This window comes from Streptomyces sp. GbtcB6, from assembly GCF_019091475.1.
GTDB lineage: Bacteria > Actinomycetota > Actinomycetes > Streptomycetales > Streptomycetaceae > Streptomyces > Streptomyces hyaluromycini.
Genome location: NZ_JAGXJL010000013.1, coordinates 225,773 through 275,473, shown reverse-complemented (window position 1 = coordinate 275,473; position 49,701 = coordinate 225,773). Strand labels below are relative to the sequence as shown.

The 49,701-nt window shown below is 70.1% G+C and carries 45 protein-coding genes and 1 tRNA gene (1 of these 46 running past the window's edge); 8 read left to right on the top strand and 38 right to left on the bottom strand.

The window, feature by feature from the left end; genetic code table 11:
* The 7 genes from KVT45_RS23765 to KVT45_RS23735 form a co-directional block, all read right to left on the bottom strand.
* Positions 1-527, bottom strand: a 527-nt coding sequence (locus KVT45_RS23765) for a chorismate synthase (protein ID WP_217550608.1), incomplete at its 3' end; no start/stop codon positions are given.
* A 198-nt stretch (positions 528-725) separates the two neighbouring features.
* Positions 726-1,565, bottom strand: a complete 840-nt coding sequence (locus KVT45_RS23760; protein WP_217550606.1) for a shikimate dehydrogenase — start codon at positions 1,563-1,565, stop codon at positions 726-728.
* Entirely contained in the window at positions 1,546-3,264 is a 1,719-nt protein-coding gene (mltG, locus tag KVT45_RS23755) for an endolytic transglycosylase MltG (RefSeq protein WP_217550604.1), read from the bottom strand. The genes KVT45_RS23760 and mltG overlap by 20 nt, the downstream gene beginning before the upstream one ends.
* A gap of 123 nt (positions 3,265-3,387) precedes the next feature.
* On the bottom strand, positions 3,388-3,852 hold the full coding sequence (gene ruvX / locus KVT45_RS23750; RefSeq protein WP_217550601.1) for a Holliday junction resolvase RuvX: 465 nt from the start codon (positions 3,850-3,852) through the stop codon (positions 3,388-3,390).
* Positions 3,853-3,866: 14 nt separating this feature from the next.
* Entirely contained in the window at positions 3,867-6,539 is a 2,673-nt protein-coding gene (alaS, locus tag KVT45_RS23745; protein ID WP_217550599.1) for an alanine--tRNA ligase, read from the bottom strand.
* On the bottom strand, positions 6,539-6,886 hold the full coding sequence (locus KVT45_RS23740; protein ID WP_217550597.1) for a hypothetical protein: 348 nt from the start codon (positions 6,884-6,886) through the stop codon (positions 6,539-6,541). Before KVT45_RS23740 ends, alaS begins: the two co-directional genes overlap by 1 nt.
* Before the next feature lie 12 nt (positions 6,887-6,898).
* Positions 6,899-7,339 carry a DUF948 domain-containing protein gene (locus tag KVT45_RS23735; RefSeq protein ID WP_089103241.1) on the bottom strand — a complete coding sequence of 147 codons (441 nt, stop codon included), beginning with the start codon at positions 7,337-7,339 and terminating at the stop codon, positions 6,899-6,901.
* 180 nt (positions 7,340-7,519) lie between these two features.
* Here KVT45_RS23735 and KVT45_RS23730 point away from each other — a divergent pair, with 180 nt between their 5' ends.
* A complete protein-coding gene (locus tag KVT45_RS23730) occupies positions 7,520-9,685 on the top strand; it encodes an AAA family ATPase (protein WP_217550595.1) in 2,166 nt (721 codons plus the stop codon).
* A 27-nt stretch (positions 9,686-9,712) separates the two neighbouring features.
* On the opposite strand, the gene rpsD is transcribed toward KVT45_RS23730, so the two are convergent.
* From rpsD to KVT45_RS23705, 5 genes are all read right to left on the bottom strand, one after another.
* Complete coding sequence (gene rpsD, locus KVT45_RS23725; RefSeq protein ID WP_089103239.1) at positions 9,713-10,327, bottom strand: 30S ribosomal protein S4; 615 nt, start codon at positions 10,325-10,327, stop codon at positions 9,713-9,715.
* 303 nt (positions 10,328-10,630) lie between these two features.
* Complete coding sequence (locus tag KVT45_RS23720) at positions 10,631-11,986, bottom strand: replication-associated recombination protein A (RefSeq protein ID WP_217550593.1); 1,356 nt, start codon at positions 11,984-11,986, stop codon at positions 10,631-10,633.
* Positions 11,987-12,045: 59 nt separating this feature from the next.
* Positions 12,046-12,708 carry a vitamin K epoxide reductase family protein gene (locus KVT45_RS23715; protein WP_217550592.1) on the bottom strand — a complete coding sequence of 221 codons (663 nt, stop codon included), beginning with the start codon at positions 12,706-12,708 and terminating at the stop codon, positions 12,046-12,048.
* A gap of 378 nt (positions 12,709-13,086) precedes the next feature.
* Entirely contained in the window at positions 13,087-14,349 is a 1,263-nt protein-coding gene (gene hisS / locus KVT45_RS23710; protein ID WP_217550590.1) for a histidine--tRNA ligase, read from the bottom strand.
* Positions 14,350-14,360: 11 nt separating this feature from the next.
* Positions 14,361-15,071, bottom strand: coding sequence for an MBL fold metallo-hydrolase (locus KVT45_RS23705; protein WP_217550588.1), 711 nt, complete (start codon positions 15,069-15,071; stop codon positions 14,361-14,363).
* Between the two features lie 180 nt (positions 15,072-15,251).
* Between KVT45_RS23705 and KVT45_RS23700 the strand changes: the two genes are divergently transcribed.
* Positions 15,252-16,073 carry a peptidylprolyl isomerase gene (locus tag KVT45_RS23700; RefSeq protein WP_217550586.1) on the top strand — a complete coding sequence of 274 codons (822 nt, stop codon included), beginning with the start codon at positions 15,252-15,254 and terminating at the stop codon, positions 16,071-16,073.
* Between the two features lie 135 nt (positions 16,074-16,208).
* The gene (locus KVT45_RS23695) at positions 16,209-17,438 is read left to right on the top strand and encodes a DUF349 domain-containing protein (RefSeq protein ID WP_217550584.1); all 1,230 of its coding nucleotides are present in this window, start codon (positions 16,209-16,211) and stop codon (positions 17,436-17,438) included.
* Positions 17,439-17,509: 71 nt separating this feature from the next.
* On the opposite strand, the gene KVT45_RS23690 is transcribed toward KVT45_RS23695, so the two are convergent.
* The gene (locus KVT45_RS23690; RefSeq protein WP_217550583.1) at positions 17,510-20,038 is read right to left on the bottom strand and encodes a bifunctional (p)ppGpp synthetase/guanosine-3',5'-bis(diphosphate) 3'-pyrophosphohydrolase; all 2,529 of its coding nucleotides are present in this window, start codon (positions 20,036-20,038) and stop codon (positions 17,510-17,512) included.
* 414 nt (positions 20,039-20,452) lie between these two features.
* Here KVT45_RS23690 and KVT45_RS23685 point away from each other — a divergent pair, with 414 nt between their 5' ends.
* Positions 20,453-20,680 (top strand): hypothetical protein, encoded by a 228-nt coding sequence (locus tag KVT45_RS23685; RefSeq protein WP_217550581.1) that lies wholly within the window; start codon positions 20,453-20,455, stop codon positions 20,678-20,680.
* A 98-nt stretch (positions 20,681-20,778) separates the two neighbouring features.
* On the opposite strand, the gene KVT45_RS23680 is transcribed toward KVT45_RS23685, so the two are convergent.
* The 14 genes from KVT45_RS23680 to pgsA form a co-directional block, all read right to left on the bottom strand.
* Positions 20,779-21,318 (bottom strand): adenine phosphoribosyltransferase, encoded by a 540-nt coding sequence (locus KVT45_RS23680; RefSeq protein WP_217550579.1) that lies wholly within the window; start codon positions 21,316-21,318, stop codon positions 20,779-20,781.
* On the bottom strand, positions 21,315-22,424 hold the full coding sequence (gene secF / locus KVT45_RS23675) for a protein translocase subunit SecF (protein ID WP_217550577.1): 1,110 nt from the start codon (positions 22,422-22,424) through the stop codon (positions 21,315-21,317). Before secF ends, KVT45_RS23680 begins: the two co-directional genes overlap by 4 nt.
* Positions 22,425-22,427: 3 nt before the next feature.
* Complete coding sequence (gene secD / locus KVT45_RS23670; RefSeq protein WP_217550576.1) at positions 22,428-24,224, bottom strand: protein translocase subunit SecD; 1,797 nt, start codon at positions 24,222-24,224, stop codon at positions 22,428-22,430.
* 141 nt (positions 24,225-24,365) lie between these two features.
* Positions 24,366-24,902, bottom strand: coding sequence for a preprotein translocase subunit YajC (yajC, locus tag KVT45_RS23665; RefSeq protein ID WP_217550574.1), 537 nt, complete (start codon positions 24,900-24,902; stop codon positions 24,366-24,368).
* A gap of 389 nt (positions 24,903-25,291) precedes the next feature.
* Entirely contained in the window at positions 25,292-26,365 is a 1,074-nt protein-coding gene (ruvB, locus tag KVT45_RS23660; RefSeq protein ID WP_217550572.1) for a Holliday junction branch migration DNA helicase RuvB, read from the bottom strand.
* A 27-nt stretch (positions 26,366-26,392) separates the two neighbouring features.
* A complete protein-coding gene (gene ruvA / locus KVT45_RS23655; RefSeq protein ID WP_217550570.1) occupies positions 26,393-26,998 on the bottom strand; it encodes a Holliday junction branch migration protein RuvA in 606 nt (201 codons plus the stop codon).
* Complete coding sequence (gene ruvC / locus KVT45_RS23650) at positions 26,995-27,534, bottom strand: crossover junction endodeoxyribonuclease RuvC (RefSeq protein ID WP_089103224.1); 540 nt, start codon at positions 27,532-27,534, stop codon at positions 26,995-26,997. Before ruvC ends, ruvA begins: the two co-directional genes overlap by 4 nt.
* 151 nt (positions 27,535-27,685) lie before the next feature.
* Positions 27,686-28,438: a YebC/PmpR family DNA-binding transcriptional regulator gene (locus KVT45_RS23645; RefSeq protein ID WP_217550568.1), complete on the bottom strand. Its 753-nt coding sequence runs from the start codon at positions 28,436-28,438 to the stop codon at positions 27,686-27,688.
* A 52-nt stretch (positions 28,439-28,490) separates the two neighbouring features.
* Entirely contained in the window at positions 28,491-29,096 is a 606-nt protein-coding gene (gene pdxT, locus KVT45_RS23640) for a pyridoxal 5'-phosphate synthase glutaminase subunit PdxT (RefSeq protein ID WP_217550567.1), read from the bottom strand.
* A 20-nt stretch (positions 29,097-29,116) separates the two neighbouring features.
* Positions 29,117-29,965, bottom strand: a complete 849-nt coding sequence (gene pdxS / locus KVT45_RS23635; protein WP_254647266.1) for a pyridoxal 5'-phosphate synthase lyase subunit PdxS — start codon at positions 29,963-29,965, stop codon at positions 29,117-29,119.
* Positions 29,966-30,128: 163 nt separating this feature from the next.
* Positions 30,129-30,680, bottom strand: coding sequence for a hypothetical protein (locus KVT45_RS23630; RefSeq protein WP_217550563.1), 552 nt, complete (start codon positions 30,678-30,680; stop codon positions 30,129-30,131).
* A 154-nt stretch (positions 30,681-30,834) separates the two neighbouring features.
* On the bottom strand, positions 30,835-31,995 hold the full coding sequence (locus tag KVT45_RS23625) for a glycosyltransferase family 4 protein (protein WP_217550561.1): 1,161 nt from the start codon (positions 31,993-31,995) through the stop codon (positions 30,835-30,837).
* Positions 31,992-32,900: a phosphatidylinositol mannoside acyltransferase gene (locus tag KVT45_RS23620; RefSeq protein ID WP_217550559.1), complete on the bottom strand. Its 909-nt coding sequence runs from the start codon at positions 32,898-32,900 to the stop codon at positions 31,992-31,994. The genes KVT45_RS23625 and KVT45_RS23620 overlap by 4 nt, the downstream gene beginning before the upstream one ends.
* Positions 32,897-33,574, bottom strand: coding sequence for a phosphatidylinositol phosphate synthase (pgsA, locus tag KVT45_RS23615; RefSeq protein ID WP_217550557.1), 678 nt, complete (start codon positions 33,572-33,574; stop codon positions 32,897-32,899). The genes KVT45_RS23620 and pgsA overlap by 4 nt, the downstream gene beginning before the upstream one ends.
* Positions 33,575-33,854: 280 nt before the next feature.
* On the opposite strand from pgsA, the gene KVT45_RS23610 reads away from it, so the two are divergent.
* Both KVT45_RS23610 and KVT45_RS23605 read left to right on the top strand, forming a co-directional pair.
* Positions 33,855-36,053, top strand: a complete 2,199-nt coding sequence (locus KVT45_RS23610) for an elongation factor G-like protein EF-G2 (RefSeq protein ID WP_217550555.1) — start codon at positions 33,855-33,857, stop codon at positions 36,051-36,053.
* A gap of 205 nt (positions 36,054-36,258) precedes the next feature.
* Entirely contained in the window at positions 36,259-37,902 is a 1,644-nt protein-coding gene (locus KVT45_RS23605) for a hypothetical protein (RefSeq protein WP_217550553.1), read from the top strand.
* Positions 37,903-38,015: 113 nt separating this feature from the next.
* On the opposite strand, the gene KVT45_RS23600 is transcribed toward KVT45_RS23605, so the two are convergent.
* Positions 38,016-38,567 (bottom strand): HIT domain-containing protein, encoded by a 552-nt coding sequence (locus tag KVT45_RS23600; protein ID WP_245883206.1) that lies wholly within the window; start codon positions 38,565-38,567, stop codon positions 38,016-38,018.
* A 79-nt stretch (positions 38,568-38,646) separates the two neighbouring features.
* Here KVT45_RS23600 and KVT45_RS23595 point away from each other — a divergent pair, with 79 nt between their 5' ends.
* Positions 38,647-39,306, top strand: coding sequence for a potassium channel family protein (locus KVT45_RS23595; RefSeq protein ID WP_217550549.1), 660 nt, complete (start codon positions 38,647-38,649; stop codon positions 39,304-39,306).
* A 27-nt stretch (positions 39,307-39,333) separates the two neighbouring features.
* Here KVT45_RS23595 and thrS read toward each other — a convergent pair whose 3' ends face one another.
* From thrS to KVT45_RS23580, 3 genes are all read right to left on the bottom strand, one after another.
* Entirely contained in the window at positions 39,334-41,310 is a 1,977-nt protein-coding gene (thrS, locus tag KVT45_RS23590) for a threonine--tRNA ligase (protein WP_217550547.1), read from the bottom strand.
* A 110-nt stretch (positions 41,311-41,420) separates the two neighbouring features.
* Positions 41,421-42,647, bottom strand: coding sequence for a hypothetical protein (locus KVT45_RS23585; protein ID WP_217550545.1), 1,227 nt, complete (start codon positions 42,645-42,647; stop codon positions 41,421-41,423).
* Entirely contained in the window at positions 42,644-43,210 is a 567-nt protein-coding gene (locus KVT45_RS23580) for a DUF4365 domain-containing protein (RefSeq protein WP_217550544.1), read from the bottom strand. The genes KVT45_RS23585 and KVT45_RS23580 overlap by 4 nt, the downstream gene beginning before the upstream one ends.
* A gap of 168 nt (positions 43,211-43,378) precedes the next feature.
* Here KVT45_RS23580 and KVT45_RS23575 point away from each other — a divergent pair, with 168 nt between their 5' ends.
* The gene (locus KVT45_RS23575; protein WP_089103210.1) at positions 43,379-44,104 is read left to right on the top strand and encodes a 3'-5' exonuclease; all 726 of its coding nucleotides are present in this window, start codon (positions 43,379-43,381) and stop codon (positions 44,102-44,104) included.
* A gap of 35 nt (positions 44,105-44,139) precedes the next feature.
* On the opposite strand, the gene KVT45_RS23570 is transcribed toward KVT45_RS23575, so the two are convergent.
* From KVT45_RS23570 to KVT45_RS23540, 7 genes are all read right to left on the bottom strand, one after another.
* Positions 44,140-44,544, bottom strand: a complete 405-nt coding sequence (locus KVT45_RS23570) for a nuclear transport factor 2 family protein (protein ID WP_217550542.1) — start codon at positions 44,542-44,544, stop codon at positions 44,140-44,142.
* 148 nt (positions 44,545-44,692) lie between these two features.
* A tRNA-Val gene (locus KVT45_RS23565) sits at positions 44,693-44,767 on the bottom strand.
* A gap of 39 nt (positions 44,768-44,806) precedes the next feature.
* Positions 44,807-45,253, bottom strand: a complete 447-nt coding sequence (locus KVT45_RS23560) for an SRPBCC family protein (RefSeq protein WP_217550540.1) — start codon at positions 45,251-45,253, stop codon at positions 44,807-44,809.
* A gap of 123 nt (positions 45,254-45,376) precedes the next feature.
* Positions 45,377-48,112, bottom strand: a complete 2,736-nt coding sequence (locus tag KVT45_RS23555) for a Tat pathway signal sequence domain protein (RefSeq protein ID WP_217550538.1) — start codon at positions 48,110-48,112, stop codon at positions 45,377-45,379.
* A 119-nt stretch (positions 48,113-48,231) separates the two neighbouring features.
* Positions 48,232-48,810 (bottom strand): hypothetical protein, encoded by a 579-nt coding sequence (locus KVT45_RS23550; RefSeq protein ID WP_217550636.1) that lies wholly within the window; start codon positions 48,808-48,810, stop codon positions 48,232-48,234.
* Between the two features lie 16 nt (positions 48,811-48,826).
* Complete coding sequence (locus tag KVT45_RS23545) at positions 48,827-49,699, bottom strand: carbohydrate ABC transporter permease (protein WP_217550536.1); 873 nt, start codon at positions 49,697-49,699, stop codon at positions 48,827-48,829.
* Positions 49,696-49,701: the end of a carbohydrate ABC transporter permease gene (locus KVT45_RS23540; RefSeq protein ID WP_217550534.1), read on the bottom strand. Its footprint extends 969 nt past the window's final position; only the last 6 of its 975 coding nucleotides appear in the window; its start codon lies off the right edge, out of view; its stop codon occupies positions 49,696-49,698. The genes KVT45_RS23545 and KVT45_RS23540 overlap by 4 nt, the downstream gene beginning before the upstream one ends.

The window sequence follows — 49,701 nt, the reverse complement described above, 5'->3', positions numbered from 1 at the left end:
TTCACCGAACACAGCTCGACCACGTGCGAGACGATCTCGATGCCGGCCGTCTCCTTCAGGTACGACCGGGCCACCGCGCCCAGCGCCACCCGGGCCGCGGTCTCCCGCGCGGAGGCCCGCTCCAGGACCGGCCGGGCCTCGTCGAAACCGTACTTCTGCATACCCGCCAGGTCGGCATGACCGGGACGCGGGCGGGTCAGCGGAGCGTTGCGGGCCAGCCCCGCCAGGATCTCCGGATCGACCGGGTCGGCCGCCATCACCTGCTCCCACTTGGGCCACTCGGAGTTGCCCACCATGATCGCCACCGGCGAACCGAGGGTCAGACCGTGCCGCACACCGCCGAGGAAGGTGACCTCGTCACGCTCGAACTTCATCCGCGCACCACGGCCATAACCGAGCCGCCGCCGCGCCAGGTGGTCCGCGACCATCTCGGTCGTGATCGGCACGCCGGCGGGAAGGCCCTCCAGCGTCGCGACAAGTGCGGGACCATGGGACTCCCCCGCGGTCAGCCAACGCAGCCTGCTCAACGATGCTCCTCAGTGCTCGCGCCCTGGTACTGCCCTGCGTACGCACGTCCTCGCGTACGGCGACGGCCGACCGGGTGCGCGGGCCCCGGTCCGCCATGTCCGATCCTCCCACGTCCGGGCGCCCGACCCGGCCCCCGGTCCAGCAGACGGACGCGGATATGTCAGGTCAGCGCCCGGCGCGCACCGGCTTCCCGGCCCTCAGCGCTCGGCGAGCGCCTTCTCCCCGGCCCGGCGCATGGCGTCCAGCGGCGCCGGGCTACGGCCGGTCATCTGTTCGACCTGGAGCACGGCCTGGTGCACCAGGAGGTCGAGGCCGCTCACCACGGCACCTCCGAACATGGACCAGCGGGCGGCCAGGGCGGTGGGCCAGGGGTGATAGAGGACGTCGAAGAGGGTGGTGGGGCGTTCGGGGACGGCGGCGGCGAGGGCGTCGGTGGTGCCGGCCGGGGTGGTGGCGATCACCAGCGGGGCGTGCAGGGCCTGCTCGGCGTCGGCCCAGTCGGCGGTGCGGACCTCGACGTCGAGCCGCTCGCCCCAGTGCCGCATCTCGGCGGCGCGCTCCTCGCTGCGGACGTAGGCGACGACCTCGCCGGTGCAGATCCGCGCGAGGGCGGCGAGGGCGGAGGAGGCGGTGGCACCGGCGCCGAGGATGGCGGCGGAGTCGACCTGCTCGATGCCGTGCTCGCGGAGCGCGGCGACCATGCCCGGGATATCGGTGTTGTCCCCGAGCCGTCGGCCGTCCTCGGTGAAGACGACGGTGTTGACCGCGTCGACCGAGGCGGCCGTCTCGCTGATCTCGTCGACCAGCGGGATGACCGCACGTTTCAGCGGCATGGTCAGCGACAGCCCCGCCCACTCCGGTCCCAGCGTCCCGAGGAAGCCGGGCAGTCCGGCCTCGTCGATCTCGAAGCGCTCGTACGACCAGTCGCTGAGCCCGAGTTCGTCGTACGCGGCCCGGTGCAGCACCGGGGAGAGGGAGTGGGCGATGGGCTTACCGAGCACGGCGGCCCGGCGGGCATCAGTTGCCCGAGTTGGCATTGAATTTGTCCTTGAGCTGCTGGAATTCCGCATAGGTCTTGGCGAATTCGGTGTTGTTCTTGCCGTCGGTCGCCACGAAATAGATCCAGCCGTCGTCGGTCGGATTCAGTGCCGCCTTGAGCGCGTCCTCGCCGGGGTTGCCGATCGGACCGGGCGGAAGACCCTTCTGCGTATAGGTGTTGTACGGGTCCTTGTTGCTGTTGATCTCCGACTCGCTGATATGGATGTTGCTCGTGCCCTTCAGATAGTTGAAGGTCGAGTCGAATTGGAGCAACCGGTTCGTCTCGGTGTTCGTGCTCTTGAGACGGTTGTAGACCACTTCCGCCATCTTGCGGAAGTCGTCGTGCGTCTTTCCTTCGGCCTGGACGAGGCTCGCGACCGTGATGACCTGCAACGGGTTGTCCAGGTCGTACTTCTTGGCCTGGGCCGCGAGGTCGTAGTTGGCGTACTCCTCCTTGGCCGCGGCGACCATCTGTTTCAGGATCGCGTCGGGCTTCATGCCCTTGGCCGCGGGATAGGTGCCCGGGTAGAGGAAGCCCTCCAGCGGGTCCATGATCTTGCTGTTGGTGTTGGCGTAGCTCGGCAGGGCAAGGCTCTTGAGTTCCGTCTTGGCGACCTTCTTGGTGGTGCCCGAGGAAAGACCGAGCTTCTTGTCGAGGGCCGCGTAAACGGCCGCCGCACGCTCGCCTGGGGTGACCACCACATTGGCCTTGCTCTTCGGGTCGAGCATGAGCTGCACGGCGCTCGCGGCGGACATCTCCTTGTTCAGGACATAGGCGCCGGCCTGGATGGTCTTCCCGTCGGGGTTCTGCGACTGGGCGGCCACGAACGCGTCGACGCTCTTGACGACACCCGCCTCTTTCAGCTTCCGACCGATGTCGGATCCGAGAGCGCCCTTGGGGATCTGGACGGTCACGGTCTCGCTCGTGCCGTCCCCCGCATAGTCCGGAGCCTGGCCGAAGCGATCCTTGTACATCTGATAACCGAAATACCCGACCGTGCCGAGGCCGCCGCCGAACACCAGGAGAACCACCAGGCACGCACAACCGTTTCGCCGCTTCTTGGCGCCCTTGCCGCCCTTGGCGTCCTTGCCGCGGCCACCACCGCGGCGTCCCTTCGGATCGTCGTCTTCGCCGTCGTCATCGTCGTCGGCGCCCGTGAAGAAGGGGTGCTGCTCTTCCTCCTCCTCGACGGCGGGCTCCGGCTGCGGTTCCGGCTCGGGGCGCCGGCGGCCGGGCGGCTCCGGCGGCGGGTAGGCGTCCTCGGTGCCGTAGAAGTCGGGCTGCTCGCCGCCGTAGGCCACGGGCTGCTGGCCGTAGGGGTCGCCCGGGTCGGCGGCGTAGGGGACGTGACCATGGGTGCCGGTCGCGTCCCAGCCGCCCTGCTGGTACTGGGGCGGGGCATGGCCGACGTACTGCTGGTCGTACTGCTGCTGACCGTACCCGTCGGTGTACTGGAGTTGGCCCTGCTCGTCGTAGTACGCGTACTGCTGCTGGTCGTACCCGCCCTGCGGGTGCTGGCCCCACTCGCCGTACTGCTGCTGCGACTGCTGCGACTGCTGCGGGTAGTGCTGCGGCTGACCGCCGTAGGGGGACTGCTGGCCCACGTGGGCCTGCTGTCCCTCCCATCCGTCGTCCCCGTACAACGGGTCCTCCGGATGCCACGGTTCGGAGCCTGGGCCCCGGCCATACTCAGTCATCGATCCCCTAGAGCCGCGAGGCGGCGCGTCACGCGGCTGGTGGGCCGGTTGACCGTTCCGCCTCTTGCTGTGCGGTGGCTGTTCGAAAACCATCGCATCGCGCGGAACGTTACCGTATCGCGATCAGATGACTACTTCGACGCCCTCGCCGGGTGGTTTACCTGACACCCGTTCGGATTCCAGCGCCTGCTGGAGGATGATCACAGCGGCTGCCTGGTCGATGACCGAGCGCCCCTTCTTGGATTTCACCCCCGAGGCGCGCAGTCCCTGACTGGCCGTCACGGTCGTCATCCGCTCGTCGACCAGCCTGACCGGCACCGGCTGGATGCCCTTGGCGAGCTCCTGGGCGAAGGCCCGCACCTTGACGGCGGCCGGGCCCTCGCCCCCCTTGAGGGAGCGCGGGAGCCCGACGACGACCTCGATCGGCTCGTACTCCTCGACCAGTTGCCGCAGCCGGCGATGAGCCGCCGGGATGTCCCGGCCGGGGACGGTCTCGACCGGGGTGGCGAGGATCCCGTCGGGGTCGCACGAGGCGACCCCGATCCGGGCGTCCCCGACGTCGATCGCGAGTCGACGTCCTCTGCGCATTTCCGACCGTTTCCTTACTTGGCGCTGTCGTCGACGAGGCGCTCGACGGCGTCGATGGCCTCACCGACGGCGGCCGGGTTCTGGCCGCCGCCCTGCGCGACGTCCGGCTTGCCGCCACCGCCGCCGCCGAGGGTCTTGGCGGCGGTGCGAACCAGGTCACCGGCCTTCAGACCGCGGTCGCGGGCGGCGTCGTTGGTGGCGATGACGGTGAGCGGCTTGCCGTTGTTGACGGTGAAGAGGGCGACCACCGCGGCCCGTCCGCCCTGGATGCGGCCGCGTACGTCGAGGACCAGCTTGCGCAGGTCGTCCGGGGTGGTGCCGTCCGGGACCTGCCCGGTGACGACGGCGATCCCGCGGACGTCCTTGGCGGACTCGACGAGACCGGCGGCGGCCTGCAGCACCTTCTCCGCGCGGAACTTCTCGATCTCCTTCTCGGCGTCCTTCAGCTTGCCGAGCATGGCGGAGACCTTCTCCGGGAGCTCCTCCGGGCGGCCCTTGATCAGCTCCTGGAGCTGGGCGACGACCGTGTGCTCACGGGCCAGGAAGTTGTAGGCGTCGACGCCGACGAGGGCCTCGATACGGCGCACACCCGAGCCGATCGAGGACTCGCCGAGCAGCTTCACCAGGCCCAGCTGGGAGGTGTTGTGGACGTGGGTGCCGCCGCACAGCTCCTTGGAGAAGTCGCCGATGGTCACCACGCGGACCCGCTCGCCGTACTTCTCGCCGAACTCGGCGATGGCGCCCTGCTTCTTGGCCTCGTCGATGCCCATGATGTCGGCGCGCACGTCGAGGTCGCGGGCGAGCACCTCGTTGATCTTCTGCTCGACGTCGGTCATCACGGTCGTCGGGACGGCGGACGGCGAGCCGAAGTCGAAGCGGAAGCGGCCGGGCTGGTTCTCGGAACCGGCCTGGGCGGCCGTCGGGCCGAGGGCGTCGCGCAGCGCCTGGTGGGTGAGGTGGGTGGCCGAGTGGGCGCGGGCGATGGCGGTCCGGCGACGGGAGTCGATCGAGGCGTGGGCCTTGGCGCCCACCGTCACCTCGCCGACCTGGACGACGCCCTTGTGGACGTAGACGCCCGGGACCGGCTTCTGGGTGTCGCGGATCTCGATGACGGCACCGGTGTCGACCTTGATCCGGCCGGTGTCGCCGATCTGGCCGCCGCCCTCGGCGTAGAACGGGGTGCGGTCCAGGACGATCTCGACCTCGTCGCCCTCGCCGGCGGCCGGGGAGGAGACGCCGTCGACGAGGATGCCGACGATCGTGGTCTCGCCCTCGGTGTCGGAGTAGCCGATGAAGTCGGTCTCGCCGGTCTTGTCGGCGATCTCGCGGTAGGCGCCGGCGCCGGCGTGGCCGGTCTTCTTGGCCTGGGCGTCGGCCTTGGCGCGGTCCCGCTGCTCCTTCATCAGGCGGCGGAAGCCGTCCTCGTCCACGGCGAGGCCCTGTTCGGCGGCCATCTCCAGGGTGAGGTCGATCGGGAAGCCCCAGGTGTCGTGGAGCAGGAAGGCCTTGTCGCCGGCGAGGACCGTGCCACCGGCGTCCTTGGTCTCGGTGACGGCGGTGTCGAGGATGTTGGTGCCGGCCTTCAGCGTCTTGAGGAAGGCGTTCTCCTCGGCGACGGCGACCTTCTCGATGCGCTCGCGGTCGGTGACCAGCTCCGGGTACTGCTGGCCCATCATCCGGATCACGGTGTCGATCAGGTCGAGGACGACCGGGCCGGTGGCGCCGAGCAGGCGCATGTTGCGGATGGCGCGGCGCATGATGCGGCGCAGGACATAGCCGCGGCCCTCGTTGCCCGGGGTGACGCCGTCGCCGATCAGCATGGTGGCCGTGCGCATGTGGTCGGTGACCACACGGAGGGAGACGTCCGAGTCGTGGGCGTCGCCGTAGCGGACGCCGGTCAGCTCGGTGGCCTTCTCGATGACCGCCATGGAGGTGTCGATCTCGTACATGTTCTGCACGCCCTGCAGAATCATGGCGAGACGCTCCAGGCCGAGGCCCGTGTCGATGTTCTTGCTCGGCAGCTCTCCGAGGATCTCGAAGTTGTCCTTGCCGATGCCCTCGCCGCGCTCGTACTGCATGAAGACCAGGTTCCAGATCTCCACGTACCGCTCGTCGTTGACGGCCGGGCCGCCCTCGACGCCGAACTCGGGGCCGCGGTCGTAGTTGATCTCGGAACACGGGCCGCACGGGCCGGGGACGCCCATGGACCAGTAGTTGTCCTTCATGCCGAGGCGCTGGATGCGCTCCTTCGGCACGCCGACGACCTCGTGCCAGATGCGCTCGGCCTCGTCGTCGTCCTTGTAGACGGTGATCCAGAGCCGGTCCGGCTCCAGGCCGTAACCACCCTTGTCCTGGGGCGTGGTGAGCAGCTCCCAGGCGTACTTGATGGCGCCTTCCTTGAAGTAGTCGCCGAAGGAGAAGTTGCCGCACATCTGGAAGAAGGTGCCGTGCCGGGTGGTCTTGCCGACCTCTTCGATGTCGGGGGTGCGCACGCACTTCTGCACGCTGGTGGCGCGCGCCCACGGCGGCTTGACCTCACCGAGGAAGTACGGCTTGAAGGGCACCATGCCGGCCGGGACGAGGAGCAGAGTCGGGTCGTCCGCGATGAGCGACGCCGAAGGGACGACGGTGTGACCGCGCTCCTCGTAGAAGCTCAGCCAGCGGCGGCGGATCTCGGCCGACTCCATCAGTGGTCCTCATTCCGGTTGTACGAGTACGTCGTCCTGTCATCGGCGTACTTCGGGTTGGTGCGGTTCTCGATGGCGGCGAGCCGCCGGGGCGCGGGGAGTTCGGGGTCCGCGTTGATGCCCAGCGCGTCGCCCAGCTCTTCCTCCCGCTGGGCCATGTTGTCGCGCACGTCGAGCGCGAAGCCGACCGCCCGGTCCTTGATCCGGTGGCCGGTCTCCAGCGCCTTGTTCGCGGCGGTCGCGGCGAGGCTCTCCGGGGTCAGCTGCCTCAGCTTGCGGTTGACCTTGGTGGTGGCCCAGACACCGGCGGCGACACCGGTGGTGAACCAGAACGTACGGCGGAACATATGGCCTGGCTCCTACTTTCCCCGGTTCTTCCGCCGTGCGGCCGGGACCGTCCGGCCCACGATCACCGTACGCCTGGGCTCCTTCACGGGCACGTCCGCCTTGCGGCCGGCCAGCGCCCTGCGCACGCCGTAGCCGAAGGCCGCGACCTTGACCAGCGGGCCACCGAAGGTGGAGGCGACGGTGGTGGACAGTGCGGAGGCGTTGGACGTGACCTCCTGGACGTCGGAGGCGATCGCGTCGACCCGGTCGATCTGGGTCTGCGCGGAGCGGACGGCCGCGGAGGCGTCGGCGAGCAGCGGGACGGCCTGGTCGGTCACGTCCGCCACGAGCTTGGTGGTCGCCTTGAGCGTCTGGGCCAGCCTCACGAGGGCCACCGCGAGGAAGGAGACCAGGATCGCCCAGAAGACGGCCACCAGGATCCCGGCCACCTCTCCACCGGACACCGCGCGCACCCGCTCCCTGTCTCGTGCCTGAACGACGTGGATCAACTACAACGTGGATCAACATCGAAAAGTCTGCACCGAGCCTATCGCGCCGGGCGTGGGACTCCGTACCGGATTACCCCGCGCGGAAGGCGGAGTTGCGGGAAGCGATTGTACGGACCGAACACGGTTAAGTACGCTCCGTGTCCCATGCGAGGTCCTCAGCGTCCCGGCTCTTCGGCGGACGGCAATCTGCCCCTGGAACTGACCGCCTTCGTGGGCCGCTCGGCCGAACTCGGCGAGCTGTCCCGGGCCCTGGAGTCCGGCCGGCTGGTGACGGTGACCGGGGCCGGCGGGGTCGGCAAGTCCCGGCTCGCGGTCCGGGCGGCGGCCGGCGCGGCGCCCCGGGACGGGGTGTGGCGGGTGGAGCTGGCTCCGGTGCGCGACCCGGAGTTCGTGGACTACGCGGTCGTGGAGGCCCTCGGACTGACCGACCACACCACCCGGCTGCCGCGCGAGACGCTGCTGGGGCATCTGGCGGGCCGCAGGATCCTCCTGGTCCTCGACGGGTTCGAGCATCTGGTCGACGCGTGCGCGGAGCTGGTGGCCGAGCTGCTGCGGCAGTTGCCGGACCTGGCCGTGCTGGCGGTGGGCCGGCGGCCGCTCGGGGTGGCGGGCGAACGGCTGTTCCCGCTGGCGCCGCTCGGCGAGGACGAGGCGGTGGAGCTGTTCGCCGAGCGTGCCGGGCGGCAGGGGCTGGACGTGCGGGACTGCGCGGAGGTGCGGGAGGTGTGCCGGCGCCTGGACGGGATCCCGCTGGCCGTCGAGCTGGCGGCGGGGCGGCTGCGGGCGCTGTCGCCGGGGCAGTTGCTGGAGCGGCTCGACGACCGGTTCCGGCTGCTGACCGGTGGCGGGCAGGACGCGCTCCCCCGGCACCGGACGCTGCGCACGGCGATCGGCTGGAGCCATGAACTGTGCACGCCCGCCGAGCGGTTGCTGTGGGCGCGGCTGTCGGTGTTCACGCAGACCTTCGACCTGGAGGCCGCCGAGTACGTGTGCAGCGGGGACGGGCTGGCGTCCGAGGAGGTCCTGGACGTGCTGGCGGAGCTGCTCGCCCAGTCGGTGGTGTCCCGTGAGGAGGCGGGGCCGGGCGTGCGCTACCGGATGCTCGACACCGTGCGGGCGTACGGCGCCGACTGGCTGGCGGCGACGGGGGACGCGAGTCGGCTGCGGCGCCGGCACCGGGACTGGTTCATGGGGCTGGCGACCTGGTGCGAGCTGGAGTGGTTCTCGCCGCGGCAGGGCGAGGTGGCCACGCGGGTCGAGGCCGAGCTGCCGAACCTGCGGGCGGCTCTGGACCACTGCCTGACCGAGCCGGACGAGGCGCACCTGGGCCAGTATCTGGCGGGCTCGCTGTGGTTCTACTGGGCGGGCTGCGGGCGGCTCTCGGAGGGGCGGCGCTGGCTGGAGCGGAGTCTGGAGCTGGACTCGGAGTATCCGCAGTCCCGGCTGAAGGCGTTGTGGGTGCTCGGCTATGTGGCGATCCTCCAGGGCGACGCGGTGCCCGCGCTTGCCGCGCTGCAGGAGTGCCGGGCGGAGGCCGAGCTGGCCGCCGATCCGACGGCGGTGGCGTACGCGGAGCACCGCACCGGCTGTCTGGCCCTGGTCACGGATGACATGGCGCGCGCGGAAACGCTGCTGCGCTCGGCCCTCGACCGCTACCAGCAGATCGGCGAGCTCAACAGCAATGTCCTGATGGCTCAGGTCGAGCTGGCGATGACCAGGGCGTTCCTCGGCGATCTGCCGGACGCGGTACGGCTGTGCGAGGACGTGCGCCGGGTCTGCGAGGACCACGGCGAGCGCTGGGCCCGCTCGTACGCCCTGTACGTGCTGGCGTACGCGGCCTGGCAGGACGGCGAGCACGCGGCCGCCCGGGAGCTGCTGACCGACTGCCTGGGCCATGCGCACGGTTTCCGGGACCTGCTCGGCTCGGTTCTGTCGATCGAGCTCCTTGCCCTGGTGACAGTGGCGCAGGGCGATCCGGCGGAGGCGGCGGTGCTGCAGGGCGCGGCCGGGCGGATGTGGCCCTCGGTGGGCCTGCCGCTGTTCGGCTCGGCGTACTACAACGCCCCGCACGAGCTGTGCGAGGCCACGGCCCGGCGGGCGCTGGGCGACGAGCGGTACGCGGAGTGCGTATGGCAGGGGGCCCGGCTGGACCGGGAGGCGGCGGTGGCCCGGGCGCTTGAGTACTTCGGGGTACGGCCACTGGACGCGCTGCCCGCGCCGCGCGGGCCGGTACGGCAGCGGCGGGACGGCGCGGACATGCGGAAGCCCGCCGCTTCGCCCACCCGGAAGGGCGGGGAGACGGCGGGCTGACGCTGAGGTGCTACACCCGGCTGGTGATCAGCGGGCGTAGTACTCGACGACGAGCTGCTCGTCGCAGATGACCGGAACTTCCTTGCGGTTCGGCTCGCGGTCCAGGCGGAAGGCCAGGGCGCGGAGGTTCACCTGCAGGTAGCGGGGGGTCTCGCCGTCGGGGGCGAAGCCACCCTCACGGGCGATCTGGAAGAGCGTCTTGTCCTTCGAGCGGTCGCGGACCTGGATGACGTCGTCCGGACGCACGCGGTAGGACGGCTTGTCGACCTTCTGGCCGTTGACCTGGATGTGGCCGTGGACGACCATCTGGCGGGCCTGGTAGATCGTGCGGGCGATGCCCGAACGCAGGACCAGCGCGTCGAGACGGCGCTCCAGCTCGATGATCAGGGCCTCACCGGTCTTGCCCTGGACCTTGGAGGCACGCTCGTAGGCGCGGACGAGCTGGCGCTCGGACACGTCGTACTGCGCGCGCAGACGCTGCTTCTCCAGCAGACGGACCTTGTAGTCCGAGTTCTGCTTGCGGCCGCGGCCGTGCTCACCCGGCGGGTAGGGGCGGGCCTCGAAGTACTTGACGGCCTTCGGGGTCAGCGCGATGCCGAGGGCACGCGACTTCTTGACCTTGGGGCGGGACTGGTTCGCCACTGTCTCTTTCTTCCTTCTGATATCCGGCTTGTCAGGGTTGAAGGAGGTCGCAATCCGCAGCCGGGGAAACCCGCCGGAACCCGTTGCCGGGTCTGGTGGGCAGCCGCTCCCCTGGTCTGGGCACATACGTGCAGCACGCGAGTGGCCCACCGACCGGTCCCGCCGTGCGGCGGATGGTGGTGGGCTGCCCGCGACACCGATCGACGGTGCGCGACGCTCCTGGATCCCCCTGACGGGGGTTCCGGCCGGCTGTCCCGCTCTGACTGCGCGGGACTCGGCGCTTCGGGAAAGTCTACAGGCTGCTCAGGACCGCCTGCGACCGAGGTGCTTCCTGGTCCACTCGACGGCGTCGGCGTACCGGGCCTCGGCGCCGTGCCGGGTCGGGGTGTAGTACTCGCGGTCCCTGACGGTGTCCGGGGCGTACTGCTGCTCGGCGATGCCCTCGGGCAGGTCGTGCGGGTACACGTATCCCTGCGCGTGCCCCAGTTTGGCGGCGCCCTTGTAGTGACCGTCGCGCAGATGCGGGGGCACCTGGCCGGCCAGGCCCCTGCGGACGTCCTCCATGGCGGCGCCGATCGCGGTGGTCGCGGAGTTGGACTTGGGGGCAAGGGCGAGGGCGATGGTGGCGTGGCTGAGGGTGAGGGCGGCCTCGGGGAAGCCGATCATGGCGACGGCCTGGGCGGCGGCCACGGCTATCGGGAGGGCGCCCGGGTCGGCCAGCCCGATGTCCTCGCTCGCCGAGATCATCAGCCTGCGGGCGATGAAGCGGGGGTCCTCGCCGGCCTCGATCATGCGGGCCAGGTAGTGCAGGGCCGCGTCCACGTCGGAGCCCCGGATGGACTTGATGAGGGCGCTGGCGACGTCGTAGTGCTGGTCGCCGTCGCGGTCGTACTTCACCGCGGCCCGGTCGACGACCTCTTCCAGGGTCTGGAGGCCGATCTCCGTCTCGCCCTTGTCGAGGGCGGCCCCGGCGGCGGCCTCCAGGGCGGTCAGCGCGCGGCGGGCGTCGCCGCCGGCGATGCGCAGCAGGTGCTCCTCGGTGTCCTCGGGGAGGGTGACGGCCTCCTTGAGGCCCCGCTCGTCGGTGAGGGCCCGGCGCAGGAGCCCGCGGACGTCGTCATCGGTGAGCGGTTCGAGGGTGAGGAGCAGGGAGCGGGACAGGAGTGGCGAGATCACCGAGAAGTACGGGTTCTCGGTGGTCGCGGCGATCAGGGTGACCCAGCGGTTCTCGACGGCCGGCAGCAGGGAGTCCTGCTGGGCCTTGCTGAAGCGGTGGATCTCGTCGAGGAAGAGGACGGTCTCCTTGCCGTATCCCCCGGTGGCGCGGCGGGCGCCGTCGATGACCGCGCGGACCTCCTTGACGCCGGCGGTGATCGCGGAGAGCTCCACGAACCGCTTGTCGGTCGCCTTGGAGACGACGTACGCGAGGGTCGTCTTGCCGGTGCCGGGCGGTCCCCAGAGGATCACGGACGACGGTCCGGCCGGGCCGCCGGAACCCGCGCCGACCAGTCTGCGCAGCGGGGATCCCGGCTTCAGCAGATGCTGCTGGCCCACCACCTCGTCGAGGGTGCGCGGGCGCATCCGCACCGCCAGGGGGCTCCCGGTCGGGTCCTTCTCCTGGCGTTCTTCTGCGGCGGCGGTGAACAGGTCGGGTTCCACGCTGAAACCCTAAGTCACGGCACTGACAATCCCGCCCGGGCCGTCGGCGGCCCCGGTGGTCAGCTGGTCCAGAAGTCCCACCAGCGGGTCAGGATCAGCATGCCGATGATGCCGATGTGCAGGACCGGCAGCACCCAGGTGAACTCGCCGAAGAAGGACTTCAGCCAGTTCGGGGTCGGCAGGAAGCCCTTGCGGATGTTGAAGGACGTCACGTACCAGAACATGGTGATCGTGGCGACCCAGGCCAGCGAGCACCACAGGCAGAGCGCGTTGATCCGGTACAGGGACTGGAACTGCAGCCAGGTGCAGAAGGCCACGCCGAAGAGGGTGCCGAAGTTGAAGGTCAGCCAGTACCAGCGGGGGAAGCGGGCGCGGGCCAGCAGGCTCATGCCGACGCAGATGACGATGCCGTAGCAGACCAGGCCGAGCATCGGGTTCGGGAAGCCGAAGGCGGCGGCCTGCTTGGACTCCATGACGCTGCCGCAGGAGACCACCGGGTTGAGGCTGCACCCGGGGGTGAACGTCTTGCCCTCGACCTTGGCTTCCAGCAGCTTGAACTTGTCGATCGTGATGACCCAGGCGGCCAGCAGTCCGGCGGCGCCGGTGATGATCAGCAGCAGCGCGAAGGCGAGACTGCCGCCCTCGGTGCGCGGCGCCGCGGAGGCGTGCTCGGGCTCGGGCTCGGGCTCGGTGGAGACGTCCTTGACTGTCGTCTTGCTCATCACGCCGATTCCGTCTGTTTGAGAGTTGGAACTTCTTCGGGCAGGGGCCATTGTGCCGCACGAGGCGCCCTGTCCACCGTTCGGTGGACATAAGGAAGTACGCACGATCGTCCCGGAGAGTTCGGTTCCGGCCGATGCTCGGGGCCACGACAGCACACGGATAGGAACCCGGGCATCCGGCGGGGCGTGGTCCTGGGCGCGGACCCGGGTCGGGCACGCGGGCGTGGCGGTCCCGGGCGGATTTCGTCTGGCTGGGCGAATCGGCACCCGCCGAGTTGACGGTCCGCGAGACGGTACGGCACTTCGCGCACTACTGCCCGGGGCGGCGGGGGCGACGAACACCCCGGCGCCGCCCCCGGCCGACCCCTCACCCGCCGCTCAGCCCAGCCGGGACTCCAGCTCCGCCACGATCTCGTTCACACCGATCGCCGACTGCTCGCCGGACTCCATGTCCTTGAGCTGGACGACGCCCTCGGCGAGGTCCCGTTCGCCGGCGACGATCGTGTAGCGGGCGCCGCTGCGGTTGGCGTTCTTCATGGCGCCCTTGAGTCCCTTGGCGCCGTAGGAGAAGTCCGCCGCGACGCCGGCCCGGCGCAGCTCCGTGACCTTCGCGAAGAGGACGCGACGCGCCTCCTCGCCGAGCGGTACCGCGAAGACGCTGGTGGCGGACGGGATGTCGAGCTCGACGCCCTCCGCCTCCAGGGCCAGCACCGTGCGGTCGACGCCCAGCGCCCAGCCGACGGACGGAAGCGCCGGGCCACCGATCATCTCGGAGAGGCCGTCGTAGCGGCCGCCGCCGCCCACCGCGGACTGGGAGCCCAGACCGTCGTGGACGAACTCGAAGGTGGTGCGGGTGTAGTAGTCGAGGCCGCGGACCAGCTTCGGGTCGTCCTCGAAGGAGACGCCCGCGGCCGTGATCAGCTCGCGGACCTCCTCGTGGTACGCCTTGCAGGCGTCGCAGAGGTAGTCGCGCAGGAGAGGGGCGTCGCCCAGCTGCTTCTGGACCGACTCCCGCTTGTCGTCCAGGACGCGCAGGGGGTTGATCTCGGACCGGCGCAGGGTGTCCTCGTCCAGGTCCAGGCCGCGCAGGAAGTCCTGGAGGGCCGCGCGGTACACCGGGCGGCACTCCTTGTCGCCCAGGCTGTTGAGCAGGATGCGGAAGTTGCTGAGGCCCAGCGAGCGGTACGCCTGGTCGGCCAGGATGATCAGCTCGGCGTCCAGGGCCGGGTCCTCGGCACCGATCGCCTCGGCACCGACCTGCGAGAAGTGGCGGTAACGGCCCTTCTGCGGGCGCTCGTAGCGGTAGTACGAGCCGGAGTACCAGAGCTTGACGGGGAGGTTTCCGGCCTTGTGGAGGTTGGCCTCCAGAGCCGCGCGCAGGACGGAGGCGGTGCCCTCGGGGCGCAGCGCCAGCCGGTCGCCGCCCTTGGTCTCGAAGGCGTACATCTCCTTGGTGACGATGTCGGTGGACTCGCCGACACCGCGCGCGAAGAGCTCGACGTTCTCGAAGCCCGGGGTCTCGATGTAGCCGTAGCCGGAGTTGCGCAGCGGGGCGGCGATCGCCTCACGGACCGCCAGGTACTTGGCGCTGTCCGGCGGGATCAGGTCGTAGGTGCCCTTGGGGGCCTGAAAGGTGCTCACGGAAGTTCTCGTCACATTCCTCGTCGGGGAGCGTCGGCTTGCGCTCCCTGGCCGGCGGCCACCTGCCGCAGATAGGGGTTGGTGGCGCGCTCCTGACCGATGGTCGTCTGGGGGCCGTGGCCGGACAGCACCACGGTGGAGTCGTCGAGCGGCAGGCACACGCGGGCCAGCGACAGCAGCATGTCGTCCATGGAGCCGCCCGGCAGGTCCGTGCGTCCGATGGAGCCGGCGAAGAGCAGATCGCCGGAGAAGAAGACCGAGGGGATCTCGGCCGTCTCCGGCATCCGGAAGGTCACCGACCCCCTGGTATGGCCCGGCGCGTGCGCGACGGAGAACTCCAGTCCGGCCAGCGCGAGTCCCGCGCCGTCGGTCAGTTCCCTCACCTCGTCCGGCTCCCCCACCGTCAGCTCGCCCATCAGCGGCATGCCGATGGACCGGCCGAGCGCCTTCTCGGGGTCGCTCATCATGTACCGGTCCTCGGGGTGGATCCAGGCCGGTACGTCGTGCGCTCCGCACACGGGGACGACCGAGGCCACGTGGTCGATGTGGCCATGGGTGAGGACGACGGCGACGGGCTTGAGCCGATGCTTCTTCAGTGCTTCCTCGACGCCTTCGGCGGCCTGGTGGCCGGGGTCGATGATCACGCACTCCTCACCGGCGGCGGGGGCGACGAGATAACAGTTCGTCCCCCAGGCCCCGGCGGGGAACCCGGCAATGAGCACGATCGTCCTTCGTTGTGTCGATTCGAGTGGCCACAAGCTGTGGTCCAGAGCCTACCGGCGCTGCCGTTTCCTCAGCGAACCCATATACGGTACGGGGCTACACGCAGTGGTCGGCTCACACAGCGCACAGGACGCACGCGTACCGGTCGACATATACGACACGCATGAGGAGAGAACCCGGTGGTCACCCAGGAGCAGCGGCGGCGTCAGCTCGCCCGGGAGAAGTTCTTGCGGCAGCAGCAGCGGCGTACCAGCGCACGTCGCAAGTCACGCATGCGCAACTCCGTGATCGCGTCCGTGCTCGGCGTGATCGTGATCGGCAGCGTCGCGCTGTACACGACCGGCGTGCTGAAGAACGACGACAAGGCGAACGCCAGCTCGGAGACGACGCCCAGCGCCACGCCCAGTGCCAGCAAGGCGCCGGACCCGTGCGAGAAGGCCGCCGCCGGCAAGGTGCAGAAGCTGAGCTGGAAGAAGGAGCCGGCGATGACGATCGACACGTCCGCCGGCTACACGCTCAAGCTGGCGACGACGTGCGGCGACATCGGCATCGCGCTGAAGACGTCGGCGGCCCCGCACACCGTGAACTCGTTCAACTTCCTCGCGTCGAAGGGCTACTTCGACCACACGAAGTGCCACCGGCTCACCACCAACGGCATCTACGTGCTGCAGTGCGGCGACCCGACGGGCACCGGAAGCGGCGGTCCCGGGTACACGATCCCCGACGAGAACCTGAAGGACAAAAGCCTGAAGGGCGGTGTCTACCCGGCGGGTACGGTCGCGATGGCCAACACGGGCCAGAAGCACACCGGTGGCAGCCAGTTCTTCCTGGTCTACCAGGACAGCCAGTTGCCCGCCAGCTACACCCCGTTCGGCACGGTCGACGCGGCCGGACTGAAGGTCCTGAAGAAAATCGCCGCCGCCGGTGAGAGCACGGGCCAGGGTGACGGAGCCCCGAATGCAACGGTCGTGATCAACAAGGCCACGGTCGCGAAATCCTGACCACCAACTGCGAAATTTCGGTCGCGCGGGATGCGGACAGGCAACCCGCCGGTCGCCTATGTTGGCCGTGACGAAACTGTGGACGATGCCCGGGGGCGCTGAGGCCCCTCGCGGGCATCATGTGGAGGAGGCGCTGTGAGCAGCGACCCGTGGGGCCGCGTCGACGAGACGGGGACCGTGTACGTGCGTACGGCCGACGGCGAGCAGGTCGTCGGTTCCTGGCAGGCCGGCTCCCCTGACGAGGCGCTGGCCTACTTCGAGCGCAAGTACGAGGGCCTGGTTGTCGAGATCGGCCTCCTCGAAAAGCGAGTACAGACCACCGACCTGTCCGCGAAGGACGCCCAGGTCGCCATCGACCACCTGCGCGAGCAGGTGGAGGCGCACCACGCGGTCGGTGATCTGGAGGCGCTGCGGACCCGGCTCGGCGAGCTGGTGAAGACCGTCGAGTCGCGTCGCGAGGAGCGTCGGGCACAGCGTGCCAAGCAGTCCGACGAGGCTCGTCAGGCCAAGGAGGACCTGGTCGTCGAGGCGGAGCAGCTGGCCCAGTCCGACCAGTGGCGGGCGGCCGGTGAGCGGCTGCGGTCCCTGGTGGACACGTGGAAGGGCCTGCCGCGTCTGGACCGCAAGTCGGACGACGAGCTGTGGCACCGTTTCTCGCACGCCCGGTCGGCGTTCTCCAAGCGGCGCAAGGCGCACTTCGCGCAGCTCGACGCGCAGCGCGAGGACGCCCGCAAGGTCAAGGAGAAGCTGGTCGCCGAGGCCGAGGCGCTGTCGGACTCGACGGACTGGGGTCCGACGGCCGCGCGCTACCGCGAGCTGATGTCGGAGTGGAAGGCCGCCGGCCGTGCCCAGCGCGAGCACGAGGACGACCTGTGGAACCGCTTCCGCGGCGCCCAGGACGTGTTCTTCGCGGCGCGCGGGTCCGCCTTCGCCGAGCGGGACGCGGAGCAGACGGAGAACCTGAAGCTGAAGGAGGAGCTGGCCGCCGAGGCCGAGAAGCTCCTGCCGATCGGTGACCTGAAGACCGCGCGGTCCGCCTTCCGCTCGATCAACGAGCGGTGGGAGGCCATCGGTCACGTCCCCCGCGACGCGCGTCCGAAGGTCGAGGGCCGGATGCACACGGTCGACCGGGCCATCCAGGAGGCCGAGGAGGCCGAGTGGCGGCGGACCAACCCGGAGGCACGCGCGCGTGCCGCGGGTCTGACCGGCCAGCTGCAGGCCGCCGTGGACAAGCTGGGGACGCAGATCGAGCAGGCCCGTGCCCAGGGCAACGCGTCGAAGGCGGAGAAGCTGGAGCGTGAGCTGGAGGGCCGCCAGGCGCTCCTGGACCAGGCTCTGAAGGGCCTGCAGGAGTTCGGCGGCTAGTTTCCCCCCGACACCGAGAGGGGCCCCGTACGCGGCGTACGGGGCCCCTCTCGTCGTATACCCGGCTGCCGCTACGACCGGTTGCGCGCCGAGGTGACCCGGTAGACGTCGTACACGCCCTCCACGCCCCGTACGGCCTTCAGGACGTGGCCCAGGTGCTTGGGGTCGCCCATCTCGAAGGTGAAGCGGGAGGTGGCCACCCGGTCGCGGGAGGTCTGGACGGCCGCGGAGAGGATGTTGACGTGCTGGTCGGACAGGACGCGGGTGACGTCCGACAGCAGTCGGGAGCGGTCCAGGGCCTCGACCTGGATGGCGACCAGGAAGACCGAGGACTGGGTGGGCGCCCACTCGACGTCGAGGATGCGCTCGGGCTCGCGGGACAGTGACTCCACGTTGACGCAGTCGCTGCGGTGAACCGATACACCGCTACCGCGCGTGACGAAGCCGATGATCGGGTCGCCGGGCACCGGCGTACAGCAGCGGGCCAGCTTGACCCAGACGTCGTCGACGCCCTTCACGACCACGCCGGGGTCCTGGTTGCTGCGCCGCTTGCTGCGGCGGCCGCGGGTCGGCGGGACCGCCTCGTCGATCTCCTCGGTGGCCGCCTCCTCGCCGCCGAGCGCCTGCACCAGCTTCTGCACGACGTTCTGCGCGGCCACGTGGCCCTCGCCGATCGCCGCGTACAGCGAGGAGATGTCCGGATAGCGCATCTCGTGCGCCAGCGTGACCAGCGAGTCGCCGGTGAGGATGCGCTGGATCGGCAGGTTCTGCTTGCGCATCGCGCGGACGATGGCGTCCTTGCCCTGCTCGATCGCCTCGTCCCGGCGCTCCTTGGAGAACCAGCCCCGGATCTTGTTGCGGGCGCGCGGTGACTTGACGAAGCCGAGCCAGTCGCGGGAGGGGCCGGCGCCGGGTGCCTTGGAGGTGAAGACCTCGACCAGGTCGCCGTTGTCCAGCGTCGATTCGAGCGGCACCAGGCGGCCGTTGACCCGCGCGCCTATCGTCCGGTGGCCGACCTCGGTGTGGACGGCGTACGCGAAGTCGACGGGGGTGGCCCCCGCCGGGAGCGCTATGACGTCGCCCTTGGGCGTGAAGACGAAGACCTCGTTGCGGGACAGGTCGAAGCGCAGGGACTCCAGGAACTCGCTGGGGTCCTCGGTCTCCTTCTGCCAGTCCAGCAACTGCCGCAGCCACGCCATGTCGTTGAGGTGGTCGTCCTTGCCCTTGCCGGACGACTTCGGCACGTCGGTGCGGACCTTGGAGGCGCCGGCGACGGCCTCCTGCTTGTACTTCCAGTGCGCGGCGATGCCGTACTCAGCGCGGCGGTGCATGTCGAACGTACGGATCTGGAGTTCGACCGGCTTGCCGTTGGGGCCGATGACCGTCGTGTGCAGCGACTGGTACATGTTGAACTTGGGCATCGCGATGTAGTCCTTGAAGCGCCCCGGAACCGGGTTCCAGCGCGCGTGGACGGTGCCCAGGGCCGCGTAGCAGTCGCGGACGGTGTCCACCAGGACGCGGATGCCCACCAGGTCGTAGATCTCCGCGAAGTCCCGGCCGCGGACGATCATCTTCTGGTAGACGCTGTAGTAGTGCTTCGGGCGGCCGGTGACGGTCGCCTTGATCCGGGCGGCCCGCAGGTCGGCCTGGACCTCGTCGGTCACTATGGCCAGGTATTCGTCGCGCTTCGGGGCGCGCTCGGCGACCAGCCGGACGATCTCGTCGTACATCTTGGGGTAGAGGATCGCGAACGCGAGGTCCTCAAGTTCCCACTTGATGGTGTTCATGCCCAGCCGGTGGGCGAGCGGCGCGTAGATCTCGAGGGTCTCGCGCGCCTTCTTCTCCTGCTTCTCGCGCTTGAGGTAGCGCATGGTGCGCATGTTGTGCAGGCGGTCGGCGAGCTTGATGACCAGGACGCGCGGGTCCTTGGCCATGGCGACGACCATCTTGCGCACGGTCTCGGCCTGCGCGGCCTCGCCGAACTTGACCTTGTCCAGCTTGGTCACGCCGTCGACGAGCAGCGCGACGACGTCGCCGAAGTCGCGGCGCAGGTCCTCCAGGCCGTACTCGGTGTCCTCGACGGTGTCGTGCAGCAGGCCCGCCATCAGGGTCGCCGGGTCCATGCCCAGCTCGGCGAGGATGGTGGTCACCGCGAGCGGGTGGGTGATGTACGGGTCGCCGCTCTTGCGCTTCTGGCCGCGGTGCCAGCGCTCGGCGACCTGGTAGGCGCGCTCGATCTGGCGCAGGGTGGCGTTCTCGATCTTGGGGTCGTTGCTGCGGACTATGCGCAGCAGCGGCTCCAGGACCGGGTTGTACGGGTTCGCGCGCTGCACGCCGAGGCGGGCCAGGCGGGCGCGGACGCGGTTGGAGGAGCCGGAGCGCGCGGGCTGGCCGGTGTTGGGGCGGGCCGCCGGACGCTCGGAAGGGGCCGGTTTGGGGCGCGAGGACTCCGCCGACTTCTCGGCCGGCGCGGACTGGGCGTGCTCGACCGGCCCACGGGTGTCGTTCTTCGTCTGCGACACGTTCGGCGCGGGCTTGGCCGCGGGGGCCGAGGCGGGCTCGGGCTTGGCGGCGGTAAGTGGCTGGGCCTCGTCTGGCAAGAGGGCTCCTCGTGCGCGATCCGGGTCCCCGGTCAGGCTCCGGATGACCCATGGTAGCGATCCCGGGCTCCGGGATCGCCTTCAGGCCGAAGTGAGAGCGGTCCACCGGGGTAACACGGGCGGCTGCCACCGGATTCCCTATCCCTGCAACAGAACCCGGAAACCCTCTTCCGAAAACTCGCCAATTGGACAGATCGGGAAAATCGAGACCATTAATTCTGTTGACTCGAACATCAGCCGCTACATAAGATCCACTTCGACCCGGAAGCGGAAGAAATTGACCTATTCCGCTTTCAAAGAAAAAGAAACGGGATGAGCATGAGAATGTTCGGAAAGACAGTGGCTGCTGCGGCTCTGGCCGTGGGTATGAGCGCGGCTTTCGCGCTTCCCGCGCAGGCTGCGACCGCGGCCCCCATGTCGACGCACCGAGGTAGCTCGGGGTGCTTCAACTGGTCTTGGGCGGACGGCACCACCACGACCACCATCTACTACCACAACACGTGCAGCACGACGCAGCACCTGTGCGTGTGGTGGAAGGACGGTGCGGAGAACAACCTGCACCGCATCACCGCTGCGGGCGACGAGAAGGGACACCTCAAGGAGCCCGGCACCATCATAACCAACGACATCGAGGACTGCTGATTTCGAAATCAGCCGGATTCCGTGAATAGCACGGAAAAATGAAGCGGCCCCGGGTGCGCATTGAATCGCACCCGGGGCTACGTCGTCTCCATCTCCGCTCAGATGGTGAGCACGGCCTCCAAGGGGGCGCCCTTGAGGGCGGATTCCAGACGGGCCCGTCCGCCCAGGAAGCCCAGCTCCATCAGGACCGCGACGCCCGCGACCTCGGCGCCGGCGCGGTGGATCAGCCGGATCGAGGCCTCGGCGGTGCCGCCGGTGGCGAGCACGTCGTCGACGACCATGACGCGGTCGCCCGCGGACAGGTCCTCGGCGTGCACCTCGATCTCGGCGGAGCCGTACTCCAGCTCGTAGGCCTGCCGGAGGGTGGCTCCGGGGAGCTTGCCCGCCTTGCGCACGGGGATGAAGCCGAGCCCGGCCCGCACGGCGACCGGGGCACCCAGGATGAAGCCCCGCGCCTCCAGGCCGACGACCTTGGTGGCGCCGGTCTCGGCGGCGATCCCGGCGAGTGCGTCGGTGAGCGCGGTGAACGCGGCAGGGTCCGCGAGCAGCGGCGTGATGTCCTTGAACATCACGCCCTGCTCCGGGTAGTCCTCGACGTCCCGGATGCGGCTGAGCAGCAGCTCCTTGATGTCGGTCATCGGCGCTTCCCCGAGGGCCGGCCGCGGCCGCCCCGGTTACGGGACGCGGGCTGGTTGCGCGGGCCGACGACGGCCGGAGCGGCGTCCTCGGCGTCCTCGGAGCCGCCGACCCGGACCTCGGCCATCTCCTCCTCGGCGGCGGCCTGGGCGCGCTTGGCGAGGACGCGCTTCTTCAGGGCCTTCATCTGCGGCTCGGCCTCCTTGAGGTCGGCGACGAGCGGCGTGGCGATGAAGATCGAGGAGTAGGCGCCGGCGGCGAGACCGACGAACAGCGACAGCGAGATGTCGTTGAGCGTGCCCGCGCCGAGGAAGCCGCCGCCGATGAACAGCAGGCCCGCGACCGGCAGCAGTGCGACGACCGTGGTGTTGATCGAACGGACCAGGGTGCCGTTGATCGAGTGGTTGGCGATGTCGCTGTAGGTGAAGCGGGTCTGCTTGGTGATGTCCTTCGTCTGCTCCTTGAGGCTGTCGAAGACGACGACCGTGTCGTAGAGCGAGTAACCGAGGATCGTCAGCAGACCGATGACCGTGCCGGGCGTGACCTCGAAGCCGACCAGGGCGTAGATACCGGTCGTGATGGTGATGTCGTGGATCAGCGCGACCAGGGCCGCGAGCGCCATCCGCCACTCGAAGGCGATCGCCAGGTAGATCACCACGAGGACCATGAAGATGCCGAGGCCCTCCCAGGCCTTGTTGGCGATCTCGTCACCCCAGCTCGGGCCGACCAGGTCGGAGTTGATGGACTCGGGGTCCACCTTCATCTCCGTGGCCAGCTTGGCCTTGGTCGCGTCCGACTTCGCGGTGTCCATGCCGGCGATCTGGATGCGCAGACCGCCCGTGCCGAGCTTCTGCACGACCGCGTCGTGGCCGGAGGCCTCCTTCGCGTAGGTCTCCGCCTGGGACACCGAGACACTGGTCTTCGAGGTGGTGAAGACGGCGCCGCCCTGGAAGTCGATGCCCATGTTCAGGCCGCGCACCGCCAGGCCGACGATGGCCGTGATGGTGATCAGGATGGAGACGCCGTACCAGATCTTGCGCTTGCCGATGAAGTCGTAGCTGATCTCGCCGCGGTGGAGTCGGGCGCCGAGGTTGCCGAGTTTCGACATCGCTCACGCTTCCTTCGGGTCGACGGGACCGGCGACGGGGCCGGCGGGACGGCGGGTGCGGCGCAGCGGCGCCTTGGCGCCCAGGCCCTTCGGGTCGAGCCCGGACCACTTGTGGCCGCTCGCGAAGAACTTACGCCGGGCGAGGAGCGTCATCAGCGGCTTGGTGAAGAAGAAGACGACGACCACGTCCAGCACGGTGGTCAGACCGAGGGTGAACGCGAAGCCCTGCACCTTGCCGACGGTCACGATGAACAGCACGGCGGCGGCCAGGAACGACACGAAGTCGGAGACCAGGATGGTGCGCCGGGCACGCGGCCAGGCCCGCTCGACGGCGGGGCGCAGCGTGCGGCCCTCGCGGATCTCGTCCCGGATGCGTTCGAAGAACACGATGAACGAGTCCGCTGTGATGCCGATCGCGACGATCGCACCGCAGACGGCCGGCAGGTTGAGCGCGAAGTGGATCGTGGGGCCGAGCAGCGACATGATCGTGTAGGTGAGGGCCGCGGACACCAGCAGCGAGGGGATCGCGACGAGCGACAGACCGCGGTAGAAGGCCACCAGGTAGATGATGACGAGCGCGAGACCGATGGCACCGGCAAGCAGACCGGCGTGCAGCTGCTGGCCGCCGAGGGCGGCAGTGACGGTGGTGACGCTCTCCGTGCGGAAGGAGAGCGGGAGGGCGCCGTACGACAGCACGTTCGCCAGGCTCTGGGCCTCGGTCTGGGTGAAGCTGCCGGAGATCTCCGCGGAGCCGCCGGTGATGGACTGGCTCACGGTCGGGCTGGAGACGACCTCGCCGTCGAGGACGATGCCGAACTCGTTCGTCGGCTGGGAGGCGTTCTTGGCGAGCTCGCCGGTGACGTCCGCGAACTTCTTGGATCCGCTGCCGGTGAAGGTCATCTGGACCTGCCAGCCGGAGGCGCCCTGCGTGTCGAAGACGGCCTGGGCCTTCTTGACGTCGGTGCCGTCGACGCGGGCCGGGCCGAGGACGTACTTGTACCAGACATCGTCGATCTTGCCGCAGGCCACGGTGGTGTCGCTCGGCTTGGCGGACTTGCCGGCCGTGGCGCGCTGGGTGGTCTTGGAGCAGTCCAGCGCGGTGTACTCGGCCTCCAGCTTCGAGGCCGCGGCGGAGGCGCTCGCGTCGGCCGAGGAGGTGGCGGAGGGGCTCGCCGACGAGGAGGCGGACGCCGAGGACGAAGCCGTGGAGCCGGCCTTCAGGGCGTCGGTGACCGCGCGGCCCTGGGAGGTGGCCGAGGACGACGGCGAGGCGGAGGACGACCCGGTCGCCTTCTGGGACGACGACGCGCTGCTCGACGGGGAGGTACTCGGGGAGGCGCTGGAGCTGCCGCTGGCGGACGCGCTCGGGGAGGCGCTGGCCGTGGCGCCGGCGCTGGCTTCCTGGGCCAGGACCGGGCGGAAGTACAGCTTCGCGGTGGTGCCGACCTGCTTGCGGGCCTCTGCGGAGTTGGTGCCCTTGGGGATGTTGACGATGATGTTCTTTGAGCCCTGGGTCTGGACCTCCGTCTCGGATACGCCCAGACCGTTGACACGACGGTTCATGATCGCGACCGCGGTGTCCATGTTGGTCTTGTTGATCGCGTTGGGCTGGCCCGGCTCGTTCTCCGCCTGAAGCGTGATGCTCGTACCACCGGCCAGGTCGATACCGAGACGCGGAGTGGTGTTTCCGGAGGCGAACATTCCTCCGGTGAGCGCCGCGATGGCGATCAGGATGAGGGCCAGCGAGCGCCCTGGCTTGCTCTGGGCGCTCGCGCTCCGGCCCCTCTTAGGTGCTGCCACCTTCTCGTACTCCCTCTCGGGCCGCCGCGCGCCTGGTCGGTGCGGTCGGCCATCACATGGTGTCGGGATCCCGTGCGGGAAACAGACGCGCCCGGGGCACGGGGTGCGCGTGGGACGCGCGCACCGCTCCCCGGGTCACGGCTACTTCGCGTCGGAGTCGCCGTCGGTCTTCTTCGGCTCTTCGTCAGCCTTCGCCTCGGCGGTCGCGGCCTCCTCGGCCGGTCCGTCGGTCTTGTCCTCCGCGTCCTCCGTCTTGTCCTCGGCGGCGTCCTTCTTCCCGAGGTCGACGGCCTTGTCGTCGGAGGCGGCGGCAGCGTCGGCGGACTCGCCGTCGGTCTCGGTGAGGGAGGAGGCGTCGTCCGGGACGACGTCGGCGTCGGACTTCAGGTCGTGCTCGACGCCGTGCACGATGCGGTTGTACTCGTCGTCCGTGAGGATGGCGCCGATCGAGTTCTTCGCGAAGAGGAGGTCGACGCCCGGGCCGGCGTCGAGGAGGACCGTGTCCTCGTTCACTTCCTTGACCGTCGCGTACATGCCCCCGATGGTGCGGACCCCGTTGCCGGGCTGGATCTCGTTCCGCATCTGCGTGGCCTGCTGCTGACGCTTCCTGGTGGAACGCGTCATCAGGAACATGGCCGCGATGAGGACGATGAACACGAGAAGAGGCAAGCTATTCACGGGACGGAATTTCCTTCGCGCAGCCGCGGCGGTGAGCGGCCTGGATGATGGGGGTGTGGTCGGCGCCGCCCGCAAAGGCGGCATCGGCGGAGTCTAAGCGAGTCCGCGCGCATGGAACAACGCTCAGCATGGCACCTGGGTTCCTGGGCCCGCCAATGCCCCGCCGTCACGAAGCGATCACGTCTGCGGCCGAGGCCTGGTCGAAGGGCGACGGGGTGTCCCGGCCGTGACTGCGGACACCGGGGCCGCTCCCAGGATACGGCGTGCGCTGCACGTTCCCCTCGGTAACGGCCCGGATGCCGGACGTGCGCACGGTCGGGGTCCGGCTGACCGCGGGCCGGACGCCCGGAGCACGGCCCGGCCACCGGCGAACCGTCGCCGCGCCCGCGTCAGGTGCCGAACAGGTCCTGCTGGCCGGTTCCGCCCGCCGCGCCGCGCGGGGCGGTCAGACCCAGGTGGGCCCAGGCGGCGGGGGTGGCGACGCGGCCGCGCGGGGTGCGGGCCAGCAGGCCCTCGCGGACCAGGAAGGGCTCCGCGACCTCCTCGACCGTCTCGCGCTCCTCCCCCACCGCCACCGCAAGCGTGGACAGGCCGACCGGGCCGCCGCCGAACAGCTTGAGCAGGGCCTCCAGGACGGCGCGGTCCAGCCGGTCCAGGCCGCGCTCGTCCACCTCGTAGACGGCGAGCGCCGCGTGCGCGATCTCGCGTGTGATCAGCCCGTCCGCCTTGACCTGGGCGTAGTCGCGGACCCGGCGCAGCAGCCGGTTGGCGATGCGGGGCGTGCCGCGCGAGCGGCCGGCGATCTCGGCGGCGCCGGCCGGCTCGATCTCGACGTCCAGCAGATTCGCCGAGCGGTGCACGACCCGCTCCAGCTCGCGCGGTTCGTAGAACTCCATGTGCGCGGTGAAGCCGAAGCGGTCGCGCAGCGGGGGCGGCAGCAGGCCCGCGCGCGTGGTGGCGCCGACCAGGGTGAACGGCGGCAGTTCGAGGGGGATGGCGGTGGCACCCGGGCCCTTGCCGACGATCACGTCGACGCGGAAGTCCTCCATCGCCATGTACAGCATCTCCTCGGCGGGCCGCGACATGCGGTGGATCTCGTCGAGGAAGAGCACCTCGCCCTCCTGGAGGGAGGAGAGGATCGCGGCCAGGTCGCCGGCGTGCTGGATGGCGGGGCCCGAGGTGATGCGGATCGGGGCGCCCATCTCGGCCGCGATGATCAGGGAGAGGGTGGTCTTGCCCAGGCCGGGGGCGCCGGAGAGCAGCACGTGGTCGGCGGTGGCGCCACGCGCGCGTGCGGCGCGCAGCACCAGGTCGAGCTGCTCGCGGACCTTCTCCTGGCCGATGAACTCGCCCAGGTCCTTGGGGCGCAGGGCGGCCTCGACGGCCTGGTCCTCACGGTCGGCGACGGCGCCCACCAGCCGCTCCGCGTCGGCGCCGGTATCGGTCGTGTCGTCCCAGTTCATAAGTGATGTGCCTCAGCGGTGGTGGGGTCAGCGGGCGCGGTTGAGGGTCTGCAGGGCCGCCTTGAGCAGCGGGCCGACCTGGGGCGGGCCCCCGGCGGCCTCGGCCTGCGGGGCGACGGCGGTGACGGCCTCGTCGGCCTCCCGGGTCGCGTAGCCGAGCCCGATCAGGGCGGCGTGCAGCTGATCGCGCCAGCCCTGGCTGATCGGCGCACCGATCGCGGGAGCGCCGATCGGCTCGCCGAGCCGGTCCTTGAGTTCGAGGAGCAGCTTCTGCGCGCCCTTCTTGCCGATGCCGGGGACGGCGATCAGCGCCTTCTCGTCACCCGTGGCGACCGCGCGGCGCAGCGCGTCCGGGTTGTGCACGGCGAGCATCGCCTGGGCGAGCCGCGGGCCGACCCCGCTCGCCGTCTGCAGCAGCTCGAAGGTCTGGCGTTCATCGTCGTCCACGAAGCCGTACAGCGTGAGCGAGTCCTCGCGTACGACCAGGGAGGTGGCGAGTTTGGTCTGCTGGCCCATGCGCAGCCCGGACAGGGTGTTGGGGGTGCACTGGACGGCGATGCCGATCCCGCCCACCTCGACGACCGCGGAGTCCGGGGCGAGGGCGGCGATCGGGCCGCTGACGAAGGCGATCATGCCGTACGGCCTTTCGTTGCGTTGGCTGCGTGCAGGGCGACGGCCTGCTGGAGTCGGTTCTGTGCGGGGGCGCGCCAGATGTGGCAGATGGCGAGCGCGAGGGCGTCGGCGGCGTCGGCGGGCTTGGGCGGGGCGCTCAGTCTGAGCAGCCGGGTGACCATCGCGCCGACCTGGGCCTTGTCGGCGCGTCCGGAGCCGGTGACGGCGGCCTTGACCTCGCTGGGGGTGTGCAGGGCGACGGGGATGCCCCGGCGGGCGGCGCACAGCATGGCGACGGCGCTGGCCTGGGCGGTGCCCATCACGGTCCGTACGTTGTGCTGGCTGAACACCCGTTCCACGGCGACGAATTCGGGCCGGTGCTCGTCCAGCCACTGCTCGATGCCCTGCTCGATGGCGACAAGCCGATGACCGAGTTCGGCGTCCGCCGGCGTCCGTACGACCCCCACGCCGACCATGGTGAGCGGCCGCCCGGCGACGCCCTCGACGACACCGACACCACACCGGGTCAGCCCGGGGTCCACCCCCAGTACGCGCACGCGCCCCCCTCCCTTCGGTCTCCCCCAGCTGTCGCTGGGAGGTGCCCCCAGTTTGTGCAGGCTAGCGGGTGCCACCGACAACGGCCGACATGACGACGGGCCGACGGGTGTGTCCCGTCGGCCCGCTCGGTCGGCTCAGCCCGCGGCGGCGTTACGCGTCGACCTTCTCCATGATCTCGTCGCTCACGTCGAAGTTGGCGAAGACGTTCTGCACGTCGTCGCTGTCCTCGAGGGCGTCGATCAGCTTGAAGATCTTCTTGGCGCCTTCCTCGTCCAGCTCGACCTGCATGGTCGGGACGAAGTTGGCCTCGGCGGAGTCGTAGTCGATCCCGGAGTCCTGGAGCGCGGTGCGGACCGCGACCATGTCGGTGGCCTCGCTGAGCACCTCGAAGGACTCGCCCAGGTCGTTGACCTCCTCGGCGCCCGCGTCCAGGACGGCACCCAGGACGTCGTCCTCGGACAGCTCGCCCTTGGGGACGATCACGACGCCCTTGCGGTTGAAGAGGTACGACACCGAGCCCGGGTCGGCCATGGAGCCGCCGTTGCGGGTCATGGCGACGCGCACGTCGGAGGCGGCGCGGTTGCGGTTGTCGGTGAGGCACTCGATGAGCACCGCGACGCCGTTCGGGCCGTAGCCCTCGTACATGATCGTCTCGTAGTCGGCGCCGCCGGCCTCGAGACCGCCGCCGCGCTTGACCGCGGAGTCGATGTTCTTGTTCGGGACGGACTGCTTCTTCGCCTTCTGGATGGCGTCGTAGAGAGTCGGGTTGCCCTCGATGTCGACGCCGCCCATACGGGCCGCGACCTCGATGTTCTTGATCAGCTTCGCGAAGAGCTTGCCGCGCTTGGCATCGATCACGGCCTTCTTGTGCTTCGTCGTAGCCCATTTAGAGTGGCCGGACATCTGCCTGTCTCCTTCGCGTAACCCATCCAAACAACGAACGCCAGAGATCCTACTAGGACTCGGTCGCCCGCTTCGCGTGCACCATGTCGACGAACAGGGCGTGCACGCGGTGGTCGCCGGTCAGTTCCGGGTGGAACGACGTGGCGAGCGCGTTGCCCTGGCGGACCGCGACGATGTGGCCGTCGTGCTCGGCGAGCACCTCGGCCCCGGCGCCGACGGACTCGACCCAGGGGGCGCGGATGAAGACGCCTTCTACAGGATCGCCGTCGATGCCGCGTACGTCGACCGACGCCTCGAACGACTCGTTCTGCCGCCCGAAGGCGTTGCGCCGCACGATCATGTCGATGCCGCCGATGGTCTCCTGGCCCGAGCGCGGGTCGAGGATCTTGTCGGCGAGCATGATCATGCCGGCGCAGGTGCCGTAGACGGGCATTCCGGCCCGCACGCGCGCGCGGAGGGGCTCCATCACGCCGAACAGGACGGCCAGCTTGGAGATGGTGGTGGACTCGCCGCCGGGGATGACGAGGCCGTCCACCTCGGCGAGTTCCTCGGGGCGCCTGACCGGCCTGGCCACGGCGTCTGCCGCGGCCAGGGCGATGAGGTGCTCCCGTACGTCGCCCTGGAGGGCCAGGACGCCTATGACAGGTGCGTCGGTCATGTGTGCGAAACCCTTTGGTCTTACCAGCCGCGGTTGGCGTAGCGCTCGGCCTCGGGGAGGGTGTCGCAGTTGATGCCGACCATGGCCTCGCCGAGGTTGCGGGACGCGTCCGCGATGATCTTCGGGTCGTCGTAGAAGGTGGTCGCCTTGACGATGGCGGCGGCGCGCTTGGCCGGGTCGCCGGACTTGAAGATGCCGGAGCCGACGAAGACGCCCTCGGCGCCGAGCTGGCGCATCAGGGCCGCGTCGGCCGGGGTGGCGACGCCGCCGGCGGAGAACAGCACCACGGGGAGCTTGCCGAGCTCGGCGACTTCCTTGACCAGCTCGTAGGGGGCGCGCAGCTCCTTGGCGGCGGCGTACAGCTCGTTGTTGTCGCAGCCGCGCAGCTTGGCGATCTCGGCCTTGATCTGCCGCAGGTGGCGGACGGCCTCGACGACGTTGCCGGTGCCGGCCTCGCCCTTGGAGCGGATCATGGCCGCGCCCTCGGCGATCCGGCGCAGGGCCTCACCGAGGTTGGTGGCACCGCAGACGAAGGGGGTGGTGAAGGCCCACTTGTCGGAGTGGTTGACCTCGTCGGCCGGGGTGAGGACCTCGGACTCGTCGATGTAGTCGACGCCGAGCGACTGCAGGACCTGGGCCTCGACGAAGTGGCCGATCCGGGACTTGGCCATCACCGGGATCGACACGGCCTCGATGATGCCCTCGATCATGTCCGGGTCGGACATCCGGGCCACCCCGCCGTCCTTGCGGATGTCGGCCGGGACCCGCTCCAGGGCCATGACGGCGACGGCGCCCGCGTCCTCGGCGATCTTCGCCTGGTCCGGCGTGACGACGTCCATGATCACGCCGCCCTTGAGCTGCTCGGCCATGCCGCGCTTCACGCGGGCGGTGCCGGTCTCGGGGGTCTGGTTCTCAGTGGTGGACACGGGTGACCTCACTCGCTGGAAAAGAGGGTTTCTGCAAACACCGAGGAAACGCGAGTGGACCAGTCCACAGCAAGGGCCAATGGGAAGGCGGTGGATCGTTTTCCGGTCAGGCCGTGCGCTCGACCAGCGCGGCGGGCGGTTCGTCGTCCATCTCGAAGGCCAGCGGGAAGGGGGCGTGTCCGGCCAGCCGGAACCAGCGGACCTTGCGGTGCTCGCGCAGCCGGCGGGCCGCGCCGACGGCGTCGTTGTGGAAGCGGCGGGCCATCGGGACCCGGCGTACGGCCTCGGCCAGCTCACCGGCGGCGGCCTCGCCGCCGGGGGCCTGACGGACCTCCTCGACCTGCTGCGGGTGCTCGAAGACCGCACGCAGGGCCTGGCTCAGCTCGCTCTCGGCGACCTCCCGCTGCTCCTCCTCGGCCTGCCGGGCGGCATGCGCGGCCTCGTACAGCACGATCGAGGAGGCCGGATCCAGCACACCCGAGGTCGCCAGCTCCTGGGCCACGGAGGCGCGCCGCAGCAACTGGGCGTCGAGAGCGGCCCGGGCGGCGTCGATCCGGGCGTGCAGCCGGTCCAGCCGGCCGGCGGTCCAGCTGAGGTACAGGCCGATCACCACGAGGGCGGCGAGAATCCAGAGGGTCCAGATGAGGGAAGCGCTCACGGGCGGAACGCTATAGGACGCCCCGCATGCCTAGTCCCTGCAGGACGCGCCCCAAAGGGGCGCGGGAAACTGCGCGACCAGCCACGACGGCGCCGCACCCGTCAGACGTCACATCGCGGCACTTCCCGATATCGCGGCTCTCCCAGCGGAGCGCCTAGTCCCGCGCCAGCCCGAACCTCGCCCGCAGCCCCGACCGCTCGTCGGCCGCCACCGCCGCCGCGCCCGCCGTCACCGTCTCGTAGACGGACAGGATGTCCGCGCCCACGGTGGACCAGTCGAAACGCCGTACGTGCACGCTGCCGCGTGCGCGCAGCCCGGCCCGGCGCTCCGGGTCCTCCAGGAGCCGTACCGCCGCTTCCGCCAGCGCGTCCGCGTCCTCGTTGGCGAAGAGTTCGCCCGCCGCCCCCTGGTCCAGGACCTGGACGAAGGCGTCGAGGTCGGAGGCGAGGACGGGAGCGCCGGCGGACAGGGCTTCCACCAGGATTATCCCGAAGCTCTCGCCCCCCGTGTTGGGCGCGATGTACAGGTCGAGGCTGCGCAGGAAACGGGCCTTGTCCTCGTCGCTGACCATGCCGAGGAATTCGACGCGGGAGCGCAGCTCGGCCGGGAGGGACGCGACCGCGGCCTCCTCGTCGCCCCGGCCGGCCACCAGGAGCCGGGTCTGCGGGCGGGCCGCGAGGATCTTGGGGAGGGCCCTCATCAGCACCGGGAGGCCCTTGCGGGGCTCGTCGATGCGGCCGATGAAGCCGATCGTGTCGCCCTGCCACTCGGGCCGCGGCTCGGCCTTGGCGAAGAAGTCGACGTCGACGCCGTTGGGGATCACGACGGCGTCCCCGCCGAGGTGCTCCACCAGCGTGCGGCGGGCGTACTCGCTGACCGCGATCCGGGCGCTGATCTTCTCCAGGGCGGCCTGGAGGATCGAGTACGCGGCGATCATCGCGCGGGAGCGCGGGTTGGAGGTGTGGAAGGTCGCCACCATCGGGCCCTGGGCCGCCCAGCAGGTCAGCAGGCCGAGGGACGGGGAGGTCGGCTCGTGGATGTGGACCACGTCGAACGCGCCGTCGTGCAGCCAGCGGCGCACCCGCGCGGCGGACAGGAAGCCGAAGTTGAGGCGGGCCACCGAGCCGTTGTAGGGCACCGGGATCGCGCGGCCGGCCGAGACGACGTAGGGCGGCAGCGGGGTGTCGTCGTCGGCGGGGGCCAGGACGGAGACGTCGTGGCCGAGGCGGATGAAGTACTCGGCGAGGTCGCGGATGTGGAACTGGACGCCCCCCGGGACGTCCCAGGAGTAGGGGCAGACGATGCCGATCCTCACGACGGTCCCTTCGCGGGGTCCAGGTCGGCGAGCCACAAGCGCTGCAGCATGTGCCAGTCCTCCGGATGGTCGGCGATGCCGGTGGCGAAGGCGTCGGCCAGCGCCTGTGTCATGACAGACGTCTTCGCGGCCTTGTCACCTGACTCGGGTACCTCGATCGGGGCGTGGACGCGGCCCTTCATGACGGGGGTGTCGTCGTACCAGAGCGTCACGGGCAGGAGTATCGCGCCGGTCTGCTGGGCCAGCAGGGCGGGTCCGGCGGGCATCCGCGCGGTGTCGCCGAAGAAGCCGACCTCGATGCCGGAGGCGGACAGGTCGCGGTCGGCGACCAGGCAGACCAGGCCGCCGTCGCGCAGCCTGCGGGCCAGGGTGCCGAAGGCGGTGCCGCCGCTGTGCGGCAGGACCTCCATGCCGAGGCCCTCGCGGTAGGCGACGAAGCGGTCGTACAGCGTCTCGGGCTTGAGCCGCTCGGCGACCGTGGTGAACGGGGTCTCCAGCTCGGTGGTGACCCAGGCGCCGGCCAGGTCCCAGTTGGCCAGGTGCGGCAGCGCGAGGATCACACCACGGTCGGAGGCGAGGCCGTCGGTGAGGTGGTGGACGTCCTTGGGGACGAAGCCGGTGCGGATCCGTTCCTCGCTCCAGGACGGCAGCCGGAAGGACTCCATCCAGTAGCGCAGGTACGACCGCATGCCCGCGCGGGAGAGCTCGCGCAGCCGCTCGGGGCCGGCGTCGGGCCGCACGCGCGCGTAGTTGGACTCAAGCCGCTGGACGCCCTTGCCGCGCTGCTTCCAGGCGAGGTCCGCGACGGAGTTCCCGAGGCGCACGGCGACCGGCTCGGGGAGCTTCTTGACGGTGCTCCAGCCGAGACCGTACAGAGCGTCGGTGAGCCGGTCGGCGGTGGTCACTGTGCGGCCTCGCTCCCGTGGGAGGCCTTCTCCCGCTCGGCCGCGGCCTCCGCCTCGGCGGACTCCCTGCGGACCGTGACGACCCGCTGGACGAGGGTGACCAGGCTGCCCACGGCGACGATCCACAGGGCGATCGGGAGCAGGATCTGGATGCCCGGGACACCGAACTTGTGGAAGCCGGCCAGACCGGCCGCCACCAGCGAGATCACCAGGCGCTCGGCGCGCTCCACGAGACCGTTGACGGCCACCGGCAGCCCGATCGACTCGCCACGCGCCTTGGTGTACGACACCACCTGGCCGCTGGCCAGGCAGAAGATGGAGACGGCGCACAGGACGTTGTTGTTCCCGTTGCCCGCGTACCAGAGGGCGAAGCCGCCGAAGATCGCGCCGTCGGCGACCCGGTCCAGGGTGGAGTCCAGGAACGCCCCCCAGCGGCTGGTGCGGCCCAGCTGGCGGGCCATGTTGCCGTCCACCAGGTCCGAGAACACGAACAGCGTGATCACGATCGTGCCCCAGAAGAACTCGCCCCGGGGGAAGAAGACCAGCGCGCCCGCGACCACTCCGGCCGTGCCGAGGAGCGTGACCGTGTCCGGGCTCACGCCCCGGCGGATGAGAAACGCGGCGAACGGTGTGAGGACACGCGTGAAGAATGCACGCGCGTACTTGTTCAGCATGGCCTTCCCGACGGTCGTTGCGCCGTGTGGCCCCTGCTGGCCACCCCGGCTGGCCCATCGTAGTCACGCGCGCGTGTGTGCGACGGGTGGGCACTCTCAGTCGGGACCGGCCGCCGCGCCGGAAGGGTCCCGCGGGCACGATCACGTCCTTCGTATGGACGCACCGTGACGGGAGTGGAAAGCTCGAATAACCGCGGGCGTCATCGGAGCCGCCACCGCACGCGGCCCGCCATGCTCGCCCGCGCCCACAGAGACCTCACCGTGCACGGGAGGCAAAACCATGGGCGACAAGGTCAAGGAACACCCCGGAGCCGCCGGCAGGGCAATGGCGGCCGACCACCCCGCGTCTGTACGGAATGTGGTGCTGGTCGGCCACTCCGGATCGGGCAAGACCACATTGGTGGAGGCTCTCGCGCTGAGCGCGGGAGCGGTGAACCGGGCGGGCCGGGTGGAGGACGGCGGAACCGTCTCGGACTACGACGACATCGAGCACCGGCAGCAGCGCTCCGTACAGCTGTCGCTGGTACCGGTCGAATGGAACGGAATCAAGATCAACATCCTGGACACCCCGGGATACGCCGACTTCGTCGGAGAGCTGAGGGCCGGTCTGCGCGCCGCGGACGCGGCCCTCTTCGTCGTCTCGGCCTCGGACGGGGTGGACGGCTCGACCCGGATGGTGTGGGAGGAGTGCGCGGCCGTCGGGATGCCCCGGGCGATCGTCGTCACGCACCTGGAGGCCGCCCGCGCGGACTTCGCGGAGATGACCCGGGTGTGCGCCGAGGCGTTCGGCGCCGACGACCCGGACGCCGTGCTCCCGCTCTACCTGCCGCTGTACGGGTCGCAGGGTCCGGACGGGCACGCACCCGTGACCGGTCTTGTCGGGCTGCTCACGCAGAAGCTGTTCGACTACTCCACCGGGGAGCGCAAGGAGTCCGAGCCGGGCCCCGACCAGCTGCCGGACATCGAGGAGGCCCGCAACCGGCTCATCGAGGGGATCATCTCGGAGAGCGAGGACGAGACGCTCATGGACCGCTATCTGGGCGGCGAGCAGATCGACCTCAAGACGCTGATCGAGGACCTGGAGCGGGCCGTGGCACGCGGGGCCTTCTTCCCCGTCCTGGCCGCCGCCCCGGCCGCCGACGGCGCCCGCCAGGGCCTCGGCACGGTCGAGCTCCTGGAACTGGTCACCGGCGGCTTCCCGACGCCGTTCGAGCACCCCACGCCCGGAGTCACCACCATCGACGGCACCCCGCGCGACATCAAGCCGTGCGACACCGGCGGCCCGCTGGTCGCCGAGGTGGTGAAGACCGCCTCCGACCCGTACGTCGGCCGGGTCTCGCTGGTCCGGGTCTTCTCCGGCACCCTGCGCCCCGACGAGACGGTCCATGTCTCCGGGCACGGCCTCGCCGACCGCGGCCACGAGGACCACGACGTCGACGAGAAGATCGGCGCCCTGTCCACGCCGTTCGGCAAGCAGCAGCGGCCGGTCACGCATGTCATCGCCGGTGACCTCGCGTGCGTGGCGAAACTCGGCCGCGCGGAGACCGGGGACACCCTCTCCGGCAAGGACGACCCGCTGCTCATGGAGCCGTGGGAGATGCCCGACCCGCTGCTGCCGCTCGCCATCGAGGCGCACAGCAAGGCGGACGAGGACAAGCTCTCCCAGGGCCTGGCCCGCCTGGTCGCCGAGGACCCGACCATGCGGCTCGAACAGAACCAGGACACCCACCAGGTGGTGCTGTGGTGTCTCGGGGAGGCGCACGCGGACGTCGCCCTGGAGCGGCTGCGCAGCCGGTACGGCGTCCAGGTCGACGTCGTACCGCACAAGGTGTCCCTCCGGGAGACGTTCGCCGGCCGGTCCGCCGGGCGCGGCCGGCACGTCAAGCAGTCCGGCGGGCACGGGCAGTTCGCGATCTGCGAGATCGAGGTGGAACCGCTGCCGGGCGGCTCCGGCATCGAGTTCGTCGACAAGGTGGTCGGCGGCGCGGTGCCCCGGCAGTTCATCCCGTCCGTCGAGAAGGGCATCAGGGCCCAGGCCACCAAGGGGGTAGCCGCCGGCTACCAGCTGGTGGACGTGCGGGTCACGCTGCTCGACGGCAAGGCGCACTCGGTGGACTCCTCCGACGCCGCCTTCCAGACGGCGGGCGCGCTGGCCCTGCGGGAAGCCGCGGCGGACGCGAAGATCCATCTCCTCGAACCGGTGGCCGAGGTGTCCGTGCTGGTCGGCGACGACTACGTGGGCGCGGTGATGAGCGACCTGTCCGGGCGGCGCGGCCGGGTGCTCGGCACCGAGCAGACCAGCGGCGGACGCACTCTCGTCAAGGCCGAGGTACCGGAGTTCGAGATCGGCCGGTACGCGGTCGACCTGCGCTCCCTCTCGCACGGCACGGCCCGGTTCAGCCGCTCCTACGCGCGACACGAGCCGATGCCACCGCAGATCGCCGAGAAGATTCGCGAACAGGCCAAAGAGGCCTCCTAGTTGGTCTCGCGGTGGACAGCGGGGGACGACAACGGCCGGCAACAGTCGGCAACAGTCGGCAACGGGATCGTTCGGCGGGCGGCTTCGGCCGTCCGCCGACGGTCTGCCGGTGGCTGGAGATACTCTGAGTACTTGATCAACAGGTGTGCGGAGTACGGAAGTCGGGAAGGCCGCAGAAGCGGGACGGCGGCAAGTGGGGGCGGGAATGAGCTTCGAGGACTTCTTCGGGCCACAGGTGCCCAGGCCGGGCGGCGAGGCGCAGGCACCGACCTACGCCCTGGCCTCGGCGGCCTACCGGGACACACCGATGGAGGAGATCAAGAAGGCCGACAACGAATGGCACCAGTCCACGGTCAGCGAGGGCCGCAAGTGGGCGAAGATATTCCGGCCCAACTTCGGTGAGGCGTACTCCCAGGCGGTCATCGACCGCATGCTGGGCGTCGGCCGCAAGCCGCTCATCCAGTCCTTCGGCAGCGAACCGCAGGTGGTCGTCGAGCACTGCCTCGCGGCCAACCGCATCCGCAAGGAACGCGACCAGCGGCTGACCGCCGTCATGTTCCTGTGCGGCGTGCTGTTCCTTCCGGGGCTGCTGGTCTGGCTGCTGGTCTTCCAGCTCCGGACGACCATGCTGAAGGCCGACAACAAGCGGGTCTCCGGGCTCGGCAGCGCCCTGCTGGCCGCCGTCGGCGTCGTCGCGGTGATCTTCCTGATCCGGATGCCGCTCAACGGCTTCTGGGGATGGTACGCACGCGGCTGCATCGTGCTCCCCGTCGCCGGCTGGTACCTGGCCAAGCGGCTCTGCGAGCGCACCGCGAGGGACCTGCGCGAGGCCTGGGACGGCCTGCTGTCCGGCGGCAGCGTCGGCGCGAAGGTCCCCGAGGCGGTGCCGACCAGCCCCGACCAGGCCGCGGCCGAGCAGCTGCGCCAGTCCCTGGCCCGGCTCAGCGCCGAGCAGCAGTCCAACTCGGTCTTCTACGCCGGCCCCAAGGGCATACTCGGCATGGGCACCCGCTGGGGCTCCTGGCACCTCGCGGAGGAACTGGTCCCGCTCGATCCGGTCAAGGGCATCCACGAGTTCCGCGCCTGGACGGTCGTCCGGGAGATCGAGAAGGAGCTGAGCGTGCTGCACCGGCAGCACCTGAAGACCGGCGGCTTCCCGGAACCGCAGGTCAAGCACTGGATCGTCACCCATGTCGGAGAGGGCGCCAAGGCGGTGTCCAGGCCCGAGGGGACGGACTACAAGGTGGGGCCCGCCGACGTGGAGCGGATCTGCAACAGCAACCACTTCGACAAGGGCGAACGGCACTACCTGGGCGTGCAGTGGCCGTACCTGTGGGACGGCGGCCTGATCATCACGATGATGACCACCGTGACCGTGCTGAAGGAGACCCTGCGGATCGAGGTCACCGGACACGCCCTCGGCCCGGTCAACGGCTTCTTCAGCGGCAAGCCCGAGGCGCCCACCAAGACGGTCGCCAAGACCGTCCGGTTCTGGGAGACCCGGACCATCAAGCTGCCCCTGGTCACCCCGGACGAGGTGGTCCGGCTGGCCGCGCGGGCGATGATCAGCTGGTATCCGCCGCTGCTGAAGTGGCTCGGCGGTTCCATAGGCCTGCCCGAGCCGTTCGGCCTCCGGCACGCCTGGGCCGACCAGCCGTGGAAGCACCGCTTCATGGCCGACGACGCGCTGCGCGCGGCCACACCGGTGCTCCGGGCGGTGCACCGGGCCGCGTTCACCGTGCTCAAGGAGCACGACGTCAACATGGACAAGTTCAACTCGCGGGCGGGAGCGCTCAGCGGGTCGGTCCAGGACGCGTCACCGAAGAAGGCCGACACGTACGACGCGTGAGCCTCCGGCGGTTCGGCCGAAGGGGCGGGGCGGGCACCAGCCCCTGGGGGCTGCCGCCCCCAGACCCCCGCTTCGGCCTGGACGGCCTCGTCCTCAATCGCCGGACGGGCTGCTCAATGTGACGTCGGCCAGGCCTCGGCCAGCATCTTCCGCGTGTCCGCCAGCAGCTGCGGCAGCACCCGTGTGTGGCCTACCACCGGCATGAAGTTCGTGTCGCCGCCCCAGCGCGGGACGATGTGCTGGTGCAGGTGGGCCGCGATGCCGGCGCCGGCCACGGAACCCTGGTTCATGCCGATGTTGAAGCCGTGGGCGCCGGACGCCGTGCGCAGCGCGGTCATCGCCTGCTTGGTCAGCTCGGCGAGTTCCACCGTCTCCGGGCCGGTCAGGTCCGTGTAGTCGGCGACATGGCGGTACGGGACCGTCATCAGGTGGCCGCCGTTGTACGGGTAGAGGTTGAGCACGGCGTAGACGTGCTCGCCGCGCCGGACGATCAGCCCGTCCTCGTCGGACTTGGCCGGGATCGAGCAGAAGGGACAGCCGTCGTCGGCCCCCGGACCGGTCGGCTTGTTCTCACCCTGGATGTAGGCCATCCGGTGGGGTGTCCACAGGCGCTGGAACGCGTCCTGCGTCCCCACTCCGATCTGCTGCTCGGGCTCACTCGTCATGCTAGGCAGCATATGGCTTCGCCCGTTCGCGGCGTGTCGCCGGGGCCGGGGGAAACGGCTCGCCAGCGAAGCTGGGCGGATGGACGACGAAAGCCGGCTGAACCGCTGGGACCGCAGGACCGACCTGCCGCTCGGCATCGGGGCGCTGGTGTTCCTCGGCTCGTACGCGGTGCACGTGCTGGTGCCCGGGCTGCCGGAGGCCGCGCACGCCTTCTTCCTGTCGCTGATGTACGCGGCCTGGGTGATGTTCGCCGTCGACTACGCGGTGCGCTGGCGGCTCAGCGGCGAGGGACCGGGGTTCGTACGGCGGCACTGGCTGGACACGGTCGTCCTGGTGCTGCCCCTGCTGCGGCCGGTGCGGGTCGTGCGGACCTACGAGGCGATGCAGCGCCGGCGCGGGGAGCCCCGGCTGGCGCTGCACGCGCGCGTGGCGGCCTACTCGGCGTTGTCGATCTCACTGCTGGGCTTCTCCGGCGCCCTCGCCGTCTACCAGGCCGAACGCTCGGCCCCGAACGCCAACATCCGCACCTTCGGCGAGTCCCTCTGGTGGACCTGCTCGACCCTCTCCACGGTCGGTTACGGCGACTACGTCCCGGTGACCACCGTGGGGCGGTTCATCGCCGCGGGGCTCATGGCCTGCGGTCTGGCACTGCTGGGCACGGTCACCGGGTCGTTCTCGTCCTGGATGCTGCAGAGGTTCTCACTGAACGAGGACGAGAGAAGGCCCCCGGAGCACTGATCTCCGAGGGCCCCTGACGGAGGCGGATCAGACCTGGGTCCGCTCCTCGACCACCTTCACGATCTTGGCGATGGCCTCGTCGAACGGGATGCCGTTCTCCTGCGAGCCGTCGCGGTAGCGGAAGGAGACCGAGCCGGCCGCCATGTCCTCGTCGCCCGCGATGACCATGAAGGGCACCTTCTGCTTCTGGGCGTTGCGGATCTTCTTCTGCATGCGGTCGGAGGACGCGTCCACCTCGACCCGCAGGCCCTTCTTCTTCGCCTCGGCGGCGAACTTCTGCAGGTACTCGACGTGCCCGTCCCCGATCGGGATGCCCACCGCCTGGACCGGCGCCAGCCACGCCGGGAAGGCGCCCGCGTAGTGCTCCAGGAGCACCGCGAAGAACCGCTCGATGGAGCCGAACAGGGCGCGGTGGATCATCACCGGGCGCTGCTTGGAGCCGTCGGCGGAGGTGTACTCCAGGTCGAAGCGCTCGGGCAGGTTGAAGTCGAGCTGGACGGTCGACATCTGCCAGGTACGGCCGATGGCGTCCTTGGTCTGCACGGAGATCTTCGGGCCGTAGAAGGCGGCACCGCCCGGGTCGGGGACGAGCGGGAGGCCCTGCTTCTCGGCGACCGCGCGGAGCGTCTCGGTCGCCTCCTCCCAGACCTCGTCGGAGCCGACGAACTTCTCCGGGTCCTTGGTGGACAGCTCCAGGTAGAAGTCGGTCAGGCCGTAGTCGCGCAGCAGGTTCAGGACGAAGGTGAGCGTCTTGTCGAGCTCCTCCGCCATCTGCTCCTTGGTGCAGTAGATGTGCGCGTCGTCCTGGGTGAAGCCGCGGGCCCGGGTGAGGCCGTGCACGACACCCGACTTCTCGTACCGGTACACGGTCCCGAACTCGAAGAGGCGCAGCGGCAGTTCACGGTAGGACCGGCCGCGCGCGTCGAAGATCAGGTTGTGCATCGGGCAGTTCATGGGCTTGAGGTAGTAGTCCACGCCCTCGTCGAGCTGCATGGGCGGGTACATGCCGTCGGCGTACCAGTCCAGGTGCCCGGACGTCTCGAAGAGCTTCCCCTTCGTGGCGTGCGGGGTGTAGACGAACTCGTAGCCCTCCTCCTCGTGCCGGCGGCGCGAGTAGTCCTCCATCACCCGGCGGACGACGCCGCCCTTGGGGTGGAAGACGGCCAGGCCGGAGCCGATCTGCTCCGGGATGGAGAACAGGTCCAGCTCGCTGCCCAGCTTGCGGTGGTCGCGCTTCTCGGCCTCGGCGAGGAAGTCCAGGTACTCCTTCAGCTCGTCCTTGGACGGCCAGGCGGTGCCGTAGATGCGCTGGAGCATCGGGTTCTTCTCGCTGCCGCGCCAGTAGGCGGCCGCGTTGCGCATCAGCTTGAACGCCGGGATCAGACGGGTCGACGGCAGGTGGGGACCACGGCAGAGGTCCTTCCAGCACAGCTCGCCGGTCTTGGCGTCCAGGTTGTCGTAGATCGTCAGCTCACCGGCGCCGACCTCGACGTCCGCGCCGTCGTCCGAGGACGCCGAGCCCTTCAGGCCGATCAGCTCCAGCTTGTACGGCTCGTCCGCAAGCTCCTCGCGGGCCGCCTCGTCGGTGACGACACGACGGGAGAACTTCTGCCCCCGCTTCTGGATCTCCTGCATCTTCTTCTCGATGGCCTTGAGGTCATCGGGGTGGAAGGGCTTCTCCACATCGAAGTCGTAGTAGAAGCCGTCCTTGACCGGCGGGCCGATGCCCAGCTTGGCCTCGGGGAAGAGCTCCTGGACGGCCTGGGCCATGACGTGCGCGGTGGAGTGGCGCAGGATGCCCAGACCGTCCTCGGAGGAGATCTCGACGCCCTCGACGGTCTCGCCGTCCTGCACCTCGTACGCGAGGTCCTTGAGCTCACCGGCCACCCGGGCGGCGATGATCGAGCGCTCGCCGGCGAAGAGCTCGGCGGCCGTAGTGCCCGTCGTCACCACGCGCTCGTCCCGCTCGGAATCGCGTTGGATGATCACACGGACGTCTGACACCGGTCTCTCCTGACTGAAGGTGGATGCGGCGCCATACCAGGAGCGCGCGCAATAGGGGATCGTACCGACCCCTGCCCTCCGTCCGCGAAACGGTTACCGACAGTCCCCGGTCAGTCGCAGTCGTCCCCGGTGCACGCCTCCTCGAAAAAGTCGAGGTTCTCCTGGAGAGACTTCATCAGCCGGTCCCGCTCGGCCTCCTCCACCTGGACCGGCGCGACCCCGTAGGCGCCGGACAGCCGCCGGAAGCCTCCCCGGCTCTCCAGCCGCCCGTGCACCCGCACCGGGAGTCCGACGAGGTGGGCCTGTCCGGCGATCCGGTAGTCCTCCTCGTCGAGGGTGACCCTGACGTACGGCACCTCGGCCCCGGCGATCACCCGCAGCCGTACCGCGCCCTCGCCGCGCGGCTCGGAGCGGCGCATCCGGACCACGGTGCCGGTGACCCGGACCGCGACGGAGGGTTCGTCGCGCAGGTAGCGGGCGCCGGCCTCGCGCAGCACGGGCAGGTCGCCGGGCGAGAACTCGACCGGTTCGGTGGTGGCCGCGCAGTCGTCGGGGACCCCGGCGCCCGGCGCCCACTCGACGGATATGCGGGCGCCTTCCGTGCCCCGCACGAGGGTGACGAGCGCGTCGGTCAGCTCCCGGCTCACACCGGCCTCGACGGCGCCGTCGAAGGCGTCCATGCCGCCGGTGGCCCGCTGGTAGTCGATGGCCTCACGGGCGGCGTACAGGGCCTGGTGCAGGCGCACGGCGAGGGGCCGGCCGGTGCCGACGGGCACGAAGGCGGTCAGGCCGCGCCCGCTCTCCGCCGAGCCGACGAGGACGGACTCCAGCATGGCGGCGGCCGCGCGCCGGTGCCGGGCGCCGTAGTAACCGGCACGCGCGCGGGTGGCGAGGGCGCCGGCCAGCAGGGTCTGCCGGGCGGCGGTGCGCAACTGCTCCTCGACCGTCCAGGACGCGGCGTCCGCCTGCCCGCTCGGCACATCCCGCCACCAGCGGATCTCGTCGCTGGGTACGGCGAGCCCGACCAGCACCTCGCGCGCGGCGGGCGTACCGATGCGCACCAGAGCCGTGAGCGCCTCCCCGAGCAGGTCGTCGCTGTCCGGGAAGGCGCGGCTCTCGGGCACCAGCAGGCTGGTACCGGTACTGCCCGGCCCTGGTGGGGTCCAGCGGCCGTAGCGCCCCGGGGCTCCCCCGCGCCGCTGCCAGCCGTGCCGGCGCAGCAGGGCGCCGAGGACCGCGGGGTCGACCTCGGTGGGCTCGGGAGGATGGTTCCAGTGGGGCTCCACCGGATGCGGCCGGACTTCCCGCAGCTGCTCCTCGTACGGACGGTGCCTCATGGTCGTCCTCCCGTCCCGACCCGCGTCATGATCTCGCAGAGCGCCCGGTCGTCGAAGATGCGCGAGGTCGGAACCCGCACGGTGGTCCGGTTCCGGCCGGTGATCGGATGCCCTGCCAGGTTGACCCAGTAGCAGCAGTGGCGCAGATCGAGCCGGTCGTGGCTGGCGCGCAGCCAGTCGTCCTGGGAGCGCGGTACCAGCATCACCACCAGGATCTTGTGCACCGACACCGGTGTGCGGGCGAGCTTGCGCAGGTGGTCGTTGTCCAGCGTGAAGGAGAAGAAACGTCCCGGCGGGTTCGGTGCGATCTGGTAGGTGCACTTGAGCTGTACCTTTATCGTCACCTCGTCGTCGATCGTGTGACCGGGCGAGCCGTGGCTGGCGTGCCAGTCGATGCCGTTGTCCGGGAATGGCTGCGACAGTGAGCAGCCGGCCGCCGCCGCGACGGCATGCAGATAGCCCACCTGCAATGTCTCCATGCAGGCGGTGGTCGCGAGTGTGCCGCGATGGGGGCCCGTGCGTTCGGGCAGCAGCCCGCCCCGCTCGGGCTGCGCTATCGCCATGACCAACAGCCTTCCCAGCCAAGAGTTTCCCCGTGACGGGCCGCTGAACTGCAAAGACCCGCACTCCTGTTGTGTCCTTCCGGCGTACGTCGCAAACGGCCCGGGTATCACCAAACGGGCAGAAGACGGTACGTCATCTGCCGTGGGTGAACGAGGAGTTGTATTGGCATGACGTGCTGGTACGAGGGGCCCCTGGCGGCCTTCGACACGGAGACCACGGGCGTGGACGTGGAGACCGACCGCATCGTTTCCGCCGCGGTCGTCGTCCAGGACGCCCCGGGCACCCGGCCCCGGGTGACCCGCTGGCTGGTCAACCCGGGCGTGCCGGTGCCGGAAGCGGCGACGGCGGTGCACGGGCTGACGGACGAACACCTGCAGCGCAACGGCCGTTGGCCGGCGCCGGTGGTGCATGAGATAGCCGAGGAACTGGCCGAGCACGCGGCGATGCACCGCCCACTGGTGGTGATGAACGCGCCGTTCGATCTGACCCTGCTGGACCGCGAGTTGCGCCGCCATCGGGCGTCCTCGCTGGACCGCTGGTTCGAGGCGAGCCCACTGCTCGTCCTCGACCCCCGGGTCCTGGACAAGCATCTGGACCGCTACCGCAAGGGCCGCCGGACCCTGACCGACCTGTGCGCACACTACGAGGTCACCCTCGAGGGCGCGCACGACGCGGGCGCGGACGCGCTCGCGTCCCTGGAGCTCGTACGGGCGCTGGGCCGCCGTTTCGCGACCCGCCTGGAGCGCCTGACCCCGGCCGAGCTGCACACGTTGCAGACGACCTGGCACGCGGCGCAGGCCCGTGGCCTCCAGGCGTGGTTCACCCGCAGCGGCACACCGGAGACGGTGAGCACGGACTGGCCGCTGCGGCCGGAGCTGCCGACGGCTGCGTGACGGAGGGGGGCGCCGCGACCGGCGCCCCCCTCCGATCAGGCTCTCGTGATGGTGCGTCCCGGCATCGGCTCCGCGAGCGCGAGCCGCCGTGCCGGGGCGCCGAACGGGCCGGCGAAGTACTGGGTCTCGTGCATCACGCGCTGGTCGGCGAATTCCATGATGCTCACCGAGTACGACGGCACACCGTCGTAGGTGATGACGCATTCACTGACCCACACCGTCGCGTGGCCGGTGATCCGCAGGACGGTGAAGTGCCGGTCGGCCGGGTGCCCGCCGCGCTGTGCCGCGATGGCCTCGCGGCCCCGGAAACGCTCACCCGACTGCGGGTAGTCCAGGATCGCGTCGGCTGCGTAGACGGCGTGCTCGGCCTCGACGTCCCCGCGTTCGGATGCCCGCCAATGCTCCTCGATCGCGGCCCTGATCCGGGCATCGGTGTCCATGGCACCACCCTTCCGTCGCGGGGCCAGCCTAGGCACCGCGGACGCGGCCGGCCGAGGGACAGGCGGGCGCGGGACGTCGAGTCCACCGTTCGGCCGGACCGCGGAACGGCAAAAAGGCCGGTCTGCAGATGCAGACCGGCCTTCCCGGTGGTGGGCGATACTGGGTTCGAACCAGTGACCTCTTCGGTGTGAACGAAGCGCTCTCCCACTGAGCTAATCGCCCGGGAACGCAGTGAACGATACAGGTACCGGCGGGTTTCGTTCAAACCGCTTGGAGGTGCCTGAGCAGTCCGCGCCGTCCGGAGCGCATCATCAGCCGGTGGTTGAGCCGGAAGAACGGCCGCCCCAGCAGGGCGAGTCGTCGCAGCAGCGGCTTGTTGACGTCGACGACCTGGTCGTAGCGGGCGAGGGTACCGGTGCCGTCCGACGTGATCGTCCACCGGGCCCAGCCCTCGATGTCACCGGTCATCGAGATCTCCAGCACGCCGGCCTCCGGATCGCGCCGTACCTCGTGTGCGGTGAACGTGAGGTCGTAGGGGATGAACGACCGGATGGTGAGGACGGCGACGGAGTCGTCCAGCTGGTTCACCGAGCGCACCTGGGGCCACCAGCCGGGGTACCCGTCCACCGTCCGCAGCGCCTCGTACACGGTGGCGAGCGGTACCGGGAGGGGCCACAGGCTGCGGAAACGGTAGTGGTTCCAGTCCATGGCCGCAGTCTGTCGCAGACCGTGCATCTGAGTACGCGTACTCATGCCGGCACGAAGTGACCTGGACCACACTCGGCGGTACGAGCGCCGCCGCCCGTGCGACGGCGCTCCCCCACCCCTCTGTCAGGGCATCCTGTCGCCGAGCAGGGCCAGGTTCTCGATGGCGGCCAGCCCGTACAGCGCGGTGTCGTTGGAGGACACCCAGCTCGCCTCGGCGCCCGCGACGAGCGCGACCGGGCCGGAGAGCGGCTCGGTCTTCCACGGCGAGGACTCCGTGTAACCGTCGGAGCTGTAGAACTTCGTCCACGCGCGCGTGGCGAGCGTCGCGTCGCCGGTCTGTACGGCGGCGTAGGCGTCGAGGCGCGAGTGGCCCTGGAAGAGCAGCAGGGTGCCGAAGTTGGAGCCGTAGCGTGCCGCCTGTTCCGCCTTGGTGGCGTTGAAGTAGCGGCAGTAGTCGAAGTACACCTGGTTGAACTCCGGCATGTCGGTCAAGTAGATGAGTTCGGCGCAGAGCTCGTTGAGGCCGAAGACCGCCGAGAGATGGGAGACGGAGACCACCGGGGTGGCGGCGGTCGCGAACCTGCCGGTGTCGAGGTCGTAGAGGCCGCTGCCCTGGACGAAGCCGTTGGGCTGGGCGGCGATGCCCTCCATGGTCGACAGGACGCGGGCCTTGGCCTTCTCCCACTTGGGGCCCTTGCGCTCCCACTCGGTCAGCCAGGCCGACACCAGGCCGCTCCAGTCGGTGCCGAAGCCGATGGAGAGGGCGTGCCGGTCGGGCGTGTAGGGGTCGGTGCGGACCTTGCGCTGCGGGTCGAGGACGAGGAAGGTCTCGTCGGAGTCGACGTTGGCGGCCATGAGGTCGCCGACGCGCTCGTCGGCGGTGAGGAAGTAGTAGAAGCGCCGGTAGGTGGTGTTGGAGATGCGCTGCTGCTTGGCGCTGTCCGCGTAGTGCTGGATGCCGTGCCGGGTGCCGAGGCCGGCCCACTGGCCGATGTGGTAGACGTCGACCTCGCCGGTGTGCCGGGTGAGCGCCTCGGCGAACCGGAAGATGTCCGAGCGGCCGCTCCTGAGGTACGCGTACCAGAGCCACAGGTCGGGCGAGAGCTCGGAGTTGTCCCAGGCGTAGCCGCCGACGTCGTACCGCCACTGGTGGCGCACGGTGTCGTAGGTGTGCATGAAGTCGCCGTAGTCCCAGAAGCCGTACCAACGGCGTTGCTCCACCTGGTCCTTGTAGTAGGTGAAGAGGAAGTCCAGGTGGTCCTCGATCTTCGCCTTGGCGGCGGTGGAGCGGTCCGGCTCGGAGTAGAGGCCGGGGCCGAAGACCTTGGCCTTGATGAGCTGCCTGGGCGGGGCGGTGAGCTGCGGCAACGTCCTTACGGCCTGGACCTGTTCGGCCAGGGCGTCCGCCGAGGGGGTCGACTCGTTGGCCCAGAAGAGGAGTTCGGAGGTGCGGGCGATGCCGTACGGCGTGCCGAACTCGGGCTCGTAGTCCTCGTAGGTGATGTTGAGGCCTTCGAGCTGTTCGGCGTACGTGTCCTGGCCCATGCCGTCGTGGTAGAAGCGCAGGTCCATCGGCTGGGCCTCGGGCGACCACAGCCAGAGGGTGACCTCGGCCGCGTCGGTGTGCGCGTCGCGGATGTCGAGCTGCGCCGGGAACTTCTCCCAGAAGTCCCGCAGGCCGAAGGAGAGTCCGCCGCTCGCCCCGCCGACGTAACCGAACCCGGAGGCCCGCCCGCCGCCGCCGGCCGGGATCCAGCCGTACCCCTTCTTCGTGCGCTTGCGCAGGGTGAAGCCGTCGGCGGAGAGCTGGGAGAGGGTGTAGTCGCCCCAGTGCGGGATGTACTGCAAGCGTGTCGTCACCCGTTGGTCCCAGGTGGACGGGTCGGGCAGTTTCTCGCCCGCGTACTGGGCCGCCTGGACGGCCGCGCCCGGGTCGCGCCGCAGCCCCGTGATGCCCTGGACGGCCTCCCGCAGCAGGCCGGTTCCCTCACCGCCGATCCGCACGTGCCGGTCGTACGCCTCGTCACGCATCGGCACGCTGAAGCGCACGCCGAGCCCGCGGATGAAGTCCCCGCTCACCTTGCCCGGCTCCTGCGTGCCGTCGTAGGTGATCGTGTGGACCATGCGGAAGGAGTCGGCGCCCGCGTAGAAGTAGAGACGGATCGAGAACGGCAGCCAACTGCGGCTCCCCTTGCGGTGTTTGCCGTCGATCCGGACGACCGCGCGGACCGGGCCCTCCTGCTCGACGGTGACGGAGTCGATCGCGCCGTCGAAGCGCTCGGTCCTGACCTGGCCCTGGTCCTCGTCCTCGATCTCGGGCTGGCGGATGAGGACGAGCCGCCCGTTCCTGGCGATCTCCGTCGAACCCCGGGTGACGGACTTGACGATCGTCGAGCCGTTCTTGCCGATCTTCACTGCGATCACGCCGGTCGACACGTCGATGGTGCCGCCGCTCTTGTCGACGGTGACCCTCTGGGCAGGGGCGGCCGGATCGCCTGCCGCGAGGGTGAGCCTGCCGGTGCCGGAGCCGACCGCGTGGGCGGTCCACTTGAGGGAACCGTCCGGCCAGTAGGCGATCGGCCAGGACTGGACGGGCACATCCCTGCCGTCCTCGTCTGTGAGCGCGAAGGCCTGGTCCTCCTGGAACGCGCCCATCGGCCAGGGCACGCCCACGGTCGAGCCGGGCGCGGCACCGAGGCCGCCGTCCTCCAGCCAGTCCAGGGTCACCGGGTCCGCGTCGGCGGCCTCGGCTCTGGGCGCGGCCTGCGCGTCCTTCGCGCCCAGGGCCCAGCTGAACTGGGCGGCGGCGCCGGCGACGGCGGCCGCCTTGAGGAGGGACCTGCGGGGGATGGGAGACATGGTCCGCCTTTCCTTTCCGTGCGGGTGCAGGGGCGGTCGTAGGGGTAGCGATGGGCGATGGTCAGGGGCATGACAGGGGAAGGTGCGACGCCGGGGCGCCCACCCTGGTGCGAGGCCGGTCAGCCGCGGCGGCGCCGGTGACGCTCCTCCACGGCGACGGCCGCCGCCGCGAGGGCACCCAGCACGGGCACCGCCAGCGGCGCGACGAGCAGGGCGGAACAGACCACGAGGACCGCTCCCCCGACGAGCAGGAAGGATCCGCCGGGGTCGAGGACGGTACGGCGGCCGGCCGCCGCGAACAGGGTGCGCCAGCGGTCGCCGGGCGCCCAGACGGCCGCCGCGCGGAGCCCCGCGACCGCGAGGCCGATCACCGCGAACAGGCCCACGGCCCCGACGAGCGGCCCGCCGGGCAGCCCGGCCCGCACGGCCTGGACGTCCAGCCAGGCGGCCGCGGCAGCACCCCATCCGGCGAGCCCGACGAGCAGGCCGCCGGGCAGGGCGGCCCGGAAGTCGCTCACGAACTCCCGCAGGCCGCCGCCCACCTGACCGGTACGGCGACGCAGGTGCCGGGCGCCGGCGGCGAAAGCGGCCGGGTAGGTGACGACCCCCAGGGATGCGACGGCGATCCAGACCCCGGTGAGCAGACATTCGGCGAAGACGGCGAACCTCTCCGCGAAGACGGACGGCTTTGCGCGCACGTCGGCCACGACGTCATCAGCCCTTCAGTCCGGAGGTCGCCATTCCGTCGATCAGATAGCGCTGGAAGGCGAGGAAGAACAGCAGCACCGGCAGCAGCGCGACCAGGGACATGGCGATCATCCCGCCGTAGTTGGCCGCCACGCCGTCGGAGTCGCGGAACATCATCAGGCCCAGCGAGACCGTGTACTTGCCGGGCTCGTTGAGATAGATCAGCGGGCCCATGAAGTCGTTCCAGGCGTTGATGAAGGTGAAGATCGCGCTGGTGATGAGGGCGGGCCGGCACAGCGGCAGCACGATCGACCAGTAGATACGGAAGTGCCCGCAGCCGTCGAGCCGGGCCGCCTCGTCGAGTTCCCTGGGCAGGTTCCGCATGAACTGCACCATCAGGAAGACGAAGAACGCCTCGGTGGCGAGGTACTTGCCGATCAGCAGCGGGGCGTAGGTGTTGATCCAGCCCAGCTTCTGGAACATCACGTACTGCGGGATCAGCAGCACGTGGTACGGCAGCAGCAGGGTGCCGATCATCAGGGAGAAGAGCAGGTTGCGGCCGGCGAACCGGATGCGGGCGAAGGCGTAGGCGGTCAGCGAGCAGGAGACCAGCACGCCGACGACGGCGCCGACGGCGTAGAAGAGGGAGTTCTGGAAGAACGTCCAGATGCCGATGTCCGCTATGCCGTCGGCCAGGCCCTTGAAGTTGGACAGGATCGGGTGGGACGGGAACAGCTGGAGGCTGTTGATGATGTCCTTGCTCGGCTTGAAGGACGCCCCGATCACCCAGACCACCGGGTAGAGGATGACCGCGAGGATCGCCAGGGCGCCGAGGTGCCAGCCGAGGGACCCGGTCCGGCGGCGGCTCAGCAGGGGCGGCTTGGTGGTGGTCGCGCTCATCG

Coding starts and splice junctions, on each gene's coding strand:
- KVT45_RS23545 (WP_217550536.1), bottom strand. CDS start 49,699: ATGAGCGCGACCACCACCAAGCCGCCCCTGCTGAGCCGCCGCCGGACC.
- pdxT (WP_217550567.1), bottom strand. CDS start 29,096: ATGACCGACGCACCTGTCATAGGCGTCCTGGCCCTCCAGGGCGACGTA.
- ruvA (WP_217550570.1), bottom strand. CDS start 26,998: ATGATCGCCTTCGTCAGCGGCCCGATCGCCGCCCTCGCCCCGGACTCC.
- KVT45_RS23715 (WP_217550592.1), bottom strand. CDS start 12,708: ATGAGCAAGACGACAGTCAAGGACGTCTCCACCGAGCCCGAGCCCGAG.
- KVT45_RS23580 (WP_217550544.1), bottom strand. CDS start 43,210: ATGGCGATAGCGCAGCCCGAGCGGGGCGGGCTGCTGCCCGAACGCACG.
- KVT45_RS23560 (WP_217550540.1), bottom strand. CDS start 45,253: ATGGACTGGAACCACTACCGTTTCCGCAGCCTGTGGCCCCTCCCGGTA.
- KVT45_RS23740 (WP_217550597.1), bottom strand. CDS start 6,886: ATGTTCCGCCGTACGTTCTGGTTCACCACCGGTGTCGCCGCCGGTGTC.
- alaS (WP_217550599.1), bottom strand. CDS start 6,539: ATGGAGTCGGCCGAGATCCGCCGCCGCTGGCTGAGCTTCTACGAGGAG.
- KVT45_RS23760 (WP_217550606.1), bottom strand. CDS start 1,565: ATGCCAACTCGGGCAACTGATGCCCGCCGGGCCGCCGTGCTCGGTAAG.
- KVT45_RS23585 (WP_217550545.1), bottom strand. CDS start 42,647: ATGAGGCACCGTCCGTACGAGGAGCAGCTGCGGGAAGTCCGGCCGCAT.
- KVT45_RS23600 (WP_245883206.1), bottom strand. CDS start 38,567: ATGACGAGTGAGCCCGAGCAGCAGATCGGAGTGGGGACGCAGGACGCG.
- KVT45_RS23575 (WP_089103210.1), top strand. CDS start 43,379: ATGACGTGCTGGTACGAGGGGCCCCTGGCGGCCTTCGACACGGAGACC.
- KVT45_RS23570 (WP_217550542.1), bottom strand. CDS start 44,544: ATGGACACCGATGCCCGGATCAGGGCCGCGATCGAGGAGCATTGGCGG.
- KVT45_RS23595 (WP_217550549.1), top strand. CDS start 38,647: ATGGACGACGAAAGCCGGCTGAACCGCTGGGACCGCAGGACCGACCTG.
- KVT45_RS23555 (WP_217550538.1), bottom strand. CDS start 48,112: ATGTCTCCCATCCCCCGCAGGTCCCTCCTCAAGGCGGCCGCCGTCGCC.
- ruvX (WP_217550601.1), bottom strand. CDS start 3,852: ATGCGCAGAGGACGTCGACTCGCGATCGACGTCGGGGACGCCCGGATC.
- KVT45_RS23730 (WP_217550595.1), top strand. CDS start 7,520: ATGCGAGGTCCTCAGCGTCCCGGCTCTTCGGCGGACGGCAATCTGCCC.
- ruvB (WP_217550572.1), bottom strand. CDS start 26,365: ATGAACTGGGACGACACGACCGATACCGGCGCCGACGCGGAGCGGCTG.
- mltG (WP_217550604.1), bottom strand. CDS start 3,264: ATGACTGAGTATGGCCGGGGCCCAGGCTCCGAACCGTGGCATCCGGAG.
- KVT45_RS23685 (WP_217550581.1), top strand. CDS start 20,453: ATGTCGACGCACCGAGGTAGCTCGGGGTGCTTCAACTGGTCTTGGGCG.
- KVT45_RS23610 (WP_217550555.1), top strand. CDS start 33,855: ATGGGCGACAAGGTCAAGGAACACCCCGGAGCCGCCGGCAGGGCAATG.
- secF (WP_217550577.1), bottom strand. CDS start 22,424: ATGTCGAAACTCGGCAACCTCGGCGCCCGACTCCACCGCGGCGAGATC.
- pgsA (WP_217550557.1), bottom strand. CDS start 33,574: ATGCTGAACAAGTACGCGCGTGCATTCTTCACGCGTGTCCTCACACCG.
- pdxS (WP_254647266.1), bottom strand. CDS start 29,965: ATGGCCGAGCAGCTCAAGGGCGGCGTGATCATGGACGTCGTCACGCCG.
- KVT45_RS23680 (WP_217550579.1), bottom strand. CDS start 21,318: ATGACCGACATCAAGGAGCTGCTGCTCAGCCGCATCCGGGACGTCGAG.
- KVT45_RS23645 (WP_217550568.1), bottom strand. CDS start 28,438: ATGTCCGGCCACTCTAAATGGGCTACGACGAAGCACAAGAAGGCCGTG.
- KVT45_RS23605 (WP_217550553.1), top strand. CDS start 36,259: ATGAGCTTCGAGGACTTCTTCGGGCCACAGGTGCCCAGGCCGGGCGGC.